Raw genomic sequence first — 56,849 nt, 5'->3', positions numbered from 1 at the left:
TGGCTGATGCGCGACAGTCGCAAGCTGGACAAGCCCTGGCTGCTGGCGGTGAACTTCGTCAATCCCCACGACATCATGTTCTTCTCCACCAGCGAGGCCCAGGACCGCTCCCGGGCCAATCCCATGTTCATGGCGCCGCTGCGGCCGGCGCCCAACGACCCGCTCTACGACCGGGACTGGACCCACCTGCCCCTGCCCGCCTCCTTCCACCGGGAGACGCTGGCCGGCAAGCCCTGGTGCCACCATTCCTATGCCGATGTGATCGACACCATCTATGGCCGCATCGACAAGGGCGACGAGGCCGCCTGGCTGGCCAACCAGAGCTACTACTACAACTGTCTGCGCGACGTGTCCCGGCAGGTGGACCGGGTGCTCTGGGCACTGGAAAAAAGCGGCCAGATGGACAACACCATCATCGTCTATACCGCCGACCACGGTGAGATGGCCGGCGCCCACGGTCTGCGCCAGAAGGGGCCGATGGTCTACAAGGAAAACAGCCGCATTCCGCTGATCATCCGTCATCCGGACGTGCGCGGCGGCCGCACCGTTGAGAACCTGGGCTCCACCCTGGACCTGCTGCCCACCCTGGTGGGCCTGGCCACCGAGGGCCAGGGCAAGACCGACACCCCCGGCGTGGACCTGAGCCCGGTGCTTAACGGCGGCCACACCCGCCGCGACGAACGGGGCCTGCTGTTCGCCTACGGCGTGCTGCTCTACACCGACCCGGAGGCCACCCGCCGGCTGGTCACCGAGGGCGACGAGATCACCCCGGTGAAGCTGATGGGCGACTTTCTCAAGCAGCTGCGTCTGGGGCCGGAGCTGGGGAACCGGGGCCTGCACCGGGGCGTGTTCGACGGGCGCTACAAGTTCGCCCGCTATTTCAGTCCGGACAGCCACCACACGCCCAAGGACTGGGAGACCCTGGACGCCCACAACGACCTGGAGCTGTACGACACCTGGCAGGACCCGCACGAGCTCAACAATCTGGCGGCCCTGCCGGAGCCGGACCGGGAGCTGATCCTGGCGATGAATGAGAAAACCAATCGGCTGGTGGCCGAGGAAGTGGGCGAGGACAAGGGCGCCGAGTTCATCGGGCCGACCTTTATGTACACGCTCTAAAACGCCTTATCCGCTGATTCCATATTCGCCCTTGGGGGGCGTGCCCCGGGCCGCGAGGTCCGGGGCTTTTTATTGGTTCATCGCGCTTTGACGGCAAATCGATGCGGGAGATCTCTATCCGGGACGCGGAGCTGTGTGGGGGCCTTCCGGGAACGCCGTGAACCCGTCCCTGGGGGCTCCCTGTCAAAACGTCCTGTTTGACAGGGTCCCGGAAGGCCCCCACACAGCTCCGCTTCTAGGTAGCGGAACCGTTCCGGGTTCCAACAACGATGAACCAGGGTGGGTGGTGGTGGCGGCTCCGTAGAGCCCGCGGCGCGGAGGCTCACTGCTCAGCGGCTCAGGGCGTCGCGCCCTGAGTCGCGCCCCGGCTGGAGCGAGACGTCCCGTTAAACTGCGATGAACCTTTTTCATGTGGGCCGGAGTGGCCATGAGGGACCCTATGCGAACACTGCTACGGAGCGCGGCGCTCGCCGTGTTGTTGCTGCCCCTGCTCGGCCAGGCGGTGGAAAGGGCCGGCCTGCTGGATCTGGAGCGCCAGCTCTGGCAAATCCGCACCAACTTCCATATGTACGGCCTGATGGACGGCGACCACGCCTACCAGGCCACCCTGGAAGAAAAGGTGGCGGCGGTGAACGACACCCTGGCCGCTTGGCACGGGGAGGGCGAGACACCGGCCTGGCTGGCCGACGTGCGCGGCCTGTGGGACGGGTTCGACGCCGACCCCGAGCGTGAGCCGGCCCGCTTCGACCGGGTGCCGGTGGCCATGGCGGAACGGCTGGCGGCGGTGGACGACGCCACCGACAGCGGCTTCGACGACGTGCACGCGCTGCTGGCGCACCTGCAGGCGGTCACCGCCGCCTACACCGCCATCGTGGCGGTCAACGCCGGCCTGCCCGGCGAGGCGGAGTCCGAGGACGCCTTTCGCGCCGAGCTGGCCGCCTTCGACCAGCGTCTCGATCAGGTGCAGGCGCGCCACAAGGGCGAGGCGGCCCTGGCGGCGGCACTGAAGGAAACCCGGGTGAAGTGGCAGTTCGTGCGCGGCTCGCTGGTCAAGTTCGGCGCCGACGCGGTGCCGTTCCTGGTGTACCGCTACAGCAACCGGATCGGCGCCGAGCTGGAAGGGGCCATCGCCCCGGCCGGCTAACGGCGCTCCCCCCGCCTGGCTGGAGGCCAAAATGACACCCGGCAGGCGCGATGCAAGTAGGGTGAACAGGCCCTAATCGGCGCGGTCCGCCAGCCAGTCGGCGATCACCCGCCAGCATTGCGCCGGTGCCTTGCTGCCGGCGAACACCCCGGCATGGCCGCCCGGCGCCACTTCGAAGCGCTTCTCCCGGCTGCCCACCACTTTCAGAATCTCGCGGGCGGCGCGCACGCTGACGATGCGGTCGCTGGCGCCGCCGAACGCCAGCAGGTCCTGGGTCACATGGCCGAAATCCACCCGCCGTTCGCCGATGGTGACGCGGCCGCTGGCCAGGCTGTTGCCCAGGATCATCTTCTCGATCACCTCGCGCACCACCGCGCCGGGGTAGTCCACCATATCGTTGAACCACTGCCCCATGGTCATGTATTCGGTGACATAGTCGCGGTCGCCGATGTTGCGCACCAGGTCCATGTAGGACTGCACCAGCCCCGGCGGATTGGTGAGCTTGAAGCCCCAGGACAGCAGGTCGGCGGGAATGTGGAACAGCTTGCTGTCCAGCGGTTCCAGGCGGAACTGGAACCAGTCGTGGATCTTCATGGCGGGGATCGCCGCCAGGCTGAACACCTTGCCGAACGGCCCGCTCTTGTGGAAATTCACCGGGCTGGCGATGGTCGCCAGGCTGTTCACCGGCGCCTGGGGATGGCCGCCCAGATACAGCAGGCAAAGCAGCCCGCCCATGCAATAGCCGAGCAGATTGACCCGCTCGCTGCCACTGGCCCGGCGCACCGCGTCCACCGCGTCCGGCAGCCAGCGGTTCACGTAGGTGTCCAGGTCCAGCTCCCGGTTGGCCTGGGAGGGCTGACCCCAGTCGATCAGATAGACATCGTGGCCGCGCGCCATCAGGTAACGCACCATGGAGCGGTTCGGCATCAGGTCGAAGGTCCAGCAGCGGATCCCCAGGGCCGGCACCAGGATCAGCGGCACCCGGTGCTTGTCGCGGCGCACCGGCACCGGTTCCTCGCCCAGCGCGATATGTTCCATGGGTGGCAGGCTGTAGTGACGCACCGCCATGATGCCGTCGCGGTGGATCACCTCCCAGGGGGTCTTGTCGGTCTGGATAAAGCGTTGCGGGTGCCGGCGCCGCTCCACGATGTGACCGAGGGCGCGGGCGGATCGTCTCAGGGACGGTCTCAGGGACGGGCGTGAAGCCATGCATCCTCGCCAATTGAACGTGTACGGAATTGAAGGTGTACAGACAAGGCGGTAATCTTGCCGTGCCCGCAATAACGGAGCATTGGCCGCCGTGACGGATTCCAAGATCCCCTACACCCGAATGGACGTTTGCAACCGCTCCCTGGAGACGGTAAAGCATTCCCGCAACCTGGGCATGGAAGTGCTCAGTGCCGAGGAGGAGGGCGTGCGCGTGCGGCTGCCCTGGCGCGAGGACCTGGTCGGCAACCCGGACACCGGGGTGCTGCACGGCGGCGCCATCTTCGCGATGATGGACCAGGCCGGCGGCATGGCCAACAGTTGCCGGCTGTACCCCAACTTCGAGATCACGCCGACCATCGACTTCCGGGTCGACCATCTGCACGCGCCCACGCCGGGCAAGGCGGTGGTGTGCCACGCCACCTGCTACCGGCTCACCGAGCACGTCACCTTCGTGCGGCTCACCACCTGGGAAGAGGGCAAGGAAGACGGCGAGCCGGTGGCCACCGCCCTGGCCACCTACACACGCATGAAAATCGACAAGAACGGCCGGGTGGTGTCCTGATGACGGAAAGTCTCAAAGCGCTGATCGAGGCCTGCCGGCAGGGCAAGGCCGATTACCAGGACCTGATGGACCGGGTGCCCTATGCCCGGTTCCTGGGCATCGAGCTGCGGGTGCAGGGGGAGGAGCTCACCTTTATCCTGCCCAAGAATCCGGAGAACATCGGCAACCCCACGCTGCCGGCCCTGCACGGCGGCGCCGTGGCCGGGTTCATGGAACAGGCGGCGATCATCTTCATCCTGCTGGAGATGGGCGAGCCCAGGGTGCCCAAGACCATCGATTTCACCATCGACTACCTGCGCGCCGGTCTGTTCCGGGACACCTTCGCCGAATGCCGCATCACCCGCCTGGGCCGGCGCATCGCCAATGTGCACATCAGCGCCTGGCAGAAGCGCCGGGAAGAGCCGATCACCATCGCCCGGGCCCACTTTCTGCTCTCCGAAGAGAACAACTGACTTCGAGAAAGTCGTTTAACTTTAATCTTCAAATTATTGATTTAAGGGCTTAAGAGGCCCGCTCAGGAGAAAGCCGTGCCGCGCCCGCTGACCCCCACGCTCGCCCCGGGCCTCACCCAGGCTCTGCTGCTGGGCGCGGTGGGCGTCACCGCCCTGGGCCAGACTCTGGTGTTCATCCTGCTGCCCTCCCTGGGCCGCGCCGCCGGGCTGGCGGAGGTGCAGGTGGGGCTGATCATCAGCTGCTCGTCCCTGGCGTTCGCCCTGGCCAGCCCGATCTGGGGCTATCTGAGCGAGCTGCGCGGCCGCCGCCCGGTCCTGATCATCGGCCTCAGCGGCTATGCCCTGGGCACCCTGGTGTTCGGGATTATTTTCCATCTCGGGCTCAATCAGGTGCTGCTCGGCGGCAGCCTGCTGACCCTGCTGGTGGTGGCGCGCATGGCCCAGGCGCTGATCATGGCCGCCACGCCGCCGTCGGCGGCGGCCTACACCGCCGATATCACCACCCCGGAGGCCCGCACCCGGGGCATGGCCCGCATCGGCGCCGCCAACAATCTGGGCACGGTGCTGGGGCCCGGCGTGGGCGGCATGCTGGCCGCCGTGTCCCTGGTGCTGCCGCTCTATCTGGTGGCGGGCCTGGTCGGCCTGATGGCGCTCACCGTGCTGTTCTTTCTGCCACCGTCGCCGTACCGGGGCCAGCCCGCGGACCAGCGGGTGAGGGCGGTGCTGGCCACCGGCCTGCGCGCCTACGGCGACCGCCGCTTCCGCGATCTGCTGATCACCGGCGTGGTGCTGTTTATGTGCCTGGCGCTGATCCAGCAGACCCTGGGCTTTCTGTTCCAGGACGCGTTGCACATGAGCCCGGCGGAGGCCGCCGGCGCCCTCGGCACCACCATGATGGCGGCGGCGGTGACCTCGCTGCTGGGGCAGTTGCTGGTGGTGCAGTGGCTGCGCGCGCCGGCCCTGGTGCTGCTGGCGGTGGCGGTGCCGGCCATCGGCGTGGGCGCCGGGCTGCTGTGGGTGTTCGACAACCGCATCGGCATGACCGCGGCGGTGATGCTGGTGGGCCTGGGCATCGGCTTCGGCATGCCGGCGATCATGGCCCTGGCCAGCCTGCGGGTTTCCAGTGAGGAACAAGGGCGGGTGGCCGGCCTGGCCAGTGCCTGTCCGTCCCTGGGGTTCGTGTTGGGGCCGCTGGTGGGGACCAGTCTGTACGCCGTGGACCACCGGTTTCCTTACATGCTGGTGGTGGCGTTGATGATTCCGCTGGCGGTGTTGGTGTGGCGGTTGCGGGGGAAGAAGAGGGAAGTGGAGGGGTGATCGGAACCGCCCCGGGGTGGGGCGGCTCCCGCGCCATTTAACCCTCGTACGGAATCAACGTCAGTTCCACGCGACGGTTCTGCTGGCGGCCGTTGGCGGTGCCGTTGTCGGCCACCGGCTGGGTCTCGCCGAAGCCCACCGTGTCGATGCGCACGGGCTGCACGCCGTAGCCCTGCAGCACCTGGGCCACGGCCTGGGCGCGCTGCTGGGAGAGCAGCAGGTTGTAGCGGTCGCCACCGGTGCTGTCGGTGTGACCGGCCACCTGGATCATGGTGGATTTGTACTCTTTCAGCACCTCGGACACGGAATCCAGCACCGGGCGGAAGTTGCCCTGTACCTCGGTGGAGTCGGTGGCGAAGGTGATGTTGCCGGGCATGTTCAGGATGATGCGGTCGCCGTTGCGGGTCACGGACACCCCGGTCCCTTCCAGCTTCTGACGCAGCTTGGCTTCCTGCACGTCCATGTAATAGCCCACGCCACCGCCGGCGATGGCGCCGATACCGGCCCCGGCCAGGGCCCGTTCCTTACGCTGCTTGGCGCTGTCGGAGGTGGCGATGCCGATCAACGCACCGCTGACCGCGCCGATGGCGGCGCCGGTGCCGGCCTTCGAGGTCTGCTTCTCACCGGTGTACGGATTGATGGTGCTGCAGCCGGCCAGCGTCACTGCCCCCGCCAGCATCAGACTTCCCGCAAGACGTTTCATTGTTGCTCCTTATATTCATTCGGGTGCGTTCGCCTCACCTTAGCCCAGCGAACGACGGAAACCATAGTGAGCCGGTAAAAATCGGTAAAGTCGCGTACCAGTGAATAGCGACCGGCGTCACGATGTCGTGACGGAATCCTGGCCTGTCCCAAATGGTCCAGTCTTGTCCGTCAGGGCCAGTGAAAGGTGCGGCGGCGCCGGCTACCATGCCCGGGTTCATGCATTAATAACTCACGGGGAGAACGGACCATGCGCCGCTGGAACGGCTGGGGCGACAGCGCCAACGATTATCCGCTGAAACCGGCCGGGGTGGCCTTTTTGCAACGGGCCCTGGGGCCGGGCCGGCCGCTGCCGGACGCCAGTCTGGAGTCGGTGCTGGCGCGGGTGCCGGCCAGCCGGTTGGCGCCCCATCCGCTGATCGACGCCGACGCGGAGACCCGCCTGCGCCACGCCCGGGGCCAGAGCCTGGGCGACTGGCTGGCGATGCGCTCCGGGGACTTTCGGGTGTTTCCCGATGGCGTGGCGTTTCCGGAAAACGGCGACCAGGTGCGCGCGCTGCTGGACTGGTGCCAGGCCGAGGGGGTGCGGCTGATTCCCTATGGCGGCGGCACCTCGGTGGCCGGCCACATCAACCCGCCCGCCGGGGAGCGGCCGGTGCTGACCCTGAGTCTGGCGAGGATGAACCGCCTGCTGGACCTGGATGAGGAAAGCCGGCTGGCCACCTTCGGCGCCGGCACCCCGGGCCCGGAGGTGGAGCGCCAGCTGGCGGAGCGCGGTTACCGGCTCGGCCATTATCCCCAGTCCTGGGAACTCTCCACCCTGGGCGGTTGGGTGGCGAGCCGTTCCAGCGGCCAGCAGTCCCTGGCCTATGGCCGCATCGAGCAGCTGTTCGCCGGCGGCCGGGTGGAAACCCCCCGGGGCCCCCTGGAACTGCCGACCATCCCGGCGTCCTCCGCCGGCCCGGACCTGCGCGAGCTGGTGATGGGCTCGGAAGGGCGCCTGGGGGTGATCACCGAGGTCAAGGTGCGGGTCAGCGCCGCGCCCCGGGACGAACAGTTCCATGTGGCCTTCATGCCGGACTGGCCCAGCGCCGTGGCCCTGGCCCGGCGGCTGGTGCAGGAGCGCGTGCCGCTGTCCATGGTGCGCGTCTCCAACCCGGAGGAAACCCGCACCCAGCTGACCCTGGCCGGCCACGAGCGGCTGGTGGCGGCGCTGCACCGTTATCTGGCCTGGCGCGGCCAGCCCCTGGACGGCAAATGCATGGTCACCTTCGGCGTCACCGGCGACCGGCGCCATTGCCGCCATGCGCTGGCCGAGGCGCGCCGCTATCTGCGCGCCGCCGGCGGCGTCACCACCGGGCGCGCCCTGGGCCGCAAATGGCAGGAAGCGCGCTTCCGCTCGCCTTACCTGCGTCACGGCCTGTGGGAGCAGGGCTACGCGGTGGACACCCTGGAGACCTGCGTGGACTGGGCACGGGTGCCGCAAACCGTGGCCGCCATCGAACAGGCCCTGCGCGACCACGCCGGCGAGGGCGAGCGGGCCCACGTTTTCACGCATCTGTCGCATTTGTATGCGCAGGGTTCCAGTATCTATACCACCTATGTGTTCCGTTGCTCGGACGATTACGAAACCACCCGGCAACGCTGGTGGGCGATGAAAAGCGCCGCCAGCGATGCCATCGTGGAGCACGGTGGCACCATCAGCCATCAGCACGGGGTGGGGCGCGACCACGCCCCCTGGCTGGAACACGAGAAGGGCGCGCAGGGCCTGGCGGCGCTGCACGGCCTGTTCACACATTTCGACCCGCAAGGGCGGCTCAATCCGGGTTGCCTGCTGGAGGACTGACACATGCTGGGACAGCGCCCGACACTGGCCTCGCTGGCCGAACGGGAATGGGATCTGATCGTGGTGGGCGGTGGCATCACCGGCGCCGGCGTGCTGCTGGAAGCGGCCCGCCAGGGCCACAAGGTGCTGTTGCTGGAGCAGCAGGACTTCGCCTGGGGCACCTCCAGCCGCTCCTCGAAGATGGTGCACGGCGGCCTGCGCTACATCGCCCAGGGTGATGTGCGCCTGACCCGTGACGCCCTGCGCGAGCGCGAGCGTCTGCTGCGCGACCTGCCCGGTCTGGTGGAGCGCGCCACCTATCTGTTCCCGCTGCGCAAGGGCAAATTCCCCGGTCGCTGGCCGATGACCGCGGTGCTGTCGCTGTACGACTTTCTGGCCGGCATCCGCGATCACCGCTTCGTGTCCCGCCGGGAGCTGCTGTCCCGGGTGCCGGGTCTGGACGCCACCGGCCTGAGCGGCGCCATGAGCTACACCGACGCGCTCACCGACGACTGCCGGCTGGTGATTCGCTGTCTGCTGGAGGCGGCCCGGTTGGGCGGCGAGAGCCTGAACTACGCCCGCGCCACCGCCAGCCGCCGGGACGGTGACCGCACCCGGCTCACCGTGGAGGACGGGGTCAGCGGCGAGCAGGTCGAGCTGAGCGCCCCGGTGGTGATCAACGCCACCGGCGCCTGGGCGAACCGCCTGGGCGGCGCCGGCGCGGAGGCCGCGCCGCGCATCCGGCCGCTGCGCGGCAGCCATCTGTTCGTGGATCCGGCGCGGCTGCCGGTGGACGACTGCCTGACGGTGATGCACCCCCGCGACGGCCGCCCGGTGTTCGTGTTCCCCTGGGAAGGGGTCACCTGCGTGGGCACCACCGACCTGGACCACGGCGACGACCTGGACCTGGAGGCCAGCGCCAGCGCCGGCGAGGTGGACTACCTGCTGGAGCTGATCAACAGCCAGTTCCCCGCCGCCGGCCTGAGCCGCGACGACGTGCTTTCCACCATGGCCGGGGTGCGCCCGGTGATCGCCTCCGGCAAACCCGCCGCCGCCGGCAAGGCGCCGTCCAAGGAACGCCGCGATCACGCCGTCTGGCAGGGCGACGGCCTGGTCACCGTGAGCGGCGGCAAGCTCACCACCTTCCGGCTGATCGCCCTGGACGCGCTGGCCGCCGCCGGCCTGCTGGACGCCCGCGCCGCCCGCCGGGCCCGGCGCAGCAACGCGCCCTTGTTCCGGCCGTTGCCGGAGGCGCCGCTGCAGGTGGACCAGTTCCTGCACGGCAACCAGGACGACGACGCCTTGATCCGCTGGGTCCTGGAGAACGAGGCGGTGGTGCACCTGGACGACCTGCTGCTGCGGCGCACCCGCCTGGGCCTGCTGCGCCGCGACGGCGGCGAAGCCCTGGCGCCGCGCCTGCGGGCGCTGACCGGCGAGATCCTGGGCTGGGACGAGGGCCGTTGGGAGCAGGAATGGCAGCGCTACCGGACCCTCCGTGAGCGTTTTTACGGCGTGCCGCCGGCGGAGCGGGCAGCGGCATGAGCGGCGCCGCCACCGCGCCGGCCGGGCCGCTGCTGCTGGCCCTGGATCAGGGCACGCAAAGTGCCCGGGCCATGCTGTTCGACGCCCACGGCGAGCTGGTGGCCCGTTATCAGCAGCCGATCCAGCCCTACCGCGACGGCGGCCCCGGCGAGGCGGAACAGGACGCGGACTATTTCTGGGAACAACTGGCCGGCGCCTGCCAGGGCCTGTGGCGCGACCACGGCGCCCTGCGCCAGCGGGTGGCGGCGGTGGCGCTGACCACCCAGCGCGCCTCGGTGGTGTGCCTGGATGAAAACATGCGGCCGTTGCGGCCGGCGGTGATCTGGCTGGACCAGCGCCGCACCGCCGACTACCCGAGACTGCCGGTGTACTGGCGCTGGCCGGTGGCGGCGCTGGGGCAGGGCGAAACCCTGCGCCAGTTCCAGTCCAAGGCGGAGTGCAACTGGCTGGCGGTGGAGGAGCCGGAGGTATGGGCACGCACCCGCTGGTTCCTGCTGCTGTCCGGTTACCTGAGCTGGCGCCTGTGCGGCGAACGCCGGGACTGCACCGCCAGCCAGGTGGGTTATCTGCCGTTCGATTACAAGAAGCAGGCCTGGGCCGCCGCCGGCGACATGAAGTGGCACGCTCTGCGGGTGCGCCGCGAGCAACTGCCGGAACTGGTGCCCCCGGGGCAACCGCTGGGACAAATCAGCGAAGCGGCGGCCGCCGCCACCGGCATTCCCGCCGGCCTGCCGCTGATCGCCTGCGGCGCCGACAAGGCCTGCGAGGTGCTCGGCGCCGGCGCCTTCGCGCCGGACACCGGCCACATCAGCTACGGCACCACCGCCACTTTCAACACCTGCAATGCCCGTTTCGTGGAACCGATTCCGTTCGTGCCCGCCTACGGCGCCGCCGCGCCGGGCCGCTACAACTCCGAGATCATCGTGCAGCGCGGCTATTGGATGGTGAACTGGTTCAAGCGCCAGTTCGCCGCCGAGGAAGTGCGCGAGGCGGAGCGGCTGGGCGTGCCGGCGGAGCAGCTGTTCGAAAAACTGCTGGAAGCGTCGCCGCCCGGGGCCCTGGGGCTGACCCTGCAGCCGTTCTGGAACCCGGGGGTGCGCATTCCCGGGCCGGAGGCGAAAGGCGCCATCATCGGCTTCGGCGACGTGCACACCCGGGCCCATCTGTACCGGGCCATCATCGAGGGCATCGCCTATGCCCTGCGCGAGGGCCGGGAACGGCTGGAAAAGCGCAACCGCGCGCCGATCCGGCGGCTGCTGGTGTCCGGCGGCGGCTCCCAGAGCGACGCGGTGATGCAGATCACCGCCGACCTGTTCGGCCTGCCGGCGGTGCGCCCGCACACCTTCGAGACCTCCGGCCTGGGCGCCGCCATCAACGCCGCCGTGGGCGCCGGCCTGTACCCGGACCATGGCGCGGCGGTGGCGGCCATGACCCGTCCCGGCGACGCCTTCCAGCCGCGCCCGGCGCCGGCGGCGCTGTATGACCGCCTGTACCGGCGGGTGTATCGGCGGCTCTATCCAAGGCTGGCGCCGCTGTACCGGTCGATCCGCCAGATCACCGGCTACCCGGGTCGCGCCTGAGCCGGCCGCGCCTGACCGGACCGCACCGCCGCCGCGCGGTGCTACACTGGCGGTCCGCGATCACCGGGAGGCCACCATGCACGTCACCGATCTGGCCCGGCGGGCCGACACCACCGCCGAAACCGTCCGTCATTACACCGAGCTGGGGCTGCTGCGCCCGGACCGCGATCCGGCCAACGGCTATCGCCGCTACGGCGGCGACGACCTGCGCCGGCTGCGCTTCGCGCTGAAGGCGCGGGGGCTGGGGTTCACCCTGGGGGATGTGCGGGCCCTGATCGAGGAATCGGAAAGTGGCGCCACGCCGTGCCCGAGGGTGCGGGCCCTGATCGAAACGCGCCTTCAGGAAGTGGAGGCGCGCATCCAGGAACTGCGCGGCCTCAGCGATCGCATGCAGGCCGCCGTGGCGGCCTGGGAAAACGCCCCGGACTGTCGTCTGGAAGACGGCCGCGTGTGCGGCCTGATCGACTCGTTCAACGCCGGTCGCGGCTGAAGCGGACCGCGCCGCTTCTTACTTCTCCGCTTTCTCCACCTTCTCCGTCTGTTCTTCCTTGATCAGACCGATCACCGACCAGCCGGGCTTGGGTTCCGGCTGGGTCTCGGCGGTGAACACGTGCACCCGGTCGCGGGGGTCGATGGCGAACAGCGGCATCACCTGCCGGTCCTCCACCTTCAGATAGGCGTCGAAGCTGAACTCGTCGGTAATCCGCGTGCGGCGGATCTCCGCGCCCTGGCTGATCAGGCTGGCCAGCCGCGCGTAGCTGGCCTCGCTGCTGAACAGGGTGGCACCCCGGTGCTGGGCGGCCACTTCGTGCTTGTCTTCCTTCTCGCTGACCCAGGGCAGGCTGTAGACGTTGGCCTCGCCGAACTCCAGCCGGTAGCGCATGGTGGCCATGGTGTTCAGCTCCCGGCGCGGGCTCAGGCCCAGCAGCTTGCCGTAGCCGACCAGATCCAGATGCTGGTCCGCGTGGCTGGACACCGGGTTGCCGTAGAAGGTGCCCAGGCCCTCCATGCGCGCGGCGCGGATGCTCTCCCAACTGGAATCGATCAGGATCACCGGGAAATTGTTTTCGTGCAGGGCTTCGCCCACCGCCCGCGCCACCGGGTTGGCGCCGATGATCAGGAAGCCGCGCGGGCCCGGTTCCGCCACCTTGAGCAGCCGCGCCAGGGGCCGGGCGGTGACGCTCTGCAGCGCCACCGTGCCGATGATCACCATGAAGGTCAGCGGCACCAGCAGCTCGGCGCCTTCCACGCCGTTTTCCTGCAGCCGCTGGGCGAACAGGGCGGACACCGCCGCCGCCACGATGCCGCGCGGGGCGATCCAGGCCAGCAGCGCCTTTTCCCGCCAGTTAAGGCTGCTGCCCAGGGTCGACACCCACACCGACAGCGGCCGCGCCACCAGTTGGATGATGGCCAGCACCAGCAGCGCGGTGGCGCCCAGGCTCAGCAGCTGGTCCATCTCCAGGCGCGCGGCCAGCACGATGAACAGCACCGAGATCAGCATCACCGACAGGTTTTCCTTGAAGTGCAGGATGTCGTCGGTGCGCACGCCCTTGCGGTTGGCCAGCACGATACCGGCCACCGTCACCGCCACCAGCCCGGACTCCTCGCTGAGCCCGTTGGAGAGCACGAAGGAGCCGATCACCATGGACAGCACCAGGAAGCTGCGCAGGTATTCCGGCACCAGTTGCCGGGACAGCAGGAAGCTGAGGATAAAGGCCACCACGGCGCCGATCACGGTGCCCACGGCGATCGCCTGGAAGAACAGCCACAGGCCGTGCAGCAGGGCGCCTTGCTGGCCGGTGGCCACCACCAGCTCATAGGCCAGTACCGCGAGAATGGCGCCGAGCGGGTCGATGACGATGCCTTCCCAGCGCAGCAGCCGCGCCACGTTGGCCTTGGGCCGCACGCTGCGCAGCAGCGGCACGATCACGGTGGGGCCGGTGACCACCACCAGGGCGCCGAACAGCAGCGCCAGGCCCAGCGGCAGATCCAGCAGCCCCCAGGCGGACAGGGTCACCACGCCCCAGGTGACCAGGGCACCCCAGGTGACTAAACGGCGCACGGTCTTTTCCAGACCGCGGATTTCATCGAAGCGCAGGGTGAGGGCGCCCTCGAACAGAATAATCGACACCGCCAGGGACACCCCCGGCAGTAAAAGATCCCCGAACAGATCGCGGGGTTGAATCAGTCCGGTCACCGAGCCGAGCAGCAAACCGGAAATCAACAACGGCAGAATCGCCGGCAGCTTGATCCGCCATGAGGCCCACTGGCACAGAAAGGCCACCACGGTGATCACGGCAAGCTGAAAAGGGACGGAAAGTTCCATGGGCTTCCTTGTCTCGAGGGTGCGGCTATGGTCCCAGCGAATCCGATAAGCCGCAAGAAGTATGAGCGGGCGCGTCGGGAACCGTGCGTCGGGCCATTCTTGTCGCGCGTCCCGCGCCGCCAAATGTTACCCTTGCGCGCTTCCTCTTCGTGTTTCCCGGAATCTTTTTCATGCCGACGATTTCCCCGCTGCGCCTGGCCATTCTGCTGGGTGGGCTGGTGGCCCTCGGGCCGCTGGCCATCGACACCTATTTGCCGGCGCTGCCGACCATGGCCGAGGACTTCGGCGTGGCGGTGCACCGGGTGGAGCTGTCGGTGAGCTTCTATGTGATCGGGGTGGCCGCCGGCCAGTGGCTGGGCGGGCCCCTGTCCGACCACTTCGGCCGCAAGCCGGTGGCCTACGTGGGGCTGGCGGTGTTCCTGCTGGCCAGCCTGGCGATCAGCGTCTGCACCAGCGTTGGCCAGCTTTACCTGCTGCGCGTGGTGCAGGCCCTGGGTGGCGGCGCCACGGTGGTGATCGCGGCGGCCTCGGTGCGGGATCACTTCAACGGCCGCGAGGCGGCCCGGGTGCTGACCTCGGTGGGGCTGGTGCTGCTGATCGCGCCGTTGCTGGCGCCGGCCATCGGCGCGGCGCTGCTGAAGCTGTCCGGCTGGCCGAGCATCTTCGTGATGCTGGCCGCCTACGCGGTGGTGGTCGGGCTGATTCTGCGTTTCGGGCTGCCCACGGTGGCGCCCCAGGTGGCGGAGGAGCCCCTGCGCCATCGCATGTTCGCCGCCTACGGACGGGTGCTGCGCCAGCGCAAGGCGATGGGGTTCATCCTTGCCAACGGCCTGGTGTTCTCGGCCATGTTCACCTTTATCACCGACGCCGCCTTTCTCTATATCGAATATTTCGACGTGGGCGAAACCGCTTTCCCGCTCTATTTCGGCGCCAATGTGGTGATGATGCTGGCGCTTAACCGGCTTAACGTGCTGCTGCTGCGCCGCTTCGAAAGCGTCACCATTCTCGGCGTGGCGGTGCTGATCCAGTGTCTGTCCGCGGCGGCGCTGCTGGCGCTGACCCTGGCCGGCGAACTGGCGCTGTGGAACACGGTGCCGCTGATCATGCTGGTGGCCGGCATGGCGGCCCTGGCGATTCCCAACGCCCTGGCCAGTTTCCTGGCCTATTTCGAACGCGACAGCGGCGCCGCCACCGGGCTCAACGGCTGCCTGCAGTTTCTGCTCGCCGGCCTGATCGGCACCGGTCTCGGCATCATCCACAACGGCACGCCGCTGCCGATGACCGCCCTGATGGCGGGCAGCGCCCTGGCGGCGCTGCTGTCGTTCCGCCTGATCGCCGGCGAGCGCATCGCCAACCGGTTTTGACCACCGGATCGCGACTGAAGTCGCTCCTACAGGGAATCGTAGGAGCGACTTCAGTCGCGATGCCCACGATCAGCCGGCCAGCCGCGCCAGCGGCGCGTCCTGGCCACGGGGGCGCAGCGCCTCCAGCGCCAGCAGCGGCAGCACCACCACCCAGGGCAGCAGGATCCACGCCGACAGCGGCAGGTCGCCGTCGAACAGCTTGATGCCCAGCGGCACCAGCGCCGCCAGATGCAGCAGGTGGGCGAACAGGGCGGCACCGCCGAGCAGCAGCAACTGCTCCAGCACCGCCACCCGGCGCAGCAGGCGGTTGCGCGCCCCCAGCACTCGCAGCAGGGCCTCGTCCCGTCGCCGCTGCTGGCCACCGGCCAGCCAGGCGGCGGCCATCACCAGAATACTGGCGGCCAGCAGCAACACCGCCAGGGCCAGGGCGGCGCGGCTGGCCTGGTCGATCAGTCCCTGGGCCTGATCGAGCAGGGCGTTGACGTCCAGCAGGGTGATCTGCGGGAACTGGCGGATCAGATCCGGCAGCTCCCCGGTGCGGTTGCCCGGCAAATAAAAGCTGGTCAGCCAATAGCGGCTCTGGCCGTCCAGGGTGCCGGGGCTGAACATGAAATAGAAATTCGGCTCGAAGCTCTCCCAATCCACCTCACGCAGCCCCACCACGGTGGCCTCCAGGTCTCCGGTCTGGCCGGTGAAGGTGAGGGTGTCGCCCACGGCGAGCCCCAGGGATTCGGCCAGCTCCGACTCCACCGATACCTCGCCGGCGGCGTCGCCGACCCAGCGGCCGTCCAGGGTGCGGTTGCTGTCCGGCAGCGTGTCCGCCTCGGTGAGCGACAGGTCCCGGTTCAGGGCCCGCTGCCCCCGGTCGTCCTCGTCGTCTTCCTTGGTCACCGCCTCGCGCACCGGCTCGTCGTTGATCCGGGTGAGCCGGCCGCGCACCACCGGGTAGTAGCCGGGCACCCGGGCGTCGTGCCGGTCCAGCCAGTCCCGGAAGGCGTCCAGATCCTGATCGAACAGATTGAGCACGAAGTAATTGGGGGCATTCTCCGGCAGCCGGTCCCGCCAATCGGCCAGCAGCTGCTGGCCCACCTGGGTGGCCAGGGACATGATCGACAGGGCCAGCACCATGGCGGCCAGCATCGGCAGGGTGGTGAGCGGGCGCCGGGACAACCGGCGCAGCGCCAACCGGGCCGGCAGGGGCCAGCGCTGGCCGGCGCGGTCCGCCAGCCGCAACGGGCCCCACAGCAACAGTGGCAGGCCCACCGCCACCGCCACCATCAGCGCCAGCAACTGGCCCAGATCGGTGAGCGAGCCGGACAGCATCATCGCCACCAGCACCGGCGCCGCCAGGGCGCCGACCAGATTGAGGCCGGCCCGGGCGGAGGGCGCCTGGGGCCGGTCGCCGAGAATGTCCCGGGCCGGCAGGTGGGCCAGTCGCCACAGCCGGGGCAGGGCGAAGCCCGCCCAGATCACCACCGGCGCCAGCCCCAGCAGCAGCCAGGTGTGCCAGGGCGGTTGCCAGGCCAGCGCCTCGCCGAGCCACCGGCGCAGCAGCGTAAACGCCAGCGCCGCCAGGCCCAGGCCCAGCAGCAGCGACGGCAGCAGGGCCAGCAGCTCGCGGCCCAGCACCTGGCCGAGAATACGGCGGCGGCTGGCGCCGAAGGTTTTCATCACCGCGCAGCGGCCGGCCTGTTCGGCGCCGCGTACGCCGGCGGCCAGATAGACCGCGCCGCCGCATAGCAGCACCACCATCATTACCGCCAGTTGCCCCCACAGGGTGAGTTGGCGCAGCGGGCCCATGGAGCGCAGACCGGCGTCCTCGCGGGTGTCGATTTCCTGATTCACCGCCAGGGTCGGGCGCAGCGCCTCCGCCACCTCGGTGAGCTGGTCGCCGGGGGCGGCGATGCGCAGTTCATGGCGCACCCGGGTGCCCGGGCCGAGGATGCCGGTGGAAGCCACGTCGGCCAGGTTCATCATCAGGCGCGGGTTCATGCTGTAGAAGCCGGCGCCCTGATCCGGCTCGCGCACCAGCACCTTGCTTACCAGCAACGCCCGGTCGCCGACGGTGATGAATTCGCCCAGGTTCTGGTCCAGCCGGTCCAGGGCGGTGCCGGCCAGCCACACTTCACCGGCGGGCGGGCCCCGGTCCACCGCCACCGGGTCGCCGAAGCGCCGGTCGCTGACCCGCAGCTGGCCGAACAGGGGGTAGCCGTCGTCCACCGCCTTGACGCTCACCAGCACGAAGGTGTCGTCGCGCACCAGTACCGTGGTGAAGCGGCTGATGGCCGCCTGGGGCCGGTCGCCGAGCAGCGCGATCTGCTGCTCGCTGGCGGGCTGGCTGCCTTCCAGAATCAGATCGCCGCCGATGGCTTCGGCGGTGCGGTTGGCGAAACGGTGCTCCAGTTCGCCACGCAGCAACACCACCGCGGCGATGGCCAGGGACGCCACCAGCAGGGCCAGGGCCTGAATACGGAAGGCACCGGAGCGCCAGGGTCGCAGCATAAGCCGGGGATCAGGCATTCAGGCGGCCCTCCACCAGCTCGTGGTGATGGGCGCAGTGGGCGGCCAGGGCCGGGTCGTGGGTCACCAGCACCAGGGCGGTGCCGTGGTCCCGGTTGAGATCGAACAGCAGATTGGCCACCTGATCCCCATTGGCCCGGTCCAGGCTGCCGGTGGGTTCGTCGGCGAACAGCAGGTCCGGTTCCACCGCGAAGGCGCGGGCCAGGGCCACCCGTTGCTGTTCGCCGCCGGACAGCTGCGCCGGGAAATGCCGCTCCCGGTGCCCCAGGCCGACCCGCTCCAGCCAGTGACGGGCCCGTTCCCGGGCGCGGTCGGCGCCGGCGATCTCCAGCGGCAACTGGACATTTTCCAGGGCATTCAGGTCGGCGACCAGATGGAACGCCTGGAACACGAAGCTGCAATAGCGCCCGCGCAGGGCGGCGCGGCCGTCCTCGTCCAGGGCGCTGAACGGCTCGCCGCGCAACCGCACTTCGCCGCCGCTGGGCACGTCCAGGCCGGCGAGCAGACCCAATAACGTGGATTTTCCGGAACCGGACGGCCCGGTGATGGCCAAACTGTCACCGGGGTTCAACGTCAGGTGGATATCATCGAGGAGGGTCAGCGTGCCTTCCGGGGCGGGAACCGTTTTGCTAAGTTGACGAGCGTCGAGAACCGGAGTGGAAGCCATATGTGGGGACGCCTGCTGATCGTATTGTGTTTGATTGTGCCCGCCGCCGTGCGCGCCGAAGGCGTGCTGGTGCTGGGTGACAGCATCAGCGCGGCCTATGGCATCGACGAGTCGGAGGGGTGGGTACAGCTTCTCCGACAGCGACTGGAGACGCAATGTTCCGGCCTGCCGGTGGTCAACGCCTCGGTGAGCGGTGACACCAGCGACGGCGGCCGGGTGCGTCTGCCCGCGCTGCTGGAGCGCCACCGGCCCGACACCGTGGTGATCGAACTGGGCGGCAACGACGGCCTGCGCGGTCTGCCGCCGCAGCGGCTGGCGGACAATCTGGGCACCATGATACGGCTCAGCCGTGAAGCCGGCGCCGAGCCGGTGCTGCTGGGCATGCGCATTCCGCCCAATTATGGCCGCGCCTACACCGAGCGTTTCGAGCAGGCGTTCCGCGACGCCGCCGACCAGGGCGAGGTGCCGCTGTTGCCGTTCCTGCTGGACGGGGTGGTGGAAGCCGGCCAGTTGCAGGACGACGGCATCCATCCCACCGTGGCCGCCCAGCCGACCCTGTTCGACAACGCCTGGCCGGTGATCGAACCGGCGCTGCCGGCGAGCTGCCGCTGACCCCCACGGAGACCCGCCATGATGGACTTGCACGCGCCCCATGAGGACATTCTGACGTTCTGGTTCGGTGAGGAACGGGATGAAAACGGCTGGCCGCCGGCGGGAATCACCCGTGGCTGGTTCAAGAGCAGCCCGGCCCGGGATGCCGACATCGAAGCGCGCTTCGGCGAGCGGGTGGAGGCGGCGCTGGCCCGCGAGCTGGTGGATTGGGAACGCCAGGCCGGTTCGCGGCTGGCGTTGATCCTGCTGCTGGATCAGTTTACCCGCAATATCTTCCGCGGCGAGGCGCGCGCCTTCGCTGGCGACCACCGTGCCGCCACCCTGTGTCTGGAGGGCCTGTCCACTGGCCAGGACCGGCGCCTGGACTGGCCCGGCCAGGTGTTCTTCTGCATGCCGTTGATGCACGCCGAGGACGAGGACCTGCAGAACCGGGCGGTGCGCTGCTATCAGGATCTGCGCGAGCGGGTGCCGGCGGCGCTGCGCCCGAGCATTGAAGAGAACGTGCGTTTCGCCGAGGAGCACCGGGATGTGATCCGCCGGTTCGGACGTTTTCCCCACCGCAACCAGGCGCTGGGGCGGGAAAGCAGCGCCGAGGAGCTCACCTTTCTGGAAACCGCGAAACGCTACGGGCAGTAGCCCGACCGCCGTTTCGCGGCTGAGGCGGCTCCGCTTCAGCCGCGCCCTTCGTGGGGCTCCAGCGCATCCAGGGCGGCCAGCAGCCGCTGGCGCAGGGCCGCCTCCAGAGGGGCCTCGGCGGGCCGCTCCTCCACCAGCTTGAGGGCTTCTTCAAGGGGGGCATGGCCGGCGGATTTCATCGCCCGGGGCAGCTGCTCAAGCTGCCAGGCCAGCCGTTCCTGGCGGGCGTGCTCCGGCGTTTCCACGCCGGCCAGGGCTTCCAGGGCCACCGCCCGGCCGCTGTCTTCAGCGCTGTCATCGGCGCCGCCCTCCGGGGCGTCCGCCAGCCGTTGCCGGGCGTCCCGCCAGCGGCGCCAGCGCGGCAGTTCGGCGCGCAACTGCCGCAGCCGGTCCCGCAGCTGCTGGTGGCGGCGTTGCTGGCCCCGGTCCAGGGCGCCGGTGACCAGCGCCTCCAGGGCACCGGCGCGCTCCGCCAGGTCGCCGTCATTTTGTTCCGCCAGTGGGCGCTCCAGATGCTGTTCGCATTCGGCCAGCACCGCGCTGGCCCGTTCCTGCTCGGCGCGGCGCTCCTCGTCGCGGGCCTGGCTGGCCGCCTGGCGGGCGCCGAACAGGGCGTCCATCAGGCCGCGGAAGGTTTTCTGATAAGCACGATGGCGGGCCGGCGGCAGCCAGGCGGCGGCGCGCCAGCGGGTTTGCAGGTCGCGGGCCTGGCGGGCGGCGCCGTGCACGTCGTCCTGTTCGGTGAGCGCACGGGCTTCGTCGATCATGCCCTGGCGCTGCTGCTCGGCGTGCTGCCAGGCCTGGTCCAGCCGTTCGTCGATCTCGGTGAGCAGGGCGGAGAAACGCTTTTGCACGTCGCGGGCGTCGGTGAAGCGCACCGGCGCCAGCTCTTTCCATTCCCGGGGCGCGCGCCGGCGGATTTCCCAGACCGCTTGCCAATCCGCCCTGGCCCAGTTTTCGCCGGCCACGAAATCCGCCAGCTGGGCACACAGGGCGCGGCGCTTCTCCAGGTTCTCCGCCCGCTGGGCGTCGAGTTCCCGGAAGTGGGCGCGGCAGGGTTCATAGGCCCGGTCCGATGCCGCCTTGAAGCGGTCCCAGAGGGCCTGGTCCTGGCCCTGGTCGGAACTCATCAGGGCGCGCCATTCGTCGTGCAGGGCCTGGATGGCGCTGGCCCGTTCTTCCGGGTCCATGTCGACCGCCACCAGTGCCTCCATGCGCTCGCACAGGGCCTCTTTCTTCGGCTGGGCGGCGAAGGCGTGCCAATCACGCAGTTCCTCGCGCCGTTCGGTGTGGCGCTCCAACTGGCGCGCCAGCCAGGGGTCGTCCTCGTCGGCGAGCGCCGCCTCGGCCTTCAGCCACAGCCGGTTGGCGTGTTTCAGATTGCCGCGCTCCAGTTCCCGGCGCAGCGCCACCACCAGGCCCCGGTGGCGGCTGGTGGGGGTTTTTTCCGAGCGGCGCGGCGCCGCTTCGGCGGCGGCCGGCGGCGGGTCCGGCTCGGCGGCCAGACCGATCAGGGAAGAGGGCGGCGGCACCCGGGACGGCCACTGCTCGGCCAATTCCTGGCGCGCTTCCGGCGCTTGCTCCTCGCGGGCGGTCTCGGCCAGGGCGATCAGGCGGCGCCATTCGTCCAGCTGGGAGCGGAACGCCAGCTCCTGGTCGTCGTCGCCGGGGGCCTCTTCCGCCGCCGCCTGCCAGCGGCGCTCCTGGGTGGCCACCGCGGAACGCAGCTCGCCGAGTTGCTGGTCCCAGGTGTCGCTGGTCAGGTCGCGCAGCAGCGTGCGCAGGGTATCCAGGGCGGCCTGGCGCTCGGCCACGGCGGCTTCATGGAGGGCCGCCGCCCGTTCTTCCCGGTGGCGGGCCTCGATCCGTTCGTGACAGCTGGCCAGAGCCCGCTCGGCGCGGCCCCGCTGGTCGGCGCTGGCCTCCTCGGCCAGGGCCCGCCAGCGCTGTTCCAGTTGACCCAGACGGGCGTCGAACAACGGGTCGGCGCTGCGTCCGGCCAGCTGCTCCAGGGCGCTCAGGGTCTGATCCCGCTCCTGGTCCCGGTGTTGCCGGTCGGCGGCGGTTTTCTGATGGTCCTTGAGCCGCTCCCGGGCCAGCCGCACCACTTTCTTGTCGCGGCCGTCGCGGCCCAGTTGGCGGAGCAGGGCGTCGTCGTCCAGGCGTTCGGCGGCGGCCAGGCGCAGGGCCGCGTCCTGGCCGTGGACGGCCAGTTCATAAAGGCCTTGCGCATCGCCGATGGCGGCCAGGGCCGCCTGGCGGCTGTCCGGATCCGGACTGTGCCGTGCCACATGCTGGAGCACCCGGGGGTTGTCGGTGTGGGCGATCAGCCGCTGGCGGGTGGCCGCGTCCGGGCCGCCGTCGACCTGGCCGGCGAGCAGCGCCATGATCCGTTGCGAGGCGGCTTCGCGCACCTCGGCGTCGCCGTCGTCGCGGATCAGCCGGTCGAGCACCGCCAGGTCCAGCAGGGCGCCGGCGGCCACCGCCCGCACCCGGGGGCTGTCGTCGTGGTCGGCCAGGGCCGTCAGGGTGTCACCGTCGCGGCTCGGGTCGAGAGCGGCGGCGGCGTCCGCGCGCACGGCGGCGTCGCGGTGGCGCCACCGCGGCTTGAAAAGGTTGCGTAGTGCCATGTCACCCCTGTTATGGCGTTTGTTGTGGGAACGGCCGGACGGCGCTCCGCTTCAGCCGTGATGGCACCGTCGGTGCATCGCGGCTGAAGCGGCTCCTACTATAGGCAATTTCGCCCTCAGGCGGAAAGGCGTGACTGGATCAGGGCGTCTTTTTCCGCCCAGATTTCGCTGATCCAGCCCTGGATACGGGCGCGGAATTCCGGGTCGTTCTCATAGTCGCCGTCCGCGGCCCAGTCCGGGATCGGGCGCTGATGCACGATCACCTGGACCTCGTCCATGGCGCCGCCCAGGAAGCCGAGCAGGGAGCGGGTGGTGTTCGGCGGGTAAACGATGGTGAAATCCAGCAGCTTGTGCAGCTGGCCGCCCATCGCCTTGAGAGTGAAGGCGGCGCCGCCGGCCTTGGGCTTGAGCAGGTGCAGGTAGGGCGAGTCCTGCTCGTCGTGCTTGGCACGGGTGAAGCGGGTGCCTTCGAAGAAGTTCATCACCGACACCGGGAAATGGGCGTACTTGGCGCAGGCGCGGCGGGTGGTCTCCATGTCCTTGCCCTTGAGCTCCGGGTGCTTCTCCAGCTGGGCCCGGGTGTAGCGCTTCATGAACGGAAAATCCAGCGCCCACCAGGCCAGCCCCAGCAGTGGCACCCAGATCAATTGCTGCTTGAGGAAGAACTTCAGCGACGGCACCCGCCGGTTGGTGACCTTCTGCAGCACCAGGATGTCCGCCCAGGACTGGTGGTTGGAGGTGACCAGGTACCACTCCCGGCGGGCCAGGCCTTCCATGCCTTCCACCCGCCAGCGCACGCCGCTGGTCAGGCTGATGATGGCGTTGTTCACCGCCATCCAGGTTTCCGCGATCACCACCAGCACCCGTGCCAGGGCCACCTGCACCGGATGGAAGGGCAGGGCCAGCCGCAACAGGGCGAACAGATACAGGGGCCCGATCATCAGCAGGGTGTTGAGGGTAATGCCCACCAGGGCCAGGATGCCGCGCAGTTTTATTATCGGAGTCATGATCTACCGGTAAAGTCCTCGAAACAGCGGCGCATGCTACCGTGTTTGGCGGCGCCGCCCCATGTCCGATTCGGTCAGTCCGTGACGCACCCTGCCATTGGCGGCGTCCCCGGCAGCGGGTAGGGTCGACGTTCTTTTGATGATGTCCCGGGTAAGGAGTGAAGTCCATGAGCGGTCCCCTGGCCTCCCTGAAAGTGCTCGATTTTTCCACCCTGCTGCCCGGCCCCTTCGCCACTTTGATGCTGGCGGACATGGGCGCCGAGGTGTTGCGGGTGGAGTCGCCCACGCGGCCGGACATGGTGCGGCTGCTGCCGCCCTCCGAGGACGGCGTGTCGGCGGTGCACGGCTACCTGAACCGCTCCAAGCGCTGTCTGGCCCTGGACCTGAAGAAGGCGGAGGCCCGCCAGGTGGTCCACGATCTGGTCAAGGACTATGACATCGTGGTGGAGCAGTTCCGGCCCGGCGTGATGGACAAGCTGGGCGTGGGCTACCAGACCCTGAAAGCGATCAACCCGGGCCTGATCTACTGCTCGATCACCGGCTACGGCCAGGACGGCCCCTACCGGGACCGGGCCGGCCACGACCTCAATTACCTGTCCCTGGCCGGCATGACCAGCTACAACGGCCGCCGCGACAGCGGCCCGGCGCCGATGGCCTTTCAGGTGGCCGATATCGCCGGCGGCTCCTGCCACGCGGTGATGGCGATTCTGGCGGCGGTGGTGCACCGCCAGCAAAACGGTGAAGGCCAGCACCTGGATATTTCCATGACCGACGCGGCCTTCGCGCTGCACGGCCTGGCCGCGCCGCCGGCGCTGGTGGCCGGCCAGGACCCGGCGCTGGAAGGCACCACCCTCAACGGCGGCGGCTTCTACGATTGCTACCGCACCCGGGACGGCCGCTACCTGTCCGTGGCCGGCCTGGAACCCCAGTTCTTCAGCCCGTTCTGCCAGGCGATCGGCCGGCCGGAGCTGGCCGCCCAGGGCCTGAGCCAGAACCCGGACACCGTGGCCGGGCTCAAGGCGGCCATCGCCGAGGTGCTGGCCGGTCAGGACTACGATCACTGGTGCGCCGTGTTCGCCGACCTGGATTGCTGCGTGGAGCCGGTGCTGAGCTTCAGCGAGGCCGCCGCCCACCCGCAGTTGAAAGCGCGCAACATGGTGGTGGAGGTGCCGCGCCACGACGGCGGCCATCAGCGCCAGGTGGCCTCGCCGTTCAAGTTCTCCGCCACGCCGGTGGATTACCGCTTCAGCGGCGCGCGCATCGGCCAGCACAACCGGGAGGTGCTGCGCGAACGGGGGCTGGACGACGCCGCCATCGAGCGCCTGCGCGACGCCGGCGCCCTCGGCGGCGACGCCTGACGATCGCGATTCACGACGCCACCGGCGGACGCTATGCTGGCGCCATGAGGCGAACGTTACTGGTGGGATTGTTGTTGTGGAGCGGGCTGCTGAGGGCGGCCCCGGACGATTGCCTCTGGCCGGGCGCGGACACCCTGGTGGACCGCACCCACGGTTGGTTGTCGCGCTCCCTGTGCTGGCCGAGCCGCTGGGTGGACGGCTTTTTCCAGGACCCCCTGCGCGAGAACAATGAACCCGCCGCCAGTCTGGTGCGGGTCACCGGCGAACGGGTCTGGCGGGACGACAACGAGGACGCCAGCGACGTGGACGTGGACGCCCGGGTGTGGCTGCCCAGCGCCGAGCGGCGCCTGTCGCTGCTGTTTCGCAGCCGCGACGAGGACCGGGACGACCAGCCGGTGGCCCGGGATCTGCCCGGCAACGACGACGAAGGCGGTTTTCGCGGGGCGTTGCGATGGGTGGTGGACCGCACCGACGCCATGGACCTGGACGTGGACGTGGGCGCCCGTTCCGACCTGACCACCTTCGTGCGCGCCCGCTACCGGCGTCTCTATCCGCTTGCCAATCAAAGCGCCTGGCTGCGCTACACCCAGAGAATCTATTGGGAAGATCCGGACGGTTGGGGCAGCCGCTCGCTGGTGGAGCTGGACCGGCCCCTGGCGCCGGACGCCATCCTGCGTTTTTCCACCGAGGTCCGTTACACCGAGGAATTCAATCAGGAGGGCACCGGCCTGGGCTTGTTCCAGGGCGTCAACCTGTTCAAGCAGCTGGGGCACCAGTCGGCGCTCAATCTGGGGCTGGGCGTGGGCGGGCGCAGCAAGCCCGGCGTGGTGGACAATTACCGGCTGTACGCCCGCTACCGTCGCAACCTGTGGCGGCCCTGGTTGTTCGTGGAGGTGGAGCCGTTCGTGCTGTGGCCCCGGGAACAGGATTACCAGGGCGTGCACGGGGTGGTGCTGCGCCTGGAAACCCTGTTCGGCAAGGTGGACGTGTGAACGCCGGTGGCGGCCAGTTCGTTTAGAAGCGACCGCCTTAGTTGGCCCAGCCGCCCCGGCGGCGGCCGGATTTGGATTTCAGCAGCAGGCCGGCCACGGCGCCGAGAATCAGAATGCCCACGCCGGTGATCCATTTCCGTGAGGTGTTGTCGTTGCGCAGCATGGTGTTTTCGGCCTTCAGCTGATCCAGGTCGGAACGCAGCATGCTCAGTTCTTCATTGAGACGGCGGTTGGCCTGATCCAGGCGCAGCGGGTCGGCGGCCACATCGCGCAGCTTGTCCAGTTCCTGGCCCCGGCTGGTCAGTGAGCCTTGCAGCTCCTGGTTCTCGCCGCTGAGCCGGTCGCGTTCGCTCTGCGCCTGGTTGAGCTGCTCCTGGAGGGTGCCGACCTGCTGTTCCAGCTTCTCGGCTTTCTGGGTGGCGTCGCGCAGGCGGATCGCCGCCACCGGGGTGCGGCTGATGTACTGCTTGCCGATGTAGCCGTCCACGTCGCCGTGGCGGATGTGTACCCAGTCACCTTCCTCACCGAGCAATTCCACCTGGGTGCCGCTCTTCAGGCCCCGATGCACGATGCGGTAGCCGGAACCGGCGCCGGAGCGCACCGGCACGTAAATCTCATCGTCCACCCAGGCGGTGGCGGCGGTGGCGGGCACCGACAGCACGGCGAGCAACAACAAACACAACCAGCGGACCAGCATCGATGGAAACTCCTTGACGGTGAAGGCGCGAAGTTTAGGGAACCGGCGCCGCCGAGGGCGCCGAAATAGTCACATTTCAGGGAAGAAACTCAGGGAAGTACCGCCTTGAACGGTTTCACCGTGACCCGGGCGTAGACGCCGGCGGCGATATAGGGGTCGGCGTCGGCCCAGGTTTGGGCCGCTTCCAGGGAATCGAACTCGGCCACCACCAGGGAACCGGTGAACCCGGCCTGGCCCGGGTCCGTGCTGTCCACCGCCGGGTGCGGACCGGCCAGGGTCAGCCGGCCTTCGTCGCGGAGCCGCTCCAGGCGGGCCAGGTGGTCGCCCCGGGCGCTGGCGCGCTTGTCCAGGGAGTCGGCCACGTCTTCACTGATGATCGCGTACAGCATCGTCGTCCTCGTCTTTCTTGGCCGGCGCTTCCGGCGGCTGTTTGTCCTGGTGGAAAAGGCGCTGGCGGTCGGCGTCCGGCATGCGTTTATAGAAATAGAGGAACGCACCGACATAGAACACCATCTGCAGGGCGGTGAAGCCGAACAGTTTGAAATTGACCCAGAAATCGGTGCTGAAGTTGTAGGCGATGTACAGATTGAGCGCGCCCAGCCCGACGAAATAGAGGATGAACGCCAGGTTGAGGCGGTTCCAGTCACGGCGGGGCAGGGCCACCACATAGCCGAAGCCGCTGATCATCAGCTTCTCGCACAGGCGCTGCAGCAGGTTGCGCTGGCGCAGGAAATGGCCCACCAGCAGCACCGCCGCCAGTACGAAGCTGATGATCGAGGGCCGCCATTTGATGAAGACGTCGTCGCGCAGCAGCAGCGTCAGACCACCGAACACCAGGGTGATGGCCAGCACCATCAGGTGCAGGCGATGCCAGCGTTTCCAGATCAGCCGTCCGGCGATTACCTGGAAGGAGGTGGCGGCGATGATGCCCCAGGTGGCCAGCATGATGTCCCGGCCACTGAGGAAGTACAGGCCGAAAAACACCACCACCGGGAGGTAGTCGAACAATTGCTTCATGAAGTCGTTTCCTCGGTCGGACCGCCGATGGTAGCGGGAACCGCCGCCTAAATCATCCCGCCCGGCGCCCCCGCCTGTATAGGCCGGGGGCGCGAGTGTGGTAACGTGCGCGCCATGACCCACATTGCCCCGTTCCAACGCCCCGACCTGCACTGCCACAGCCTCGCCTCCGACGGCGTTCTGGCGCCGGCGGAACTGGTCGCCCGCGCCGCCGAGTACGGCGTCGACGCCCTGGCGCTCACCGACCACGACACCCTGGCCGGTCTGCCGGAGGCGCGCGCCGCGGCGGCGGGGCACGGTATTACCCTGATCGACGGCATTGAGCTGTCGGTACTGTGGGGCACCCGGGAGATCCACGTTCTGGGCCTGTGGGTGGACCCGGCGTGCCCGGTATTGGGCGCCCGGGTGGCCGCGCAGTTGGATGCCCGGCGGGAACGGGCCCGGCGCATCGGCGCCCGCCTGGACAAGGCGGCCCGCATCGAGGACAGCTACGCCAAGGCCTGCGACAAGGCCGCCTCGGACACGCCCGGCCGGCCCTGGTTCGCCCGGGTGCTGGTGGAGGAGGGCGTGGTGCGCGACCAGCGCCATGCCTTCAACCGCTTCCTCAAGAAGGGCCAGTCGGCGTTCGTGTCCACCCCCTGGGTGACTCTGGAGCAGGGCGTCCAGGACCTGCTGGCCGCCGGCGGCGTGCCGGTGCTGGCCCACCCCCAGGCCTACAACCTGACCCGCAAGCGCCTGCGCGAACTGGTGCGGGATTTCCGCAACGCCGGTGGCCTGGCCATGGAAGCGGTGATGCCCGGGCTCAGCCCGCACCAGGCCGGCCTGCTGGAAGAGTGCTGGCGGCATTTCGGGCTGGCGGTGTCCGGCGGCAGTGATTTTCATTCGCCGCAGCAGAAGTGGCTGTCCCTGGGCGGCCTGCCGCCGTTTCCGCCGGACGGCCGGGCGGTGTGGCAGCTGCCCCAGGCCGGCTACGCGGCGGCCAATGCCGGTTCGTCCGACCCTGATCTCAAGGTGTCCGTATCATGACCGAGGTTCTCCACATTCATCCGGAAACGCCCCAGCCGCGCCTGATCCGGCAGGCGGTGGACGTGATCCGCAAGGGCGGCCTGATCGCCTATCCCACCGACACCACCTACGCCCTGGGCTGCGGCATCGGTGAAAAAGACGCCCTGGAGCGGCTGATCCGCCTGCGCCGGCTGGACGACAAACACCAGTTCACGCTGCTGTGTCCGGACCTGTCGGTGCTGGCGGTGTTCGCCAAGGTGGACAACCCGGACTACCGGCTGCTCAAGGCGCACACGCCCGGGCCCTATACCTTTATTCTCAAGGCCACCCATGAGGTGCCCCGGCGTCTGATGCACCCGAAAAAGCGCACCATCGGTATCCGTGTGCCCGATCACCCCATCTGCCAGGCGCTGCTGGCGGAGCAGGGCGGGCCGATCATGACCTCCACCGCCCATCTGCCGGACGACGAGTTCCCGCTCACCGATCCCCAGGACGTGCGGGATTTCCTGCAGGGGCAGGTGGATCTGATCATCGACGGCGGCTTCTGCGGGATCACCGAGACCACGGTGATCTCCCTGGCGGACGGCACCGGCCCGGAGGTGGTGCGCGAGGGCGCCGGGCCGCTCGACGCCATTTTCTGAACACTCGTAAGCCCGGGGACGGACTGGCACTGTCCCTGCAAGGCATTAATCCGGATCTTCCCCGGGCTGGCAGCGTGCCAGCCCTGTCTTTACCCCGGCGGTTCCCTTTATAATCGCCGCTTTCTTGCCGTTGCGACAGGAGTCGGCTTTTGAGTTCCGTGGTTCCCTCCCAAAGAGTGGTATCGGGTATGCGCGCCACCGGGCGCCTGCATCTGGGGCATTACCATGGCGTGCTCAAGAATTGGGCACGTTTGCAGCACGAGTACGAGTGTTTCTTTTTTGTCGCTGACTGGCACGGTCTCACCACCGAGTATGAGAACCCGCACGCCATTCAGGACTATGTCTGGGATCTGGTCATCGACTGGCTGGCCGCCGGCGTCAATCCCGGCTCCGCCACCCTGTTCATCCAGAGCCAGGTGCCGGAGCACGCGGAACTGCATCTGCTGCTGTCGATGATGACGCCGCTGTCCTGGCTGGAACGGGTGCCGACCTACAAGGATCAGCAGGAAAAGCTGCGCGAAAAGGACCTCAGCACCTACGGCTTCCTGGGCTACCCGCTGCTGCAGGCCGCCGACATCCTGATCTACCGGGCCGGCCAGGTGCCGGTGGGCGCCGACCAGGTGGCCCACGTGGAGCTGACCCGGGAGGTGGCGCGCCGCTTCAACCATCTGTACGGCCGCGAGCCGGGCTTCGAGGAAGCGGTGGCCGCGGCCATCAAGAAGATGGGTAAGAAGCAGTCGCGCATCTACACCGAGAACCGCCGCAAGTATCAGGAACAGGGCGACGAGTCGGCCCTGGAAACCGCCCGCGCCCTGGTGCAGGGCCAGCAGAACATTACCCTGGGCGACAAGGAACGGCTCAGCGGCGACCTGGAAGGCGGCGGCAAGGTGATCCTGCCGGAACCCCAGGCCCTGCTCACCCCGGCGTCCAGGATGCCCGGGCTGGACGGGCAGAAAATGTCCAAGTCCTACGGCAATTTCATCAGTCTGCGCGAGGAGCCGGACCAGGTGGACGCCAAGATCCGGCGCATGCCCACCGACCCGGCGCGGGTGCGGCGCAGCGACCCGGGCAATCCGGACAAGTGCCCGGTGTGGGAATTCCACCAGGTGTACACCGACGACGCCACCCGCGCCTGGGTGCGCGAGGGCTGCACCTCCGCCGGCATCGGTTGCCTGGAATGCAAGAAGCCGGTGATCGAGGCGGTGCAGGAAGAGCTGGCGCCGATCCGCAAGCGCGCCGAGGAGCATTTGCGTAATCCGGATCTGGTGCGCACCATCGTGGCGGAAGGTTGCGAGGAGGCCCGCGAAGCGGCCCGCGCCACCCTTGAGGAAGTCCGCGCCGCCATGGGACTGCACTACCGGTGAGCGGCCAGCGGGCGGTGAGCGGCCAGCGGGAGCGGCACGCATGAACGACGTCATCGACCAGCCGGCCGCGCCCGGCGCCCGCAACCCGCTGGCGCCGACCGGTCCGCAACAGGCGGAAATGCCGTTTGGTCTGATGTACGGGCAGGCGATCACCAAGCTGCCGGACGACCTCTATATCCCGCCGGACGCCCTGGAAGTGTTCCTGGAGGCGTTCGAGGGGCCGCTGGATCTGCTGCTGTATCTGATCAAGCGCCAGAATCTGGACATTCTCGACATCCCGGTGGCCCAGATCACCCGCCAGTACATGGAGTACGTGGAGCTGATGAAGGCGCTCAACCTGGAGTTGGCCGCCGAATACCTGGTGATGGCCGCCATGCTGGGCGAGATCAAGTCGCGCAGCCTGCTGCCCCGGCCCAGCCACGATGAGGAAGAGGACGCGGAGGACCCGCGCGCGGAGCTGATCCGCCGCCTGCAGGAATACGAGCGCTTCAAACAGGCCGCCGAGGACATCGACGGGCTGCCGCGCCAGGAGCGGGATTTCCAGCTGGCCGCCGCGCGCCGCCCGGACTTCGTGCGCGAACGGGCGCAGCCGGACGTGGATCTGCGCGAGCTGTTGCTGGCCTTCAAGGAGGTGCTGCACCGGGCCGACATGTTCGAAAGCCATCAGGTATCGCGGGAAAAACTGTCCACCCGCGAACGCATGGCGAACGTGCTGGACCGCCTCAAGGGCCGCGAATTCGTGCCTTTCGTGGAGCTGTTCGAGACCGAGGAAGGCCGCCTCGGCGTGGTGGTGAGTTTTCTGGCGGTGCTGGAGCTGGTCAAGGGCTCGCTGATCGAGCTGATCCAGACCGAACCGTTCAGCCCCATCCACGTGAAGGCCCGCACGCTGGTGCTGGAGGAGTCCGAGGCCCTGGCGGCACTGGAAATCGATGACGACGAATCCGCCGACGATACGCCCGAGGACGATTGACGTGGAGCCGCAGCACATCAAGAACATTCTGGAAGCGGCGATCTTCGCCGCCGACGGCCCGCTGGACCGGGACGCGCTGCTGATGCTGTTCGACGAGGGCGAGCGCCCGGACAAGGCGACCCTGTCGAAGCTGCTGGAAGAGGTGGCCGAAGAGTACGCCGGACGCGGCGTGGAGCTGCGCGAAGTGGCGTCCGGGTTCCGCTTCCAGGTGCGCAAGGACCTGGGCCCCTGGGTCAGCCGCCTGTGGCAGGAGAAGCCGCCGCGCTACAGCCGGGCGATCCTGGAAACCCTGGCGCTGGTGGCCTACCGTCAGCCGATCACCCGGGGTGAAATCGAGGAAATCCGTGGCGTGTCGGTAAGCTCGCATATCATCAAGAGCTTGCTGGAACGCAATTGGGTAAGAGTGGTGGGGCACCGGGACGTGCCCGGGCGGCCGGCCATGTTCGCCACCACCCGGCAGTTCCTGGACTACTTCGACCTGAAGAGTCTGGAGGATCTGCCGCCGCTGTCGGAGATCAAGGATCTGGACAAGCTCAACGAGGAACTGGCGCTGAGCGATGCCCCGGACGAGGACGACGACCAGGAGCCGGGCACGGCCAACGCCGGTGAACCCGCCGAACGGCTGTTCGGTGGCTACGACGAGGAGCCGGAAATCGACGATTCCACCCTGATGAGCATGGACAAGGTGGACGCGGTGAACGTCGGCTTCGAGACCGAATTCCGCCGCAAGGGCTCGCCGGAGGCGGAAAACGACGCCGCCCCGACTGAACCTGTTGCCACGGAAGTGCCGGTGGACAGGGAAGCGCCGGTGGCCGCCGAAACGCCGGTGCCGGAAGACGGGGACGCGGAACACCGGCAAGGGAACGACGACGACGGCGGCGAGACCGCCAACGAGGACGAAACATCGCGTCATGAGTGAAAAGTTGCAGAAAGTCCTGGCCCGTACCGGGCTGGGATCACGCCGTGAACTGGAGGCCTGGATCGCCAACGGGCGGATCTCCGTGAACGGCAAGGTGGCGACCCTGGGTGACCGGGTGGAGCCTGAAGACACGATCAGAGTGGACGGCAGGATCATTCCAGTGAAGGCGGAAGAAGACGTAATTCGGCGTGTGATCGTATATCACAAGCCAGCCGGTGAGGTGTGCTCGCGGAACGACCCGCAGGGGCGCCCCACGGTGTTCGACAATCTGCCCCGGTTGCAGGGCCTGCGCTGGGTGCAGGTGGGCCGGCTGGACATCAACACCACCGGCCTGATGCTGTTCACCACCGACGGTGAACTGGCGCACCGCCTGATGCACCCGTCCAACGGCTTCGTGCGCGAGTACGCGGTGCGGGTGCGCGGCGATCTCACCGACGAGAAGCGGCGGGCGATGCTCGACGGGGTGCTGCTGGAGGACGGGGTTTCCCGGTTCGACAGCATCGAGGACGCCGGCGGCGGCGAAGACGCCGCCAACCACTGGCACAAGGTCAGCCTGACCGGCGGCAAGTACCGCGAGGTGCGGCGCCTGTTCCAGTCCCAGGACCTGGAAGTGGCGCGGCTGATCCGCATCCGCTTCGGCGACCTGACGCTGCCCTCGGACCTGCGCATGGGCCGCTGGAAGGAACTGACCGCCGATGAGATCAAGCCGCTCACCGACCGGGTGGACCTGAAAGGCAAGAAGTACACCGGCCTGTACGGCCGCGCGCGCCTGCGTCACCAGCGTGGCGACAAGCCGCCGCGCAAACCCCGCCGCAATCCCTACCGGCGCTGAGGCGGCCTTCAAGGCAGCCGCATCAACGCCCCCACCAGCGCCGGCAACGCCGTCTCCACCCGCAGAATGCGGGTGCCGAAACGGCGCGTCTGGAAGCCGTGCTCCCGTAGCAGCTCCACCTCGAACGGCGTCCAGCCGCCCTCCGGGCCGATCGCCAGGGTGGCCGGGCCGCCCAGCTCGTGGGGCAGGGCGGGATGGTCGCCGGGCTGGGCCAGCAAGCGCGGGCCGGCGCCGGCCCAGGCGTTCAGGTCGTCCTCCACGAAGGGCCGGAAGCGGGGCGCCAGTACCAGTTCCGGCAGCACCGTGTCACCGGCCTGTTCCAGGCCCAGCAGCAGCTTTTCCCGTAGCAGGTCGGCCTTGAGGTTGGGCGTGCGCCAATAGCTCTTGTCCACCTTCCAGGCGTTCACCAGCACGATGCGTTTGATGCCCAGGCTGGCGGCGTCGATCAGCAGCCGTTTGAGCATTTTCGGACGCGGCAGGGCCAGCAGCAGGTTCAGCCCCAGCGGCGCCGGCGGCTGAGAAACGGCTTTAAAAGAAATCAATATCTCATTGTTTTCAATGGATTCTATCCAGCCTTCTCCCAGGGGGCCATTGAGCAGGCCGGCGCGACAGGGCGCGCCTTCGGTGAGCCCCAGCACGGTGCGTACGTGGCCGGCCTGGCGCGGGTCCAGGCGCCAGAGGTGCTCGCTCAGGCGTTGATCGGGGTGCAGCAGCAGCAGATTCATGGGGCGGGATTATCGCACAGGGACTGACGCAATCCTCCCGCAACGTGGCGATTCCGGCCCTTTGCGCCGGCGCCGGGGGTTGCTAGAGTGCGCCTCGTTATTCTTGATGACGTGGAGAGACACGCATGCAGTTCCAGGGCACCGACCAGTACGTCGCCACCGAAGATCTGAAGATGGCCGTCAACGCCGCCATCGCTCTGCAGCGCCCGCTGCTGATCAAGGGCGAGCCGGGCACCGGCAAAACCCTGCTCGCCGAGCAGGTGGCCGAATCCCTCGGCATGCCGCTGCTGTCCTGGCACATCAAGTCCACCACCAAGGCCCAGCAGGGGCTGTACGAGTACGACGCGGTGTCCCGCCTGCGCGACTCCCAGCTCGGCGCCGAGGGTGTCGAGGACGTCGCCAACTACATCAAGAAGGGCCGCCTGTGGGAGGCGTTCGCCGCCGACGACCAGGTGGTGCTGCTGATCGACGAGATCGACAAGGCCGACATCGAGTTCCCCAACGATCTGCTGCAGGAACTGGATCGCATGGAATTCTTCGTCTACGAGACCGGGGAAACCGTGCGCGCCGAGAAGCGCCCGATCGTGATCATCACCTCCAACAACGAGAAGGAGCTGCCCGACGCCTTCCTGCGCCGCTGCTTCTTCCATTACATCAACTTCCCCGACGCCAAGACCATGCAGGCGATCGTCGACGTGCACTTTCCGGAGATCAAGAAAGAGCTGGTCAGCGAGGCCCTGGAGATCTTCTTCGACCTGCGCAAGGTGCCGGGCATGAAGAAAAAGCCCTCCACCAGTGAGCTGATCGACTGGCTCAAGCTGCTGATGGCCGACGACATTCCCCAGGACATCCTGCGCAACCGCGACACCAAGAGCGCGGTGCCGCCGCTGTACGGCGCCCTGGTGAAGAACGAGGCCGATGTGCAGCTGCTGGAACGGCTGGCCTTCATGAGCCGCCGCGAACGCTGATCCCGGAGAAGCGTTTATGCTGATCGGTTTTTTCGAGGACCTGCGCGCCCACCGGGTGCCGGTGAGCCTGCGCGAATTGCTGGACCTGTTCGACGCGCTCAAGCACCACGTGGCGTTCGGGTCCATCGAGGACTTCTACATGCTGTCCCGGGCGGTGATGGTCAAGGACGAGAAGTACTACGACCGCTTCGACCGCGCCTTCGCCCATTACTTCGAGGGCCTGGAAAGCATCGAGCCGGACTGGCTGAGCCGCACCATTCCCGAGGAATGGCTGCGCGCCCAGCTGGAGAAGACCCTGTCCGCCGAGGAGCGCGAGAAGCTGCAGGGCCTGGGCAGCCTGGAAAAGATTCTCGATGAGCTGCGCAAGCGCCTGGAAGAGCAGGAAAAGCGCCACCAGGGCGGCAACAAGTGGGTGGGCACCGGCGGCACCAGCCCGTTCGGCGGCTACGGGGAAAACCCGGAAGGCATCCGCATGGTCGGCCCGTCGCGCAACAAGAGCGCGGTGAAGGTCTGGGAGAAGCGGGAATTCCGCAACCTGGACGACTCCGTGGAGCTGGGCATCCGCAACATCAAGCTGGCCCTGCGCCGGCTGCGCAAGTTCGCCCGCACCGGCCGCGACGAAGAGCTGGATATGGACGACACCATCCGCTCCACCGCCCGCAACGCCGGCCTGCTCGACATCAAGATGCGCCCGCAGAAGGAAAACCGGGTCAAGGTGCTGCTGTTCTTCGACATCGGCGGCTCCATGGATCCCTACATCAAGATGTGCGAGGAGCTGTTCTCCGCCGCCCGGCTGGAGTTCAAGCACATGGAGTATTTCTACTTCCACAACTTCATCTACGAGTATGTGTGGAAGGACAACCGCCGCCGCTGGGACGAGAAGGTCTCCACCTGGGACGTGCTGCACAAGTACGGCAGCGACTACAAGGTGATCTTCATCGGCGACGCCGCCATGAGCCCCTACGAGGTGAACTCGGTGGGCGGCTCCGTGGAGCACTGGAACGACGAACCCGGCGCGGTCTGGTTCCAGCGCATCATGGACACCTACGAGAAGGTGATCTGGCTGAACCCGGAACCGGAGCGGGCCTGGCAGATGACCACCTCCACCCAATGGATCAAGCAGTTGGCCGACCAGCGCATGTTCCCGCTGACCCTCGAGGGCATCGAGCGGGCCATGAAATACCTGAGCAAGTAAATCGCGGCCATCGCGGCTGAAAGCGGTACGCCTTTCAGCCGCGAAATCCTTAAGCTTTCCTTAAGCTACCCGCCGGGTCTCTGCGCTAATCTTGCCGTTCCTCGGACTCGAACAAGGACCCGGAATGAACCAACGCCTGCCACGCCTGCTGGCGCTCGCCCTCTGCGCCGGCCTGCCCGCGCTTACCCTTGCCGACGTGGACAAGGTCTATTCGCCCCGTATCCAGGCCGGCGATCTGGAACTGGAGACCCGTGGCACCTATCTGGACGACGGTGATCAGCCGGAAGACGGCCGCTGGCTGCAGAAATTTTCTCTCGGCTACGCCTTCACCGACCGCTTTGCCCTGGAAGCCTATCTGAACACCGAGAAACTGCCCGGCGAGGACTTCGAGCTGGAAGCCTACGAACTGGAGGGCCGCTTCAACCTGTTCCAGAACCGGGACTACGCGCTGGCCTTGCTCGGCGAGGTGGAGAAGGAGCGCGAGGACGACGTCTGGGAATACAAGATCGGCCCGCTCTACGAGCAGCGGCTGCCGGCGGACTTCCGGTTGCGCCTGAACGCCTTCGCCGAGAAGCAGGACGGCGCCGACGCCGAGGAAGACGAGATCGAATACTCCGCTGCCGCCCAGCTGGCCTGGCTGGAGGACGACGATCTGGCCCCGGCCCTGGAATACTACGGGGAAAGCGGCAACCACGGCGCCGGCCCGGTGTTGCTCGGCGAGTTCAAACTGGGCGGCCACGAACTGGAGTGGGAAGCCGGCGCCATCTTCGGCCTCAGCGACGGCGCCGACGATGTGGTCTACCGCTGGTCCTTGGAAGCGGAGTTCTGATCCGACCGCTCAGCCCGGCGCCTTCACCAGCTTGAGGGCGCCGATACTGGCCAGCACCACCACCATCCCCAGCCACTGCAGCGGCCCCAGGTGCTCGTCCGGGAACAACGCCAGCGCTGCGGTGACCGTGACCACCGGGCCGAACATGGCCACCACCGCCGCCTCCGAGGCATTGGCCCGGTGGAAGCCCTCGAACAGCAGAAAGAAGGGCAGCACCGTGGACAGCACCACCAACACCACCATCCAGCCCAGCGCCGGCGCGCTCAGCACCAGGTCGCCGGCGGGAATGCCCGGCAGCAGCCCCACCGCCATGAACACCAGCGTGAAACTGTTGGACACCTGATTGAAGCGCACCGAGCCCAGCGGTTTCATCAGGCCCTGGCCGAGGGTCAGGAAGCTGGCGTAGCAGGCCGCCGCGCCGAGCCCGTAGAGCACCCCGTGAACCGTCACCCGGCCGTCGTGCCAGCCCGGCAGCAGCAGCAGGGCGATGCCGGTCCAGGCGCCGGCGAACACCAGAGCGTGCAGCGGCGAGGGCAGGCGCCGGGTGCGCGCCGCGTCGAGCAGCATCACCAGCGCCGGGAACAGGTACAGCAGCATCCGTGACAGGCTGGCGCCGAGTTCATGGATGGCGTTGAAATCGCACCAGGTACTGAAGAAGAACAGCAGGCCGCTGACGCCGCACAGCAGCCACTGCCGACCGCTGAGCCGGGCCTTGGGCCGGTGCCGGTTGAGCCACAGGGCTCCCACCCAGAACAGCGGCACGGCCAGCACGAAGCGCCAGATCAGCAGCACGTCCACGGACACGCCGTATTGGTATACCAAACGGGCAAAAATGCCCTTGAAGGCCATGGCGAAGGTGGCCAGGGCCACCAGCACCAGACCGGATTGCCAGAAGGCGCGCCGGGTCATCGGAAAGCTCACAAAGCGAAAGAAAAAGGGCGGAGCGGGCCCATGGTCCGCCGGTGGGGCGGGGAAATCCAATGAAAAGCGGGACTGCATTCGATTCCATTCAGGAATGGCTACGACGAAAACCGATAAAGAACACGACTGAAAAGCGCAAACGTAAAATTCACGCCGTCGTCTTTTAACAATTGGCCGATCTATTGCATAGTACTGACGCCCAGTTCATTTCCCGCGTGCTTCCGGAGCGGACGGCCATGCGTCTGTTTGCCATATTACTGAGTGTTTGCCTGATCGGCGCCGCCCATGGCGAGCGTTTCTTCGGCGACTTCGATGTGATCGGCGAGCCGGTGGTGGGCGGCAACAACGGCCCGATCGAGGAAATGAACCGGGACCGTCTCAGCGTCAACGCCGATGCCGGCACCGAATTCGAGCTGCCGGTGCGCTATTTCTCACCACGGCTGATGGCGCGCAGCCAGACGCGACTGTCCGCTCTGTTTCCCGCCGATACGGCGGCGCAGCGGGACCGCATGATGCGCGGGCAGGGCAGTTCCCTCACCGAGGCCGGCCTGACCCTGGACCGGCTGTTCGGTCCGCGCAGCGACTACCGCTTCGACGCCGTGTTCAAGGCCCGCCGTGAGATGCTCTACCAGTACACCCAGCCCACGGAAGCGGCGTTCAACCCCTTCTTCGAAGCGCCCGGCACGCTCACCGAAAGCGAAGGGTTCAATATCAACGCCGGCCTGGCGAAAACCTTCGGCGACCTGGACATGGCGGTGCGCGTGGACCGGCTGTTCCCGCACCGGGACGATGGCCGGCTGGTGTCCAGCCCCTACCGCACCTCGGCGCTGGCCACCCTGGCCACCTACCTGGACCCGGCCTGGTGGTGGCCCGGCGCCCGCCTCAATATCAATATCGACGCCCGGGACGCCTTTAACGAGAACGACGACGCCCGCTTCGCCGGCGCCAACCTGTCGTTCGACACCTTCGGCCCGGCCTCCCTGCGGGTCGGTTACCGCCACGATCTGATCGACCACCTGGACACCTCGGCCACCGTGGGTCTGGGGTTTTCCCTGTTCGAACGCCTGAACTTCGACATCTCCGGCATCCGCAATCCGGACGATACCTACGGCGTGCTGGCGCGCCTGCTGGTCACCCAGCTCTGATCCCGCGCCGGGGGCTTGAGTCGGCGACCGTGAATTGGCATGGTTCACCCCCCACTTGCCCGCACGGACCCCGCCATGGCCAGCCCCCGACACCACAGCATCGATCTCGCCTTTGACCGCGACCACCTCTGGCATCCCTACACGTCCACCTCGAAGCCGCTGCCGGTGTACCCGGTGGCCCGCGCCGAGGGGGTGTACCTGGAACTGGAAGACGGCCGCCGGCTGATCGACGGCATGTCGTCCTGGTGGGCGGCCATCCACGGCTACAACCATCCGCGCCTGAACCAGGCCGCCAAGGATCAGATCGACCGCATGGCCCATGTCATGTTCGGTGGCTTGACGCACGAACCGGCGGTGGAACTGGGCAAGAAGCTGGTGGCGCTGACCCCGGAACCGCTGAACAAGGTGTTTCTGGCGGACAGCGGTTCGGTGTCCGTGGAAGTGGCCATCAAGATGGCGCTGCAGTACTGGCTGAGCCAGGGCAGGGGAGAGAAGCACCGCCTGATCGCCCTGCGCAACGGCTATCACGGCGACACTTTCGGGGCCATGGCCACCTGCGACCCGGTCAACGGCATGCACCATCTGTTCAGCAAGGTGCTGCCCCGGCACCTGTTCGCCGACGCGCCGACCATCGGCTACCACGATGATTGGGACGACCGTGACCTGGACTCCCTGCGCGAGCTGCTGGAACGGCACGCCGACGAAGTGGCGGCGGTGATCCTGGAACCCATCGTGCAGGGCGCCGGCGGCATGCGGCTCTACCACCCGGAGTACCTGCGCGGCGCCCGCCGCCTGTGCGACGAGCACGGCGTGCTGCTGATCTTCGACGAAATCGCCACCGGCTTTGGCCGCTCCGGGGAATTGTTCGCCCTGGAACACGCCGGCGTCTGCCCGGACATACTGTGCCTGGGCAAGGCCCTCACCGGCGGCTACATGACCCTGGCGGCGACCCTGTGCAGCGACCGGGTGGCCGCCGGCATCTGTGACGGCGAAGCCGGCGTGCTGATGCACGGCCCCACCTTCATGGGCAACCCGCTGGCCTGCGCGGTGGCCAACGCCAGCATCGAACTGCTGCTGGAGAGCGACTGGCGCGGCCGGGTGGCCGGCATCCAATCGCAACTGCGCCGCGAACTGGAACCCTGCCGCCGCCTGCCCGGCGTCGCCGACGTGCGCGCCCTGGGCGCCATCGGCGTGCTGGAACTGGAGCAGCCCTGCGACGTGGCCGCCACCCAGAAGATGCTGGTGGAGCGGGGCGTCTGGATAAGGCCGTTCGGCAAGCTGGTCTACATCATGCCGCCCTTCGGCATCGAGCCGGAGCAGCTCAGCCGGCTGGTGGACGCCATGGCGGCGGTGACGCAGCTCTAGGCCTTTTCGGCGGCCCGGAAGCGGCCGTTACGCACGATTGAATCTGCCGCCGGGGTGCCTGGACGCCCCGGCCTATCGCCTGGCGAGCCATTCGAGGCAAGCTGCCGCCGTCAAACATTTTCCAGGGGGCAGGGCGATGATGTCCGTAACACCGATCCAATTCCCATCCGCCGGGGTCACCTGCAGGGGCGATCTCTACCTGCCGGACGCCGCCACTCCGGTACCAATCATTGTCATGGCCCACGGCCTGGGCGGCACCCGCAACATGCGGCTGCCGGCCTTCGCCGAGCGATTCGTGGCCCAGGGCTACGCCTGCCTGCTGTTCGACTACCGTCATTTTGGCGACAGCAACGGCCAGCCCCGGCAACTGCTGAACATCAAAAAGCAGCTCCAGGACTGGAAAGCCGCCATCGCCTGTGCCCGAACCCTGGAGCAGGCCGACCCGGACCGGGTGATCCTGTGGGGCACGTCCTTTTCCGGCGGCCATGTGCTGGCCACCGCCGCCGCCGACCCGCGCCTGGCGGCGGTGATTTCCCAATGCCCGTTCACCGACGGCCTGGCCTCGACCCTGGCCACCGAACCCCTGGTCTCGGCGAAACTCACCGTCAGGGCCCTGCGTGACCGGCTCGGCGCCCTGGCCGGCGCCGAGCCGGTGATGGTGGCGGTGGCGGGGCGGCCCGGCGAAACCGCCCTGATGACCGCCCCGGACGCCTGGGACGGCTATATGAAGCTGGCACCGGACGGCGTGGAAGTGCGCAACGAAGCCGCCGCGCGCTTCGCCCTGGACATCATCCGCTATTACCCGGGCCGCAAAACCACCGCCATCCAGGCGCCGGTGCTGTACTGCGTGTGCGACCACGACACCGTGGCGCCGGCCCGGCAAACCCTGCGCCATGCCAGCCGCACACCCCGGCACCAGATCAAGCATTACCAGGCGGGGCACTTCGAAATCTATCTGGGCGAGCCGTTCGAACAGGTGGTGGCGGACCAGATCAGCTTTCTGGGAGAGCACTGTCCGCCATAGGGCCGTCAAGTCGGGGTGGTGGTCCTGGGAGCGGTCGGCAGATAACTCTCAGGACCCATATCTTCTATTTAACATAATATACATTACACGTACTTATACCTGTGTGATCTTGCTTGGATTCGGTGTCTCCCCGGCGCTTCCGCGGTGCCGCCAATCCGGTGACCCCGACGAACGAGTCTGTTGCTCGCTTCGGTGCCAGTCAAAACAGGCTCGGATGGCCTGATACAGCATCACCGCGAACAGCAAGCGGATCATCTCCACCAGCACTCCGGCGAAACCGCCCAACGTTATGATCGACGCCACCCATAACGCCAGGAACAGTACGAACAAAACCACTGCCGCGATTCGGCTCTTGCGGTACACGCCGTACGCCAGACCGGCGCAGATCAGTGCGAGCATACAGGCGCCAGCGAACGTCGGCAGGCCGGCATCGGCACCCTGCCCGACCAATTGGATAACCGCGCCGAGCAGCAACAGCCCGGCGCTGATCGCCCCGACGACCCATCCATTATGAATACCGCTTTGCTGATTACCGGTTTCCAAGGCGACGCTCGTCGGCTCGCCGGCTTCGTATGGATTTCTTTTCATGCCTGTCTCCCTTACCCACAAACCCGTCTTTTTAATGCAAATATATGCAATATTCAGTGACACGGTGTGGATTTCGAATGGAACGGTGCCGGGAGACCCGATACGCAAAAAAAAGGCGCGCCGGGCGGCGCGCCATAAGGGGGTTGCTCGGGGGGGGGGGGGGGGTGATCAGTACTTGGTGCTGGCGTCCAGGAATTCCTCGGCGCGCTCGGTCTGCGGGCGGGTGGCCAGGCTCACGCCCACGTACAGCACGGTGGCGACGATGATGCCCCAGATGCCGGCGGGCAGACCCAGGAACTTGTTGCCGGTGGCGTACATCAGCAACACGATCAGGGTGGTGCCCACCACGCTGGTCAGGGCGCCGGCGGCGGTGCCGCGCTTCCAGTAGAAGGCGCCGATGGTGGCCGGCACCACGGCCACCAGGCCGGAGGACGCGGCCACGGACAGCACCGCGATCAGGTCCAGCTGCAGTTCGGCGAAGCCGAACGCCAGGATGGCGATGATCGGAATCACGATCTTGCCCAGCAGCAGCTGTTTGCCGTCGTCACGACCGTCCTTCATGTTGGCGTACACGTCCCGGGCCAGCATCGAGGACAAGGTCAGCATGATGGAGTCGATGGTGGAGATGGCGGCGGCCATGATGCCGATCAGCACGATGGCGCCCAGCACCGGCGGTACGTGCTCGGAGCCCAGCAGCGTGGCGGTGGCCAGGTCGGCCTGGGCCAGGTCCGGGTAGGCGGCCAGGGCGGAGAAGCCCCACAGCACCGATACCAGGGTGTAGATCAGACCGAACACCAGGAAGCCCATCAGCATGCGGCGCATGGCGCTCAGCGAGGACGGCATGAACAGCCGCTGGCTGACCTGCGGGTTGGACAGGCTGAAGAAGAACCAGGGAATGGTCAGCCCCAGGAAGGTGACGAAGCTGAACAGGCCGGGGCCCGGCACCACCAGGGATTGCGGTTTCTCTTCGGCGAGGGTATCGAACAGCGCGTGGAAGCCACCGAGACCCTGAATCACCAGCCAGGCCACCAGGGTGGAGGCGATGATCATCATGATCGCCTGCAGGGAGTCGGTCCACATCACCGAGCGGATGCCGGCGATGTAGGAGAAGAAGATCGCCACCACGGTGGCCAGCACCACGCCGGTGGTGAACGGAATGGCGCCTTCGGTGGCGCCCTGCAGCAGGTAGCCCACGCCGGCCAGCTGTACCGCCGCGTAGGGGATCAGGAAGATGCAGCTGGAGATGGCCACGGCCATGGACACTTTCTTGTCGCCGTAACGGTGGCCAAGCATTTCACTGGGAGTCACGAAACCGAACTTCTTGCCCACCGCCCAGAATTTCGGGCCGAAGATGGCCACCAGGGAAACCCCGGCGAAGTAGACGATTTCAAAACCCAGGGCGCCGACGCCGCCCTTGTAGGTCAGGCCGGCGAGACCGACCATCATGAAGGCGCTGTAGGTGGTGGCGCTGTAGCTCATGGCGGACACGAAGCCGCCCATCTTGCGGTCGCCCAGGAAGTACCCGGACATGTTGGCCATTTTGCCCTGCCGGGCCAGTATCGCGATGGCGACGGCGATCACCAGATAGATCGCCACCGACCACCAGATCATCGATTCGGTCATGTTCAGCGCCCCTCGAAATCTTTGGTGATGTAGAGATTGATGGCGATCACGGCGACGCCGGCCAGGGTCCAGAACAGGAAGCTCCCGTACCAGGCGTGCACATCACTCAGAACGGTGTAAGGAACCAGGTAGCAAAGCACCACCACGGCCCACACCAGCCAGATCCACTTGCTTCGTTGCATATCCCACCTCGTAGGCATTGGTTGATTAGCGATATACGCCTTTTATCATTGTTGGTCGTGCTCCCTGCGCAGGTCGGCGACGGTCTTCCCGACTTCCTTCCAGGGCGTCTCTCCCGGTGCGAAACGCGCCCGCAAGTACTGCACCAGATCGACGATCTGGCGGTCGCTGAGACTGTGTGCGAAGGCCGGCATTTCGCCCGCCCCCGCCACGCCCTCGGCGTGAACACCGCCGAGGATTGATTGAATGACGTTGTCCGGGCGCTGGCTGTGCAGATTGGTGTTCAGCGCCAGCGCCTGTTTGGCGGAGGTGAAGGTGGCGGTGCCGTTTTCGTGGCAGGCGGCGCAGGCCCCTTCAAACACCCGCTGGCCCGCTTCCTGGCCCACCGGCTCGGCGCGGCTGGCGGCCACCACGGCGGCGGCGCGCTCGCTTTGGGCCGGGTCGCTGAGCGGCGCGTCCATCTGCGTGGCCACGTAATGGGCGATGGCGCGCACGTCGTCTTCCGGCAGCTCGGCGAGCCCCGCCACCACCGGCGCCATCGGGCCGCCGGCCACGCCATGGGCCTCGGACCGGCCGGTGCGCAGGTACTCGAACAGGGACTGCTCGGTCCAGCCCGCCGGCGAGCGCGAGGCGGCGGTGAGCGCCGGCGCTTCCCAGCCGTCCACCAGCGCGCCGGCGAGCCGGGCGTCGCCGCCCTTCTCGGCGCCGAACAGATTGCGCGGCGTGTGGCAGGCGCCGCAGTGCCCTGCCCCTTCAAATAGATAGGCGCCCCGGTTCCATTGCGCGGACCGGGTGGCGTCCGGCTTGAACGGCGACGGGTCATGGAACAGCAGATTCCAGCCGGCCATCATCGAGCGGATATTGAACGGAAAACGCAGTTCGTTTTGCGGCGCCGGCGCGGCCACCGCCGGCTGGGCCATCAGGTAGGCGTAGAGCGCCTGCATGTCGGCGTCGCTGATCTTGGCGAAATCGGTATAGGGGAAGGCCGGGTAAAGATGGCGGCCGTCCCGGCCGATGCCCTCGCGCATGGCGCGCTCGAAGGCGGCAAAGGACCAGTTGCCAATGCCGGTGTCCGGGTCCGGCGTCAGATTGGTGCTATAGAGCGTGCCGAACGGCGTCTCGAACGGTCGCCCGCCCAGGTTCACGGTGCCGCCTTCGGCGGTGTGGCAGACGGCGCAGTCGCCGGCTTCCGCCACCAGGCGACCCCGTTCGATGGTCTCGGCGGAATACAGGTTGGCCGCCGGCCGCGCCACCGGCGCGATGGACGGCCGGAACGGCCACAGGGTGGCGAGCAGCCCGGTCACCGCCAGGGCGCCGGCCCACCACCAGCGCCGCTTGCCCGGGCGCGCCCGTTCTTCCAGAGCGGCGCGCACCCGCGCCGGGGAAAACGGCGGCGACCGGAAGCGCACGCCGGTGGCGTCGTACAGGGCGTTGGCCACCACCGCCACCGCCGGGCTCAGGTCCACGCCGTCGCTGAGCGCCGGGGTGCCCGGGGCGTCGCGGCGGGCCGGCGGCGAGGACGGCCGCCAAGCCGGCAGTTTGCGGTCCGCCGGCGCCGCCCACTCGTCCGCCGGCGGCGGCGTGGACGGCAGGCCGAGCAGTTTCCGTTCCAGGGTGTCGCGCAGCGGGGTGGCGTCCAGCAGCGGGCGCAGCGGGCCGTCGGCGCCGGCGTCCTGGCCGGCCACCAGCCGTGACAGGCGCACCCCGCCGGTGACGGTGTTCACCTCCACGTCGGCGATCCAGGCGCTGCGGGTGCCGGAACCGGCGTCACCGGATTCCGAGGGGCGGTGGCTGTAGGCCACGCCCCGGCCACGGACCAGATCGGCGCGGCCGTCGTCCTCGGCGGGGGTGTCCCAGGCGGCCTGGTCGGCCACCGATTTCAGCAGCTGGCGACCGCGCGGGTCCTTGATATGCCGCAGCCGCAGGGCCACCGGGTCCTCGCCCAGGGCGGCGGCCACCTCGTCGAGGAAGGATTCCTGCACGAAGGTGAATTGCAGCGCGGCGGCGTCCGGGTCGCGCAGCAGGTTGTCGGTGAGGCGGCCGGTGAGCCACAGGGCCAGCGGCGGCACCGACACATAGCCCAGGTCGTCGTCGACCCGGAAGTCGTCGCCGTCGGCGGTGCCGCTGACCCGCAGCCGGCGGGCCCGGGCCAGGGCCTCGGCATCGCGGGCATAGGGGTCCGGGTCCAGGCGCACCGCCACCGGCCGGCCCAGGGCCCGGGCCAGCAGTGCCGCGTCGGCGGCGGCGTCGTCACTGCCTTGGCGGCCCAGGCCGGCTTCCGCGTCGCCGTCGATATGAATGCGTTGGGGGTCGCTTTCCAGCAGGCAGGCCAGCTCGCCGCGCAGACGCTCGGTGTTGGCCACCGGGCCGGCCAGGCGCAGGCCACCGTCGATAAAGTCGGCGATCACCCAGTCCGGTTCCGCGCCCCAGGCCAGGCGGCCGGGCCATTGGTAGTCCCGGCGCAGGCGGGCGTCGGTGACCGCCGGGCGGACCGCCTTGTCGTCCCGGTCCGGGGTCGACCAGCGCAGCGGCAGACGGGCGGCGGCGCGGCGGGCCGCTTCGTGGCTGGCGGCCACCACCGCCACGAAATTGCCGTCGGCGACCACGGTGACGCCCTCCCCGGCCAGCGCCTCGCGGTCCACGTGCAGGAGCTGGGAGCAGACAAAAGCGCGGGCGTCGAGCCGGTACACCGGCGGGCGGATCACCACGCCATAGCGCAGGGCGTCGTTGTCGGTGTCCGGGGCGCGCGTATCCGGGGTCTTGTTCATTGCGGCTCTCCCTCGGTCGCTGAGGGCGTCAGCCCCGCCGCCCGGCAGGCGGCGGCGAGGATTTCCTGGTGGGTGCCGCAGCGGCACAGGGTGTGATCCAGGGCCGCGACCAGGGCCTCCCGGCTGGGTGCCGGGTCGGCGTTGAGCAGGCCACGCACGGTCATGATCATGCCGTTCAGGCAATAGCCACACTGGGCGCCCTGCTCTTCGATAAAGGCGTCCTGCACCGGGTCCAGCCGCTCGCCGTCGCCGAGACCTTCCAGGGTAGTGATCTCATGCTCCGCCAGGGTGCCCACCGGCAATACGCAGGAACGGGCGGCACGGCCGTCCACCAGCACCATGCAGGCGCCGCATTCGCCCAGGCCGCAGCCGAATTTGGGGCCGTTCAGGCACAGGTCGTTGCGCAGCACATAAAGCAGCGGCGTGGACGGGGCGGCACGGACGGCGTGCCGCTCACCGTTGACGGTGAGGTGAAGCGCGTCACTCATGGTCGTGGGCTCAGCGGGCGTGGACGGCCAACGACAAGGATGACGGATTCAGGACAACTCGACGGACGGACATGCGTATGCTCTCTGTTATCGCACCGTTCGGGTGCGTAGCGGAGTAATTATCACTTTTATGGGGCACACATTCTTTTTCAGTAGCAAGATGGAAGGTGTGCACCCTAATTGGGCGAGCGTGCCAAAATCGTCCGGATTCCGGACTTCGTCGCTCTAAGCCAGGAAAATAGCTTTAAATAGAACACCCATGGCTGTCAACAAGGCCCTTTACCTAATCCGTGATTTTCCGGGTCATCCTTTCCTTGACCCGCCAATAAATGGTGTATACGTTTTTTCGGACATTCCTGCCGGGGTGCTCCCGGCGCCGCTGCTTGCCGCGCCCGTCGCGCGGCGTGATGATCGGACCATGATGCGAACCGAAACCCTGCCCGGCCGCCAGGCCCTGCTGCACGATCCGGACACCCTGGTGGTGTACCGGGACCCCGTTCCCACGCCCAAGCCGGCGCCAGGCCAGCCCGGTACCGACTCGGACTTCCTGCCCAGCGAACCGGAGCTGTTCGTGGCGGTGCTCGGCGACGGCCGGGTGCTGGGCTTCAACGGCCACGTGGACCTGGGCACCGGCATCCGCACCGCCCTGGGCCAGATCGTGGCCGAGGAACTGAACGTGAGTTTCGACACCGTGCGCATGGTGCTCGGCCACCCCCGCGACGTGCCCAACCAGGGCCCCACCATCGCCAGCGCCAGTATTCAGATCACCGCCGAGCCGCTGCGCCGGGCCGCCGCCCAGGCCCGCGAGCGACTGCTGGACCTGGCGGCGGAGCGCCTTGCGGCGCCACGGGAGCAACTGGTGGCCGCCGACGGCGCGGTGCATCACCACGCCGAACCTGAGCGGCGGCTCGGCTACGGCGAGCTGCTGCGCGGGCGCCGGGAGGACCTGAAACTGGCCGAGGCCGACCAGGTGCCGCTCAAACCCCGGGCGGACTACCGGATCGTCGGCCAGGCCACCGCCCGGGTGGACATCCCCGACAAGGCCCGGGGCAACCTGACCTTCGTTCACGACATCCGCGTGCCGGGCATGCTGCATGGCCGCGTGGTGCGGCCGCCCTATCACGGGCTGGATCGCGGCGACTTCGTGGGCCGCAGCCTGCTGGAGGTGGACCGGGATTCGGTGGCGGACCTGCCCGGCCTGGTGGAGGTGGTGGTGATCGGCGATTTCGTCGGCGTGGTGGCGGAGCGCGAGGAACAGGCGATCCTGGCGGCACGGCGCCTCAAGGTGAGCTGGCGCGCGCCGGAGAATCTGCCCGCCCTGAACCGGGACGAGGACCTGGAAGCGGCGCTGCGCGCCCTGCCCGCCCAGCGCCGCGAACTGGTCACCGATGAGGATTCCGAGCCGCCGACGGATGCGGACACCCTGCGCCGCACCTATGTATGGCCCTATCAATTGCACGGCTCCATCGGCCCGTCCTGCTCGGTGGCGGCCCTGGAGGACGGCCTGCTGACGCTCTGGTCCGGCACCCAGAACCCGCACAGCCTGCGCGCCGACCTGGCCCGCCTGCTGGATCTGGACGAAGGCAATATCGATATCCGCCGCTATGAGGCGTCCGGCTGCTATGGCCGTAACTGCGCCGACGACGTGGGCGCCGACGCCGCCCTGCTGGCCCGCGCCGTGGGCCGGCCGGTGCGGGTGCAGCTGTCCCGGGAGCAGGAACATCTGTGGGAGCCCAAGGGCGCCGCCCAGATCATGGACGTGGAAGGCGAGCAGGACGCGGACGGCGCCCCGGCCAGCTACCGCTTCGTCACCCGCTATCCGTCGGACAACGCCCCGACCCTGGCCCTGCGGCTGATCGGCAAGGTGGCCGAAGGCGAGCACCCGTTCCAGATGGGCGACCGCACCGCGGTACCGCCCTACGCCTACCCGCGCCGGCGCATCGCCTGCGACGACGTGCCCACCCTGATCCGCGCCGCCTGGCTGCGCGGCGTGTCGGCGCTGCCGAACACCTTCGCCCACGACAGCTTTATCGACGAGTTGGCGGAGCGCGCCGGCGAGGACCCGCTGGCCTACCGCCTGCGCCACCTGGACGACGACCGGGCCCGCGCGGTGCTGCGCGCCGCCGCCGAACGGGCCGGCTGGGTGCCGCGCCCCTGGCCGATGCTCAGCCGCGCCGAGCAGGCCGACGGCTGGCGCAACGGTCGCGGCCTGGCCTACGCCCGCTATGTGCACAGCAAGTTCCCCGGTTTCGGCGCCTCCCTGGCCGCCTGGGTGGTGTTCCTGCAGGTGCACCCGGACAGCGGCCGCCTCCGCGTGCAGCGGCTGGTGGTGTCCCAGGACGCCGGGCTGATGGTCAACCCGGCCGGGGTACGCCATCAGGTGCACGGCAACATCGTGCAGATGCTGGGCCGCACGTTGAAGGAGAGCGTGCCGTTCGAGGACGGCCGGCCGGCGGCCCGGGAATGGGGCGGCTACCCGCTGCTGCGCTTCTCCGAGCTGCCGGAGATCGATCTGGTGCTGATGGACGCGCCGGATCAGCCGCCCCTGGGCGTGGGCGAATCCACCTCCCTGCCGGCGGCGCCGGCCATCGCCAATGCCCTGTTCGACGCCACCGGCGTGCGCTTCCGCCGCCCGCCCTTCACCCCGGAACGGGTGCGCGCCACCCTGGAAGCCGCCGGCGGAGCGCGTCGGTGAAAACCCTGGCCCTGATCGCCGCCGCCGGCCGGGCCCGCCGTTTCGGCAGCGACAAACGCCACGCCGCCCTGGCGGACGGGCGCGCCCTGCTGGCCGCCACCCGGGCCCGGGCCGGCGAACGCTTCGCCGATGTGCGGGTGATTCTGCGCGCCGATGACCGACCGGCGGATCTGGCGGTACCGGAGAGCGCGGTGATCGTCAGCCCGCGGGCCGACCAGGGGCTGGGTCTGAGTCTGGCGGACGCGTTCGCCGCCCTGCTGGCGCGGGACGAACCGGCGCGGGTGGTGGCGGTGTGGCTCGGCGATATGCCCTGGGTCGCCACGGAGACCGTGGACCGGCTGCTGGCCGAAGCCGCCCGGGACCATATCGTGCGGCCCACCCTGGACGGCCGCCCCGGCTTCCCGGTGTTGTTCGGCCGCGACCTGTGGCCGGCCCTGGCGGCCAACGACCAACCGGACGGCGCCCGGGCGGTGGTGGCCCGGCACCGCCGGGCACTGGTGGAAGTCCCGGTGAGCGACCCGGGCGTGCTCCGTGACGTGGACAAGCCCGATGACATTAAATCCCTCTAAAACAAACCGTTAAACCCCTAACCTCATGTAATTTCTCCATCCGGTGGCCGGTTCCCGGCAACCGGCTTGCTGGATTCGTCGCTCCCCGCTTGGCCTAATCCGACCGTTATCGATAAACGGAATCATTGCCGTTTTGTCGTGGGCTTCAGGGGATGTGGATGTCATTGTTGTCAAAACCGGCGCGGCGCCACTGGCGGGCCCCGGCCCTGCTGCTGGCGCTGCTGGTCGGGGCCCCGGCGGGGGCGGCGGAGCCGGTGCGGCTGGCCACCGTGGAGGCCCATCATCTGCAAGAGCGCCTGCCGCTCACCGGCACCGTCACAGCAGACCGGGCCGCCCTGCTCTCCACCGCCGTGGCCGGTCAGGTCACCGGTCTCACCGTGGACCTGGGTGACCGGGTCGACGCCGGCGACACCCTCCTTGAACTGGACCCGGAACTGAACCGGCTGGCGCTGGAGAGCGCCCGGGCCGCCGCCGAGGAGGCCCGCGCCGGCCGCGACGATGCCCGCCGCCGCCTGGAAGAGGCCAGCACCCTGGTGGCGCGGCGCAGCATCGCCGCCAGCGAGGTGCGCGGCCTGGAATCCGAGGTGAGCATGGCCGAGGCCGCCCTGGCCGCCGCCCGCGCCGAGCAGCAACGGCAGGCCGCCCTGCTCCGCCGCCACACCCTGACCGCCCCGTTCGACGGCGTGATCAGCCGGAAGCTCACCGAAGTGGGCGAATGGGTGACGCCGGGCAGCGCGGTGCTGGAGCTGGTCAATCTGGAGCGGCTGCGGCTGGATTTCGCGGTGCCCCAGGAGTACTTCCCACGCCTCGGCGACGGCGCCGGCCTGCAGGTTAGCCTGGGCGGCGACGCCGGACCCGCCCGGGCGGCGGACATCATCGCGGTGGTGCCGGTCAGTGACCCGGGCGCGCGCACCTTCGTGCTGCGCGCCCGGCTGCCGGACCCGCCACCGATGACCCCGGGCATGTCCGCCCGCGCCACCCTGACGTTGCCCGGCGAGCGGGCCAGCCTGGCGGTGCCCCGGGACGCCCTGGTGCGCTACCCGGACGGCCGCGTCACGGTGTGGCTGGCGGAATCCCGCGACGGCGCCCTGGTGGCCCGCGAGCAGCGGGTGCGGGTGGGCGGCGGCCTGGACGATCTGGTCACCGTGCTGGAGGGCCTGAACGCCGGCGACCGGGTGGTGGTGCGCGGTAACGAGAGCCTGCGCGACGGCCGCCCACTGGCGCCCGTGGACGACCAGGGGTAGGCGCCGGTGTTCGAGAAGATCGTCCGTAATGGCACCCTGATGACGGTGGTGGTGCTGATCATCACCCTGCTCGGCATTCTGGCCGCCCTGCGCATTCCCGTGCAGATGATTCCGGACCTGGAGGTGCGCACCATCACGGTGCAGACCCAGTGGCCCGGCGCCACGCCCCAGGACGTGGAAAAGGAAATTCTGATCGAGCAGGAAGAATACCTGCGCAACGTGCCCAATCTGCGCCGGCTCACCGCCACCGCCTCCAGTGGCGAGGCGGAAATCGAGCTGGAGTTTCCGTTCGGGGTGGACATCACCGAGACCCTGATTCGCGTCAACAACGCCCTCAGCCAGGTGCCGGACTACCCGGACAACGTGGACCAGCCACGCATTCTGTCCACCTCCTTTTCCGCCAACGCCTTCATGTATTTCCGGGTCTCCCCGCAGCCGGGCAATCCCAAGGATCTGGACCTGGACATGATGCGCGACTTCATCGACGACCAGGTGCGTACCCGCATGGAGAGCGTGGCCGGGGTGTCCCAGGTGGAGCTGCGCGGCGGCGCCGAGCGCCAGGTGCGGGTGCTGCTGGACCCGCAGCGGCTGGCCGAGCGCGGCCTCACCGTGATGGCCGTGCGCGACGCCCTGCGCCAGCGCAACCGGGACGTGTCCGGCGGCGAACTGGACAGCGGCAAGCGCCGCTACCTGCTGCGCACCGTGGGCCGCTTCGAGCAGGTGCCGGAGCTGGAGGAACTGGTGCTGGCGCGGCGCGGCGACGGCGTGATCCGCCTGCGCGACGTGGCTACGGTGGCCCTGGATCATTTTCCGGTGCGCGGCCTGTCACGGGTGGACGGCGAGCCGGTGATCACCCTGGCGGTGCGTCGGGAAACCGGCGCCAACGTCATCGACATCAAGTACGCCATGCTCGACCAGGTGGCGCTGATCAACCGGGAGGTGCTGGAGCCCGCGGGGCTGCGCATGGCGCTGATCTCCGACGACGTGCGCTATGTGGAAGCCTCGGTGGCCAATGTCTGGACCAACCTGGCGATCGGCGCTCTGTTCGCCACCCTGGTGATGTTTCTGTTCCTGCGCTCGGTGCGGGTCACCGCCCTGGGCGTGGTGGGCATCCCGATCTGCACCATCGCCGCCTTCCTGGGCCTGCTGCTGGCCGGGCGCACCATCAATGTGATTTCCCTGGCCGGGGTGGCCTTCGCCATCGGCATGACCCTGGACAATTCCATCGTGGTGCTGGAGAGCATCGAGATCGAACGGCGCCGGGGCCTGGACCGCCTGCGCGCCTCCGTGGAGGGGATCCGCAAGGTGTGGCCGGCGGTGTTCGCCTCCACCCTGACCACGGTGCTGGTGTTCCTGCCGGTGGTGTTCATTCAGCAGGAAGCCGGACAGCTTTATTCCGACATCGCCATCGCCGTGTCCGCCTCGATTCTGGTGTCCATGCTGGTGGCGATGACGGTGATTCCGACTCTGGCGGCGCGGCTGGACTTCGGCGCCGTGTTCGACCACCAGGGCCAGGATAGCCGCTGGCTGGCCCGGGTGCATCGCCTGTCCGCCTGGCTGTCCGCGTCCGCCGGCCGGCGCGCCACGGTGATCGGCGCCACCCTGCTGGGCGGCACCCTGGTGATCGTGCTGCTGACGCCGCCGGCGGAATACCTGCCGGAGGGCGAGGAGGCCAAGACCTTCGCCTCCATGAACGCGCCGCCGGGCTACAATCTCGCCGCCATGGCGGAGATCGGCGAGCAGGTGCAGGCGCATTTCCTGCCGCTGGTGAACGCCGACCCGGCGGCCTGGGAGGCCGGTGATCTGCCGGCGCCGCCGCTGCGTTATCTGAACCTGTACGTGGACACCCAGGGCCTGCGGGTGATCGCCGAACCGGTGGACCCGGCGCACATGGACGCGCTGATGGACGCCCTCACCGCCTTCTATGAGCGCTACCCGGGCATGCGCGCCTTCGCCGCCCGGGGCTCGATCATCTCCAGCAATGACGGCGGCACCCGCAGCGTCAATCTGGACATCTCCGGCAACGATCTGGCCACCCTGTTCCAGGTGGCCCAGGCCGCCTACCGGCGCGCCGACCAGGTGTTCGATGGCCCGCGCATTCAGAGCCAGCCGGCCAGCCTGTCCCTGGCCCAGCCGTTGCTGGAGGTGCGCCCGGACTGGGAACGGGCCGAGGAACTGGGGCTCAGCGCCGAACAGCTCGGCTTCACCGTGGCGGCGCTCACCGACGGCGCCTATCTGGACGAGTTCTTTCTCGGCGACGACAAGGTGGACATCTACGCCTACAGCCACCGGGGCGTGGACCCGGCACTCTCGGAGCTGCCGGCCCTGCCGGTGCACACGCCGCTGGGCGCCACGGTGCCGCTGTCGGCGGTGGCGACCCTGGTGGAAACCGTGGACACCAGTACCGTGCGCCGGGTCAACGGCCGCCGCACGGTGACCCTGAACATCATTCCGCCGCGCTCGGTGGCGCTGGAGACCGGCGTGCGCACGGTGCGCGAACAGGTGATCGGCGCCCTGCGCGAGGAAGGCGCGATTCCCGCCGGGGTCAGCGTGGACATCTCCGGCGCCAGCGACCAGCTGGACGCCACCCGCGACGCCCTCACCGGCAACTATGTGGTGGCGGTGCTGCTGATCTACCTGCTGCTGGTGGCGATCTTCACCCATTGGGGCTACCCGCTGCTGATCATGACCACCATCCCGGTGGGCATCGCCAGCGGCATTCTCGGCCTGGCGCTGCTCAACGGTCTGGGGGCGCTGTTGCCGTTGCTGGGCCTGCCCGGCTTCAGCCAGCCGTTCGACATGATCTCCATGCTCGGCTTTCTGATTCTGATGGGCACGGTGGTCAACAACCCGATTCTGATCGTCCACGAAGCGCTGACCAATCGTCGCCAGGGGCGGCCGGTGGCGGAGTCGGTCAGCGAGGCGGTGCGCTCACGGCTGCGCCCCATCGCCATGACCACCATCACCACGGTGTGCGGGCTTGCGCCGCTGGTGCTGCTGCCCGGCGAGGGCACCGAATTGTATCGGGGCGTGGGCGCCATCGTGCTGTTCGGGCTGCTAGGCACCGCCATCATTACCGTCACCTTCCTGCCGGCGCTCACCGCCACCGTGCTGACCTTCACCGAACGGCGCCGGCAACACTGAACATCCGCTCCCTGGGTTTTCCTCTGAATATGGTGCATGCACCGCTTTTGCGCGGTGCCGACCCGGTTTGCACCAGGGTCGGGCAAGGCGCAAAGAATCCTCACGAATTTACGTTTTAGCGCGAAAAATCATCGCATATTCCCTTACACCCTCCCGCCACGCCGGACATGACCTGGGTCACGGCGGCAATCGTAAAAAGAGGCTTGACCGGCCAATAAATGGTGTATACGTTGTTTCTAGTCAACTTTTCCACGAATCATCAGGAGGACCTGATTGTGAGTACCACCAAGCCGACCATCGCGGTCATCGGCGCCGGCCTGGGCGGCGCCGCCGCTGGCGCCCTGCTTCAGAAAGCGGGTTACCCCACCCAGGTTTACGAGCAAGCACCGGAATTTTCCCGTCTGGGCGCCGGTATCCACCTGGGCCCCAACGTGATGAAGGTGATGCGTCGTATCGGTATCGAGGACGCGCTGGATCGCATGGGCTCGCATCCGGACCACTGGTTCAGCCGTGACGGCGCCACCGGTGAATACCTGTCGCGCATTCCGCTGGGCGATTTCGCCAAGAAAGAATACGGCGCGTCCTACATCACGGTTCACCGCGGCGATCTGCACGCGCTGATGGTCGATCAGCTGGACCAGGAGCGGCTACACTTCGGCAAGCGTCTCGAGAAAGTCGACGACCAGGGCGACAAGGTGGTCATGACCTTCACCGACGGCAGTCAGGACACCGCCGACATCGTGATTGGCGCGGATGGCGTCAACTCCGTGATCCGCGAGCACCTGCTCGGTGAAGAACAGCCGATCTACAGCGGCTGGGTGGCCCACCGCGCGATTATTTCCGCGGAAAAACTGAAGGCCTACGACCTGGATTTCGAAGCCTGCGTGAAGTGGTGGTCCGAAGACCGTCACATGATGGTCTACTTCGTGACCGGCGACGAAAAAGAGTACTACTACGTCACCGGTGTTCCGGAGCCGGACTGGAACCACGGCACCTCCTTCGTGGACAGCTCCCGCGAAGAAATGCGCAAAGCCTTCGAAGGCTACGGCGAGACCGTTCAGGCGCTGATCGATTGCACCGACAACGTCACCAAATGGCCGCTGCTGGAGCGTAACCCCCTGCCCCTGTGGCACGACAACCGTCTGGTGCTGCTCGGCGACGCCGCGCACCCGATGAAGCCGCACATGGCCCAGGGCGCCGCCATGGCCATCGAGGACGCCGCCATGCTGGTGCGCTGTCTGGACACCGTGGGCGCCGAGAATTATGCCGATGCCTTCGAGCTGTACCGCGCCAACCGTTTCGAGCGCGCGTCCCGCGTTCAGAAGGTATCCCACGACAACACCTGGCTGCGTTATGACGAAGACCCGGCCTGGGTATTCGCCCATGACGTGTACGAAGTCCCGCTGAAGGACCCCAAGACGGAGGTCGAGGAGAAAGCATGAGCAGCACCCGACTCTATGGCGCCAACGTCCACGCCAACGGCATTCGCCAGCACTATCTGCGCTACGGTGGCAAAGGCCAGCCCCTGGTCCTGATCCCGGGCATCACCAGCCCGGCGATCACCTGGGAATTCGTGGCCGAGCGCCTGGGCCGGAACTTCGACACCTATGTTCTGGACGTACGCGGCCGTGGCCTGTCGTCCACCGGTCCGGATCTCGATTACGGCACCGACGCCTGCGCCGATGACGTGGTCGCCTTCGTCGAGGCCCTGGGCCTGGAGGATTACATCCTGGCCGGCCATTCCATGGGCGCGCGGTTCGCGCTGCGGGCCGTGACCCGGGGCGCCAAGGGCGTGGCCAAACTGGCGCTGATCGATCCGCCGGTGTCCGGCCCGGGCCGCCGCGAGTACCCGAGCAAGCTGCCCTGGTACGTGGATTCCATCAACGACTGCACCCACGGTGCCGGTCTGGAAACCATGCGCAAGTACTGCCCCACCTGGACCGAGGAGCAACTGCTGCTGCGCGCCGAGTGGCTGCACACCTGCTATCTGCCGGCGATCGTGAAAAGTTTCGAGGAATTCCACGAAGTGGATATTCATCAGGACTTTCCGAAGGTCCAGGTCCCGACCCTGTTGCTGTGCGCCGGTAAAGGCGGCGTGATCCAGGACGAGGACAAGGACGAGATCAAACAGCTGCTGCCGTCGATCCGCATCGAAACGGTGCCGGACGCCGGCCATATGATTCCCTGGGACGACCTCGAAGGGTTCTTCCAGGGCTTCGGTGACTTTCTCGGAGCGCGGCCCTGAGCCGCCTCCTTGAGCTGCCTCTGTGAGGAAAGAAGCATGACGCGACCCTATCGAATCGGCCAGATCGTACCGAGCTCCAACATCACCATGGAGACCGAGATTCCGGCCATGCTCACCGCCCGGC

The 56,849-nt window shown here is 68.1% G+C and carries 49 protein-coding genes (1 of these 49 running past the window's edge); 32 read left to right on the top strand and 17 right to left on the bottom strand.

Annotation, left to right across the window (positions count from 1 at the left end; genetic code table 11):
• Both ACLD0W_RS17055 and ACLD0W_RS17050 read left to right on the top strand, forming a co-directional pair.
• Positions 1-1,119: the 3' portion of a sulfatase-like hydrolase/transferase gene (locus ACLD0W_RS17055; protein ID WP_410308655.1), read on the top strand. Its footprint begins 579 nt before the window's first position; only the last 1,119 of its 1,698 coding nucleotides appear in the window; the start codon falls outside the window, past its left edge; the stop codon is at positions 1,117-1,119.
• A 439-nt stretch (positions 1,120-1,558) separates the two neighbouring features.
• Positions 1,559-2,263, top strand: coding sequence for a hypothetical protein (locus ACLD0W_RS17050; RefSeq protein WP_410308654.1), 705 nt, complete (start codon positions 1,559-1,561; stop codon positions 2,261-2,263).
• 72 nt (positions 2,264-2,335) lie between these two features.
• On the opposite strand, the gene ACLD0W_RS17045 is transcribed toward ACLD0W_RS17050, so the two are convergent.
• Positions 2,336-3,472, bottom strand: coding sequence for an alpha/beta fold hydrolase (locus ACLD0W_RS17045; RefSeq protein ID WP_410308653.1), 1,137 nt, complete (start codon positions 3,470-3,472; stop codon positions 2,336-2,338).
• A 91-nt stretch (positions 3,473-3,563) separates the two neighbouring features.
• Between ACLD0W_RS17045 and ACLD0W_RS17040 the strand changes: the two genes are divergently transcribed.
• The 3 genes from ACLD0W_RS17040 (at position 3,564) to ACLD0W_RS17030 (ending at position 5,803) form a co-directional block, all read left to right on the top strand.
• A complete protein-coding gene (locus tag ACLD0W_RS17040) occupies positions 3,564-4,034 on the top strand; it encodes a PaaI family thioesterase (protein ID WP_410308652.1) in 471 nt (156 codons plus the stop codon).
• Positions 4,034-4,486, top strand: coding sequence for a PaaI family thioesterase (locus ACLD0W_RS17035; RefSeq protein WP_410308651.1), 453 nt, complete (start codon positions 4,034-4,036; stop codon positions 4,484-4,486). The genes ACLD0W_RS17040 and ACLD0W_RS17035 overlap by 1 nt, the downstream gene beginning before the upstream one ends.
• A gap of 75 nt (positions 4,487-4,561) precedes the next feature.
• Positions 4,562-5,803: an MFS transporter gene (locus ACLD0W_RS17030; protein ID WP_410308650.1), complete on the top strand. Its 1,242-nt coding sequence runs from the start codon at positions 4,562-4,564 to the stop codon at positions 5,801-5,803.
• A 37-nt stretch (positions 5,804-5,840) separates the two neighbouring features.
• Here the strand turns inward: ACLD0W_RS17030 and ACLD0W_RS17025 are convergent, their stop codons facing one another.
• Positions 5,841-6,506, bottom strand: coding sequence for an OmpA family protein (locus ACLD0W_RS17025; RefSeq protein ID WP_410308649.1), 666 nt, complete (start codon positions 6,504-6,506; stop codon positions 5,841-5,843).
• A gap of 249 nt (positions 6,507-6,755) precedes the next feature.
• Between ACLD0W_RS17025 and ACLD0W_RS17020 the strand changes: the two genes are divergently transcribed.
• From ACLD0W_RS17020 to ACLD0W_RS17005, 4 genes are all read left to right on the top strand, one after another.
• Positions 6,756-8,351: an FAD-binding oxidoreductase gene (locus ACLD0W_RS17020; RefSeq protein ID WP_410308648.1), complete on the top strand. Its 1,596-nt coding sequence runs from the start codon at positions 6,756-6,758 to the stop codon at positions 8,349-8,351.
• A gap of 3 nt (positions 8,352-8,354) precedes the next feature.
• Positions 8,355-9,872, top strand: a complete 1,518-nt coding sequence (locus ACLD0W_RS17015) for an FAD-dependent oxidoreductase (RefSeq protein ID WP_410308647.1) — start codon at positions 8,355-8,357, stop codon at positions 9,870-9,872.
• On the top strand, positions 9,869-11,452 hold the full coding sequence (locus ACLD0W_RS17010; RefSeq protein WP_410308646.1) for an FGGY-family carbohydrate kinase: 1,584 nt from the start codon (positions 9,869-9,871) through the stop codon (positions 11,450-11,452). Before ACLD0W_RS17015 ends, ACLD0W_RS17010 begins: the two co-directional genes overlap by 4 nt.
• Before the next feature lie 76 nt (positions 11,453-11,528).
• Positions 11,529-11,942, top strand: a complete 414-nt coding sequence (locus tag ACLD0W_RS17005) for a MerR family DNA-binding protein (protein WP_410308645.1) — start codon at positions 11,529-11,531, stop codon at positions 11,940-11,942.
• Positions 11,943-11,960: 18 nt separating this feature from the next.
• On the opposite strand, the gene ACLD0W_RS17000 is transcribed toward ACLD0W_RS17005, so the two are convergent.
• Positions 11,961-13,778, bottom strand: a complete 1,818-nt coding sequence (locus ACLD0W_RS17000) for a cation:proton antiporter (RefSeq protein WP_410308644.1) — start codon at positions 13,776-13,778, stop codon at positions 11,961-11,963.
• A gap of 170 nt (positions 13,779-13,948) precedes the next feature.
• Here ACLD0W_RS17000 and ACLD0W_RS16995 point away from each other — a divergent pair, with 170 nt between their 5' ends.
• Entirely contained in the window at positions 13,949-15,142 is a 1,194-nt protein-coding gene (locus tag ACLD0W_RS16995; protein ID WP_410308643.1) for a multidrug effflux MFS transporter, read from the top strand.
• 69 nt (positions 15,143-15,211) lie between these two features.
• On the opposite strand, the gene ACLD0W_RS16990 is transcribed toward ACLD0W_RS16995, so the two are convergent.
• Complete coding sequence (locus tag ACLD0W_RS16990) at positions 15,212-17,662, bottom strand: ABC transporter permease (protein ID WP_410308642.1); 2,451 nt, start codon at positions 17,660-17,662, stop codon at positions 15,212-15,214.
• Entirely contained in the window at positions 17,655-18,329 is a 675-nt protein-coding gene (locus ACLD0W_RS16985) for an ABC transporter ATP-binding protein (RefSeq protein ID WP_410308641.1), read from the bottom strand. Before ACLD0W_RS16985 ends, ACLD0W_RS16990 begins: the two co-directional genes overlap by 8 nt.
• Between ACLD0W_RS16985 and ACLD0W_RS16980 the strand changes: the two genes are divergently transcribed.
• Together ACLD0W_RS16980 and ACLD0W_RS16975 are read left to right on the top strand one after the other, a co-directional pair.
• Positions 18,330-18,941: an arylesterase gene (locus tag ACLD0W_RS16980; RefSeq protein ID WP_410308640.1), complete on the top strand. Its 612-nt coding sequence runs from the start codon at positions 18,330-18,332 to the stop codon at positions 18,939-18,941. It begins immediately after the preceding gene.
• Between the two features lie 18 nt (positions 18,942-18,959).
• The gene (locus ACLD0W_RS16975) at positions 18,960-19,577 is read left to right on the top strand and encodes a DUF924 family protein (RefSeq protein WP_410308639.1); all 618 of its coding nucleotides are present in this window, start codon (positions 18,960-18,962) and stop codon (positions 19,575-19,577) included.
• 35 nt (positions 19,578-19,612) lie between these two features.
• Here ACLD0W_RS16975 and ACLD0W_RS16970 read toward each other — a convergent pair whose 3' ends face one another.
• Together ACLD0W_RS16970 and ACLD0W_RS16965 are read right to left on the bottom strand one after the other, a co-directional pair.
• Positions 19,613-22,207, bottom strand: a complete 2,595-nt coding sequence (locus ACLD0W_RS16970; protein WP_410308638.1) for a DUF349 domain-containing protein — start codon at positions 22,205-22,207, stop codon at positions 19,613-19,615.
• A 116-nt stretch (positions 22,208-22,323) separates the two neighbouring features.
• Positions 22,324-23,214, bottom strand: a complete 891-nt coding sequence (locus tag ACLD0W_RS16965; RefSeq protein ID WP_410308637.1) for an acyltransferase — start codon at positions 23,212-23,214, stop codon at positions 22,324-22,326.
• A gap of 167 nt (positions 23,215-23,381) precedes the next feature.
• On the opposite strand from ACLD0W_RS16965, the gene ACLD0W_RS16960 reads away from it, so the two are divergent.
• Together ACLD0W_RS16960 and ACLD0W_RS16955 are read left to right on the top strand one after the other, a co-directional pair.
• On the top strand, positions 23,382-24,572 hold the full coding sequence (locus ACLD0W_RS16960) for a CaiB/BaiF CoA transferase family protein (protein WP_410308636.1): 1,191 nt from the start codon (positions 23,382-23,384) through the stop codon (positions 24,570-24,572).
• Positions 24,573-24,616: 44 nt separating this feature from the next.
• Entirely contained in the window at positions 24,617-25,564 is a 948-nt protein-coding gene (locus ACLD0W_RS16955) for a hypothetical protein (protein ID WP_410308635.1), read from the top strand.
• Between the two features lie 37 nt (positions 25,565-25,601).
• Here the strand turns inward: ACLD0W_RS16955 and ACLD0W_RS16950 are convergent, their stop codons facing one another.
• From ACLD0W_RS16950 to ACLD0W_RS16940, 3 genes are all read right to left on the bottom strand, one after another.
• Entirely contained in the window at positions 25,602-26,261 is a 660-nt protein-coding gene (locus ACLD0W_RS16950) for a TIGR04211 family SH3 domain-containing protein (protein ID WP_410308634.1), read from the bottom strand.
• A gap of 89 nt (positions 26,262-26,350) precedes the next feature.
• Positions 26,351-26,650, bottom strand: a complete 300-nt coding sequence (locus ACLD0W_RS16945) for a YciI family protein (RefSeq protein ID WP_410308633.1) — start codon at positions 26,648-26,650, stop codon at positions 26,351-26,353.
• Complete coding sequence (locus ACLD0W_RS16940) at positions 26,628-27,278, bottom strand: inner membrane-spanning protein YciB (RefSeq protein WP_410308632.1); 651 nt, start codon at positions 27,276-27,278, stop codon at positions 26,628-26,630. Before ACLD0W_RS16940 ends, ACLD0W_RS16945 begins: the two co-directional genes overlap by 23 nt.
• Positions 27,279-27,392: 114 nt before the next feature.
• Here ACLD0W_RS16940 and ACLD0W_RS16935 point away from each other — a divergent pair, with 114 nt between their 5' ends.
• From ACLD0W_RS16935 to rluB, 6 genes are all read left to right on the top strand, one after another.
• Positions 27,393-28,304: a PHP domain-containing protein gene (locus ACLD0W_RS16935; protein ID WP_410308631.1), complete on the top strand. Its 912-nt coding sequence runs from the start codon at positions 27,393-27,395 to the stop codon at positions 28,302-28,304.
• On the top strand, positions 28,301-28,924 hold the full coding sequence (locus ACLD0W_RS16930) for an L-threonylcarbamoyladenylate synthase (protein ID WP_410308630.1): 624 nt from the start codon (positions 28,301-28,303) through the stop codon (positions 28,922-28,924). Before ACLD0W_RS16935 ends, ACLD0W_RS16930 begins: the two co-directional genes overlap by 4 nt.
• 149 nt (positions 28,925-29,073) lie before the next feature.
• Entirely contained in the window at positions 29,074-30,288 is a 1,215-nt protein-coding gene (locus ACLD0W_RS16925) for a tryptophan--tRNA ligase (RefSeq protein ID WP_410308629.1), read from the top strand.
• 40 nt (positions 30,289-30,328) lie between these two features.
• Positions 30,329-31,258, top strand: coding sequence for a segregation and condensation protein A (locus ACLD0W_RS16920; protein ID WP_410308628.1), 930 nt, complete (start codon positions 30,329-30,331; stop codon positions 31,256-31,258).
• A gap of 1 nt (position 31,259) precedes the next feature.
• Positions 31,260-32,177: an SMC-Scp complex subunit ScpB gene (gene scpB, locus ACLD0W_RS16915; protein ID WP_410308627.1), complete on the top strand. Its 918-nt coding sequence runs from the start codon at positions 31,260-31,262 to the stop codon at positions 32,175-32,177.
• Positions 32,170-33,009, top strand: a complete 840-nt coding sequence (gene rluB / locus ACLD0W_RS16910) for a 23S rRNA pseudouridine(2605) synthase RluB (RefSeq protein WP_410308626.1) — start codon at positions 32,170-32,172, stop codon at positions 33,007-33,009. The genes scpB and rluB overlap by 8 nt, the downstream gene beginning before the upstream one ends.
• A gap of 8 nt (positions 33,010-33,017) precedes the next feature.
• Here rluB and ACLD0W_RS16905 read toward each other — a convergent pair whose 3' ends face one another.
• Positions 33,018-33,734, bottom strand: coding sequence for a 16S rRNA (uracil(1498)-N(3))-methyltransferase (locus tag ACLD0W_RS16905; protein ID WP_410308625.1), 717 nt, complete (start codon positions 33,732-33,734; stop codon positions 33,018-33,020).
• A 125-nt stretch (positions 33,735-33,859) separates the two neighbouring features.
• On the opposite strand from ACLD0W_RS16905, the gene ACLD0W_RS16900 reads away from it, so the two are divergent.
• The 3 genes from ACLD0W_RS16900 to ACLD0W_RS16890 all read left to right on the top strand — a co-directional run bounded on the left by ACLD0W_RS16900 (position 33,860) and on the right by ACLD0W_RS16890 (position 36,726).
• On the top strand, positions 33,860-34,702 hold the full coding sequence (locus ACLD0W_RS16900) for an AAA family ATPase (RefSeq protein ID WP_410308624.1): 843 nt from the start codon (positions 33,860-33,862) through the stop codon (positions 34,700-34,702).
• Between the two features lie 16 nt (positions 34,703-34,718).
• A complete protein-coding gene (locus tag ACLD0W_RS16895; protein ID WP_410308623.1) occupies positions 34,719-35,897 on the top strand; it encodes a vWA domain-containing protein in 1,179 nt (392 codons plus the stop codon).
• Between the two features lie 124 nt (positions 35,898-36,021).
• Entirely contained in the window at positions 36,022-36,726 is a 705-nt protein-coding gene (locus ACLD0W_RS16890) for a hypothetical protein (protein WP_410308622.1), read from the top strand.
• A gap of 9 nt (positions 36,727-36,735) precedes the next feature.
• Here the strand turns inward: ACLD0W_RS16890 and ACLD0W_RS16885 are convergent, their stop codons facing one another.
• Positions 36,736-37,635, bottom strand: coding sequence for a DMT family transporter (locus ACLD0W_RS16885; RefSeq protein ID WP_410308621.1), 900 nt, complete (start codon positions 37,633-37,635; stop codon positions 36,736-36,738).
• Between the two features lie 248 nt (positions 37,636-37,883).
• On the opposite strand from ACLD0W_RS16885, the gene ACLD0W_RS16880 reads away from it, so the two are divergent.
• The 3 genes from ACLD0W_RS16880 (at position 37,884) to ACLD0W_RS16870 (ending at position 41,181) form a co-directional block, all read left to right on the top strand.
• Positions 37,884-38,792 carry a hypothetical protein gene (locus ACLD0W_RS16880; RefSeq protein WP_410308620.1) on the top strand — a complete coding sequence of 303 codons (909 nt, stop codon included), beginning with the start codon at positions 37,884-37,886 and terminating at the stop codon, positions 38,790-38,792.
• 75 nt (positions 38,793-38,867) lie between these two features.
• On the top strand, positions 38,868-40,157 hold the full coding sequence (gene bioA, locus ACLD0W_RS16875) for an adenosylmethionine--8-amino-7-oxononanoate transaminase (RefSeq protein WP_410308619.1): 1,290 nt from the start codon (positions 38,868-38,870) through the stop codon (positions 40,155-40,157).
• A gap of 136 nt (positions 40,158-40,293) precedes the next feature.
• On the top strand, positions 40,294-41,181 hold the full coding sequence (locus ACLD0W_RS16870) for an alpha/beta hydrolase (protein WP_410308618.1): 888 nt from the start codon (positions 40,294-40,296) through the stop codon (positions 41,179-41,181).
• A gap of 93 nt (positions 41,182-41,274) precedes the next feature.
• On the opposite strand, the gene ACLD0W_RS16865 is transcribed toward ACLD0W_RS16870, so the two are convergent.
• From ACLD0W_RS16865 to ACLD0W_RS16845, 5 genes are all read right to left on the bottom strand, one after another.
• The gene (locus tag ACLD0W_RS16865) at positions 41,275-41,769 is read right to left on the bottom strand and encodes a hypothetical protein (protein ID WP_410308617.1); all 495 of its coding nucleotides are present in this window, start codon (positions 41,767-41,769) and stop codon (positions 41,275-41,277) included.
• Positions 41,770-41,937: 168 nt separating this feature from the next.
• Entirely contained in the window at positions 41,938-43,392 is a 1,455-nt protein-coding gene (locus tag ACLD0W_RS16860; protein ID WP_410308616.1) for a sodium:solute symporter family protein, read from the bottom strand.
• A 2-nt stretch (positions 43,393-43,394) separates the two neighbouring features.
• Positions 43,395-43,574: a hypothetical protein gene (locus ACLD0W_RS16855; RefSeq protein WP_204429729.1), complete on the bottom strand. Its 180-nt coding sequence runs from the start codon at positions 43,572-43,574 to the stop codon at positions 43,395-43,397.
• A 45-nt stretch (positions 43,575-43,619) separates the two neighbouring features.
• The gene (locus ACLD0W_RS16850) at positions 43,620-46,340 is read right to left on the bottom strand and encodes a c-type cytochrome (RefSeq protein ID WP_410308615.1); all 2,721 of its coding nucleotides are present in this window, start codon (positions 46,338-46,340) and stop codon (positions 43,620-43,622) included.
• Positions 46,337-46,828, bottom strand: a complete 492-nt coding sequence (locus ACLD0W_RS16845) for a (2Fe-2S)-binding protein (protein ID WP_410308614.1) — start codon at positions 46,826-46,828, stop codon at positions 46,337-46,339. The genes ACLD0W_RS16850 and ACLD0W_RS16845 overlap by 4 nt, the downstream gene beginning before the upstream one ends.
• A 418-nt stretch (positions 46,829-47,246) precedes the next feature.
• Here ACLD0W_RS16845 and ACLD0W_RS16840 point away from each other — a divergent pair, with 418 nt between their 5' ends.
• From ACLD0W_RS16840 to ACLD0W_RS16815, 6 genes are all read left to right on the top strand, one after another.
• On the top strand, positions 47,247-49,523 hold the full coding sequence (locus tag ACLD0W_RS16840) for a molybdopterin cofactor-binding domain-containing protein (protein ID WP_410308613.1): 2,277 nt from the start codon (positions 47,247-47,249) through the stop codon (positions 49,521-49,523).
• Positions 49,520-50,092 (top strand): NTP transferase domain-containing protein, encoded by a 573-nt coding sequence (locus tag ACLD0W_RS16835; protein WP_410308612.1) that lies wholly within the window; start codon positions 49,520-49,522, stop codon positions 50,090-50,092. Before ACLD0W_RS16840 ends, ACLD0W_RS16835 begins: the two co-directional genes overlap by 4 nt.
• Positions 50,093-50,250: 158 nt before the next feature.
• On the top strand, positions 50,251-51,336 hold the full coding sequence (locus ACLD0W_RS16830; protein WP_410308611.1) for an efflux RND transporter periplasmic adaptor subunit: 1,086 nt from the start codon (positions 50,251-50,253) through the stop codon (positions 51,334-51,336).
• A gap of 6 nt (positions 51,337-51,342) precedes the next feature.
• On the top strand, positions 51,343-54,480 hold the full coding sequence (locus ACLD0W_RS16825) for an efflux RND transporter permease subunit (RefSeq protein ID WP_410308610.1): 3,138 nt from the start codon (positions 51,343-51,345) through the stop codon (positions 54,478-54,480).
• Positions 54,481-54,755: 275 nt separating this feature from the next.
• Positions 54,756-55,922, top strand: a complete 1,167-nt coding sequence (locus tag ACLD0W_RS16820; protein ID WP_410308609.1) for an FAD-dependent monooxygenase — start codon at positions 54,756-54,758, stop codon at positions 55,920-55,922.
• Positions 55,919-56,725: an alpha/beta fold hydrolase gene (locus tag ACLD0W_RS16815; protein WP_410308608.1), complete on the top strand. Its 807-nt coding sequence runs from the start codon at positions 55,919-55,921 to the stop codon at positions 56,723-56,725. Before ACLD0W_RS16820 ends, ACLD0W_RS16815 begins: the two co-directional genes overlap by 4 nt.
• The last annotated feature ends 124 nt before the right edge of the window (positions 56,726-56,849 follow it).

The organism is Alloalcanivorax sp. C16-1 (genome assembly GCF_046507805.1).
In the GTDB taxonomy this organism is placed as follows: domain Bacteria; phylum Pseudomonadota; class Gammaproteobacteria; order Pseudomonadales; family Alcanivoracaceae; genus Alloalcanivorax.
The sequence above is the reverse complement of the archived record's forward strand: the minus strand, read 5'-3'. Positions and strand labels throughout refer to the sequence as shown.

Coding starts and splice junctions, on each gene's coding strand:
- ACLD0W_RS17050 (WP_410308654.1), top strand. CDS start 1,559: ATGCGAACACTGCTACGGAGCGCGGCGCTCGCCGTGTTGTTGCTGCCC.
- ACLD0W_RS17045 (WP_410308653.1), bottom strand. CDS start 3,472: ATGGCTTCACGCCCGTCCCTGAGACCGTCCCTGAGACGATCCGCCCGC.
- ACLD0W_RS17035 (WP_410308651.1), top strand. CDS start 4,034: ATGACGGAAAGTCTCAAAGCGCTGATCGAGGCCTGCCGGCAGGGCAAG.
- ACLD0W_RS17025 (WP_410308649.1), bottom strand. CDS start 6,506: ATGAAACGTCTTGCGGGAAGTCTGATGCTGGCGGGGGCAGTGACGCTG.
- ACLD0W_RS17020 (WP_410308648.1), top strand. CDS start 6,756: ATGCGCCGCTGGAACGGCTGGGGCGACAGCGCCAACGATTATCCGCTG.
- ACLD0W_RS17015 (WP_410308647.1), top strand. CDS start 8,355: ATGCTGGGACAGCGCCCGACACTGGCCTCGCTGGCCGAACGGGAATGG.
- ACLD0W_RS17010 (WP_410308646.1), top strand. CDS start 9,869: ATGAGCGGCGCCGCCACCGCGCCGGCCGGGCCGCTGCTGCTGGCCCTG.
- ACLD0W_RS17005 (WP_410308645.1), top strand. CDS start 11,529: ATGCACGTCACCGATCTGGCCCGGCGGGCCGACACCACCGCCGAAACC.
- ACLD0W_RS17000 (WP_410308644.1), bottom strand. CDS start 13,778: ATGGAACTTTCCGTCCCTTTTCAGCTTGCCGTGATCACCGTGGTGGCC.
- ACLD0W_RS16995 (WP_410308643.1), top strand. CDS start 13,949: ATGCCGACGATTTCCCCGCTGCGCCTGGCCATTCTGCTGGGTGGGCTG.
- ACLD0W_RS16990 (WP_410308642.1), bottom strand. CDS start 17,662: ATGCCTGATCCCCGGCTTATGCTGCGACCCTGGCGCTCCGGTGCCTTC.
- ACLD0W_RS16985 (WP_410308641.1), bottom strand. CDS start 18,329: ATGGCTTCCACTCCGGTTCTCGACGCTCGTCAACTTAGCAAAACGGTT.
- ACLD0W_RS16980 (WP_410308640.1), top strand. CDS start 18,330: ATGTGGGGACGCCTGCTGATCGTATTGTGTTTGATTGTGCCCGCCGCC.
- ACLD0W_RS16975 (WP_410308639.1), top strand. CDS start 18,960: ATGATGGACTTGCACGCGCCCCATGAGGACATTCTGACGTTCTGGTTC.
- ACLD0W_RS16970 (WP_410308638.1), bottom strand. CDS start 22,207: ATGGCACTACGCAACCTTTTCAAGCCGCGGTGGCGCCACCGCGACGCC.
- ACLD0W_RS16965 (WP_410308637.1), bottom strand. CDS start 23,214: ATGACTCCGATAATAAAACTGCGCGGCATCCTGGCCCTGGTGGGCATT.
- ACLD0W_RS16960 (WP_410308636.1), top strand. CDS start 23,382: ATGAGCGGTCCCCTGGCCTCCCTGAAAGTGCTCGATTTTTCCACCCTG.
- ACLD0W_RS16955 (WP_410308635.1), top strand. CDS start 24,617: ATGAGGCGAACGTTACTGGTGGGATTGTTGTTGTGGAGCGGGCTGCTG.
- ACLD0W_RS16950 (WP_410308634.1), bottom strand. CDS start 26,261: ATGCTGGTCCGCTGGTTGTGTTTGTTGTTGCTCGCCGTGCTGTCGGTG.
- ACLD0W_RS16945 (WP_410308633.1), bottom strand. CDS start 26,650: ATGCTGTACGCGATCATCAGTGAAGACGTGGCCGACTCCCTGGACAAG.
- ACLD0W_RS16940 (WP_410308632.1), bottom strand. CDS start 27,278: ATGAAGCAATTGTTCGACTACCTCCCGGTGGTGGTGTTTTTCGGCCTG.
- ACLD0W_RS16935 (WP_410308631.1), top strand. CDS start 27,393: ATGACCCACATTGCCCCGTTCCAACGCCCCGACCTGCACTGCCACAGC.
- ACLD0W_RS16930 (WP_410308630.1), top strand. CDS start 28,301: ATGACCGAGGTTCTCCACATTCATCCGGAAACGCCCCAGCCGCGCCTG.
- ACLD0W_RS16920 (WP_410308628.1), top strand. CDS start 30,329: ATGAACGACGTCATCGACCAGCCGGCCGCGCCCGGCGCCCGCAACCCG.
- rluB (WP_410308626.1), top strand. CDS start 32,170: ATGAGTGAAAAGTTGCAGAAAGTCCTGGCCCGTACCGGGCTGGGATCA.
- ACLD0W_RS16905 (WP_410308625.1), bottom strand. CDS start 33,734: ATGAATCTGCTGCTGCTGCACCCCGATCAACGCCTGAGCGAGCACCTC.
- ACLD0W_RS16900 (WP_410308624.1), top strand. CDS start 33,860: ATGCAGTTCCAGGGCACCGACCAGTACGTCGCCACCGAAGATCTGAAG.
- ACLD0W_RS16895 (WP_410308623.1), top strand. CDS start 34,719: ATGCTGATCGGTTTTTTCGAGGACCTGCGCGCCCACCGGGTGCCGGTG.
- ACLD0W_RS16890 (WP_410308622.1), top strand. CDS start 36,022: ATGAACCAACGCCTGCCACGCCTGCTGGCGCTCGCCCTCTGCGCCGGC.
- ACLD0W_RS16885 (WP_410308621.1), bottom strand. CDS start 37,635: ATGACCCGGCGCGCCTTCTGGCAATCCGGTCTGGTGCTGGTGGCCCTG.
- ACLD0W_RS16880 (WP_410308620.1), top strand. CDS start 37,884: ATGCGTCTGTTTGCCATATTACTGAGTGTTTGCCTGATCGGCGCCGCC.
- bioA (WP_410308619.1), top strand. CDS start 38,868: ATGGCCAGCCCCCGACACCACAGCATCGATCTCGCCTTTGACCGCGAC.
- ACLD0W_RS16870 (WP_410308618.1), top strand. CDS start 40,294: ATGATGTCCGTAACACCGATCCAATTCCCATCCGCCGGGGTCACCTGC.
- ACLD0W_RS16865 (WP_410308617.1), bottom strand. CDS start 41,769: ATGAAAAGAAATCCATACGAAGCCGGCGAGCCGACGAGCGTCGCCTTG.
- ACLD0W_RS16860 (WP_410308616.1), bottom strand. CDS start 43,392: ATGACCGAATCGATGATCTGGTGGTCGGTGGCGATCTATCTGGTGATC.
- ACLD0W_RS16855 (WP_204429729.1), bottom strand. CDS start 43,574: ATGCAACGAAGCAAGTGGATCTGGCTGGTGTGGGCCGTGGTGGTGCTT.
- ACLD0W_RS16850 (WP_410308615.1), bottom strand. CDS start 46,340: ATGAACAAGACCCCGGATACGCGCGCCCCGGACACCGACAACGACGCC.
- ACLD0W_RS16845 (WP_410308614.1), bottom strand. CDS start 46,828: ATGAGTGACGCGCTTCACCTCACCGTCAACGGTGAGCGGCACGCCGTC.
- ACLD0W_RS16840 (WP_410308613.1), top strand. CDS start 47,247: ATGATGCGAACCGAAACCCTGCCCGGCCGCCAGGCCCTGCTGCACGAT.
- ACLD0W_RS16830 (WP_410308611.1), top strand. CDS start 50,251: ATGTCATTGTTGTCAAAACCGGCGCGGCGCCACTGGCGGGCCCCGGCC.
- ACLD0W_RS16815 (WP_410308608.1), top strand. CDS start 55,919: ATGAGCAGCACCCGACTCTATGGCGCCAACGTCCACGCCAACGGCATT.